47 protein-coding genes and 1 pseudogene (1 of these 48 cut by a window edge) are annotated in these 43,843 nt (G+C 63.4%); 31 read left to right on the top strand and 17 right to left on the bottom strand.

What is annotated here, in order from left to right:
- The coding region (locus NKI63_RS23210; RefSeq protein ID WP_352823431.1) for a sulfate/molybdate ABC transporter ATP-binding protein at positions 1-563 on the top strand (563 nt) is incomplete at its 5' end.
- A gap of 14 nt (positions 564-577) precedes the next feature.
- On the opposite strand, the gene NKI63_RS23205 is transcribed toward NKI63_RS23210, so the two are convergent.
- Together NKI63_RS23205 and NKI63_RS23200 are read right to left on the bottom strand one after the other, a co-directional pair.
- Positions 578-976 carry a type II toxin-antitoxin system VapC family toxin gene (locus tag NKI63_RS23205; protein WP_502896130.1) on the bottom strand — a complete coding sequence of 133 codons (399 nt, stop codon included), beginning with the start codon at positions 974-976 and terminating at the stop codon, positions 578-580.
- Positions 976-1,248, bottom strand: coding sequence for an antitoxin (locus NKI63_RS23200; protein ID WP_254819069.1), 273 nt, complete (start codon positions 1,246-1,248; stop codon positions 976-978). Before NKI63_RS23200 ends, NKI63_RS23205 begins: the two co-directional genes overlap by 1 nt.
- Positions 1,249-1,531: 283 nt before the next feature.
- Between NKI63_RS23200 and NKI63_RS23195 the strand changes: the two genes are divergently transcribed.
- Together NKI63_RS23195 and NKI63_RS23190 are read left to right on the top strand one after the other, a co-directional pair.
- Entirely contained in the window at positions 1,532-2,518 is a 987-nt protein-coding gene (locus NKI63_RS23195) for a sulfate ABC transporter substrate-binding protein (protein ID WP_352687523.1), read from the top strand.
- 244 nt (positions 2,519-2,762) lie between these two features.
- Positions 2,763-3,212 carry an RrF2 family transcriptional regulator gene (locus NKI63_RS23190; RefSeq protein ID WP_006202816.1) on the top strand — a complete coding sequence of 150 codons (450 nt, stop codon included), beginning with the start codon at positions 2,763-2,765 and terminating at the stop codon, positions 3,210-3,212.
- On the opposite strand, the gene NKI63_RS23185 is transcribed toward NKI63_RS23190, so the two are convergent.
- From NKI63_RS23185 to NKI63_RS23155, 7 genes are all read right to left on the bottom strand, one after another.
- Entirely contained in the window at positions 3,209-3,688 is a 480-nt protein-coding gene (locus tag NKI63_RS23185; RefSeq protein WP_352752285.1) for a gluconokinase, read from the bottom strand. The two genes, NKI63_RS23190 and NKI63_RS23185, sit on opposite strands and share 4 nt — an antisense overlap.
- 71 nt (positions 3,689-3,759) lie before the next feature.
- On the bottom strand, positions 3,760-4,746 hold the full coding sequence (locus NKI63_RS23180; RefSeq protein ID WP_254819072.1) for an ABC transporter permease: 987 nt from the start codon (positions 4,744-4,746) through the stop codon (positions 3,760-3,762).
- On the bottom strand, positions 4,743-5,723 hold the full coding sequence (locus NKI63_RS23175) for an ABC transporter permease (RefSeq protein WP_352475436.1): 981 nt from the start codon (positions 5,721-5,723) through the stop codon (positions 4,743-4,745). Before NKI63_RS23175 ends, NKI63_RS23180 begins: the two co-directional genes overlap by 4 nt.
- The gene (locus NKI63_RS23170) at positions 5,720-7,261 is read right to left on the bottom strand and encodes a sugar ABC transporter ATP-binding protein (RefSeq protein ID WP_352687519.1); all 1,542 of its coding nucleotides are present in this window, start codon (positions 7,259-7,261) and stop codon (positions 5,720-5,722) included. The genes NKI63_RS23175 and NKI63_RS23170 overlap by 4 nt, the downstream gene beginning before the upstream one ends.
- 80 nt (positions 7,262-7,341) lie before the next feature.
- Complete coding sequence (locus NKI63_RS23165; RefSeq protein WP_352687517.1) at positions 7,342-8,466, bottom strand: sugar ABC transporter substrate-binding protein; 1,125 nt, start codon at positions 8,464-8,466, stop codon at positions 7,342-7,344.
- A gap of 296 nt (positions 8,467-8,762) precedes the next feature.
- Positions 8,763-9,791 carry an HTH-type transcriptional regulator GntR gene (gene gntR, locus NKI63_RS23160; protein ID WP_352687515.1) on the bottom strand — a complete coding sequence of 343 codons (1,029 nt, stop codon included), beginning with the start codon at positions 9,789-9,791 and terminating at the stop codon, positions 8,763-8,765.
- A gap of 173 nt (positions 9,792-9,964) precedes the next feature.
- A complete protein-coding gene (locus NKI63_RS23155) occupies positions 9,965-11,197 on the bottom strand; it encodes an MFS transporter (RefSeq protein WP_352752287.1) in 1,233 nt (410 codons plus the stop codon).
- Between the two features lie 174 nt (positions 11,198-11,371).
- Between NKI63_RS23155 and NKI63_RS23150 the strand changes: the two genes are divergently transcribed.
- The 6 genes from NKI63_RS23150 to NKI63_RS23125 all read left to right on the top strand — a co-directional run bounded on the left by NKI63_RS23150 (position 11,372) and on the right by NKI63_RS23125 (position 15,127).
- Positions 11,372-11,659, top strand: coding sequence for a DUF3175 domain-containing protein (locus NKI63_RS23150; protein ID WP_352473504.1), 288 nt, complete (start codon positions 11,372-11,374; stop codon positions 11,657-11,659).
- 119 nt (positions 11,660-11,778) lie between these two features.
- A complete protein-coding gene (gene iolE / locus NKI63_RS23145; RefSeq protein WP_352687511.1) occupies positions 11,779-12,690 on the top strand; it encodes a myo-inosose-2 dehydratase in 912 nt (303 codons plus the stop codon).
- 30 nt (positions 12,691-12,720) lie between these two features.
- Positions 12,721-12,846, top strand: a complete 126-nt coding sequence (locus NKI63_RS23140; RefSeq protein WP_352687509.1) for a hypothetical protein — start codon at positions 12,721-12,723, stop codon at positions 12,844-12,846.
- A gap of 44 nt (positions 12,847-12,890) precedes the next feature.
- Positions 12,891-13,097 (top strand): LacI family DNA-binding transcriptional regulator, encoded by a 207-nt coding sequence (locus tag NKI63_RS23135; protein WP_352687507.1) that lies wholly within the window; start codon positions 12,891-12,893, stop codon positions 13,095-13,097.
- A gap of 4 nt (positions 13,098-13,101) precedes the next feature.
- Positions 13,102-14,568, top strand: coding sequence for a rhizopine catabolism transcriptional regulator MocR (gene mocR / locus NKI63_RS23130; protein WP_352687506.1), 1,467 nt, complete (start codon positions 13,102-13,104; stop codon positions 14,566-14,568).
- Positions 14,569-14,749: 181 nt separating this feature from the next.
- Positions 14,750-15,127: a GFA family protein gene (locus NKI63_RS23125; protein WP_352687504.1), complete on the top strand. Its 378-nt coding sequence runs from the start codon at positions 14,750-14,752 to the stop codon at positions 15,125-15,127.
- A 31-nt stretch (positions 15,128-15,158) separates the two neighbouring features.
- Here NKI63_RS23125 and NKI63_RS23120 read toward each other — a convergent pair whose 3' ends face one another.
- Together NKI63_RS23120 and NKI63_RS23115 are read right to left on the bottom strand one after the other, a co-directional pair.
- The gene (locus NKI63_RS23120; RefSeq protein WP_352823421.1) at positions 15,159-15,602 is read right to left on the bottom strand and encodes an SRPBCC family protein; all 444 of its coding nucleotides are present in this window, start codon (positions 15,600-15,602) and stop codon (positions 15,159-15,161) included.
- A gap of 169 nt (positions 15,603-15,771) precedes the next feature.
- Complete coding sequence (locus NKI63_RS23115; protein ID WP_352823418.1) at positions 15,772-17,016, bottom strand: DegT/DnrJ/EryC1/StrS family aminotransferase; 1,245 nt, start codon at positions 17,014-17,016, stop codon at positions 15,772-15,774.
- A 362-nt stretch (positions 17,017-17,378) separates the two neighbouring features.
- Between NKI63_RS23115 and NKI63_RS23110 the strand changes: the two genes are divergently transcribed.
- The 5 genes from NKI63_RS23110 to NKI63_RS23090 all read left to right on the top strand — a co-directional run bounded on the left by NKI63_RS23110 (position 17,379) and on the right by NKI63_RS23090 (position 22,676).
- Complete coding sequence (locus NKI63_RS23110; RefSeq protein WP_352823415.1) at positions 17,379-18,353, top strand: polysaccharide deacetylase family protein; 975 nt, start codon at positions 17,379-17,381, stop codon at positions 18,351-18,353.
- Positions 18,354-18,420: 67 nt separating this feature from the next.
- Complete coding sequence (locus NKI63_RS23105; protein WP_023675817.1) at positions 18,421-19,389, top strand: rhizopine catabolism ABC transporter substrate-binding protein; 969 nt, start codon at positions 18,421-18,423, stop codon at positions 19,387-19,389.
- 205 nt (positions 19,390-19,594) lie between these two features.
- Positions 19,595-20,710 (top strand): ABC transporter permease, encoded by a 1,116-nt coding sequence (locus NKI63_RS23100; protein ID WP_352491125.1) that lies wholly within the window; start codon positions 19,595-19,597, stop codon positions 20,708-20,710.
- A gap of 14 nt (positions 20,711-20,724) precedes the next feature.
- A complete protein-coding gene (locus tag NKI63_RS23095; RefSeq protein WP_254819104.1) occupies positions 20,725-21,537 on the top strand; it encodes an ATP-binding cassette domain-containing protein in 813 nt (270 codons plus the stop codon).
- Positions 21,538-21,569: 32 nt separating this feature from the next.
- The gene (locus tag NKI63_RS23090) at positions 21,570-22,676 is read left to right on the top strand and encodes a Gfo/Idh/MocA family protein (protein ID WP_352823412.1); all 1,107 of its coding nucleotides are present in this window, start codon (positions 21,570-21,572) and stop codon (positions 22,674-22,676) included.
- 26 nt (positions 22,677-22,702) lie between these two features.
- Here the strand turns inward: NKI63_RS23090 and NKI63_RS23085 are convergent, their stop codons facing one another.
- Positions 22,703-23,476: a FadR/GntR family transcriptional regulator gene (locus NKI63_RS23085; protein ID WP_254819087.1), complete on the bottom strand. Its 774-nt coding sequence runs from the start codon at positions 23,474-23,476 to the stop codon at positions 22,703-22,705.
- Positions 23,477-23,506: 30 nt separating this feature from the next.
- Positions 23,507-24,508, bottom strand: a complete 1,002-nt coding sequence (locus tag NKI63_RS23080; protein ID WP_352705148.1) for a LysR family transcriptional regulator — start codon at positions 24,506-24,508, stop codon at positions 23,507-23,509.
- A gap of 110 nt (positions 24,509-24,618) precedes the next feature.
- Here NKI63_RS23080 and NKI63_RS23075 point away from each other — a divergent pair, with 110 nt between their 5' ends.
- The 5 genes from NKI63_RS23075 (at position 24,619) to NKI63_RS23055 (ending at position 27,963) form a co-directional block, all read left to right on the top strand.
- Positions 24,619-25,233, top strand: coding sequence for a nitroreductase family protein (locus tag NKI63_RS23075; RefSeq protein ID WP_352705150.1), 615 nt, complete (start codon positions 24,619-24,621; stop codon positions 25,231-25,233).
- On the top strand, positions 25,230-26,087 hold the full coding sequence (locus tag NKI63_RS23070) for an EamA family transporter (protein WP_352823407.1): 858 nt from the start codon (positions 25,230-25,232) through the stop codon (positions 26,085-26,087). The genes NKI63_RS23075 and NKI63_RS23070 overlap by 4 nt, the downstream gene beginning before the upstream one ends.
- Before the next feature lie 709 nt (positions 26,088-26,796).
- The gene (locus NKI63_RS23065) at positions 26,797-26,994 is read left to right on the top strand and encodes an RNA-binding protein (protein ID WP_352823404.1); all 198 of its coding nucleotides are present in this window, start codon (positions 26,797-26,799) and stop codon (positions 26,992-26,994) included.
- Between the two features lie 119 nt (positions 26,995-27,113).
- Positions 27,114-27,422: a hypothetical protein gene (locus NKI63_RS23060; RefSeq protein ID WP_352823401.1), complete on the top strand. Its 309-nt coding sequence runs from the start codon at positions 27,114-27,116 to the stop codon at positions 27,420-27,422.
- A 52-nt stretch (positions 27,423-27,474) separates the two neighbouring features.
- The gene (locus NKI63_RS23055) at positions 27,475-27,963 is read left to right on the top strand and encodes a nucleoside deaminase (RefSeq protein ID WP_352505524.1); all 489 of its coding nucleotides are present in this window, start codon (positions 27,475-27,477) and stop codon (positions 27,961-27,963) included.
- Positions 27,964-28,057: 94 nt separating this feature from the next.
- Here NKI63_RS23055 and NKI63_RS23050 read toward each other — a convergent pair whose 3' ends face one another.
- A complete protein-coding gene (locus NKI63_RS23050; RefSeq protein ID WP_352505523.1) occupies positions 28,058-28,954 on the bottom strand; it encodes an NAD-dependent epimerase/dehydratase family protein in 897 nt (298 codons plus the stop codon).
- Positions 28,955-29,099: 145 nt separating this feature from the next.
- Between NKI63_RS23050 and NKI63_RS23045 the strand changes: the two genes are divergently transcribed.
- The gene (locus tag NKI63_RS23045) at positions 29,100-30,038 is read left to right on the top strand and encodes an NAD(P)-dependent oxidoreductase (RefSeq protein ID WP_352505522.1); all 939 of its coding nucleotides are present in this window, start codon (positions 29,100-29,102) and stop codon (positions 30,036-30,038) included.
- Positions 30,039-30,865: 827 nt separating this feature from the next.
- Here the strand turns inward: NKI63_RS23045 and NKI63_RS23040 are convergent.
- Both NKI63_RS23040 and NKI63_RS23035 read right to left on the bottom strand, forming a co-directional pair.
- Positions 30,866-31,646, bottom strand: a pseudogene (locus NKI63_RS23040) (FadR/GntR family transcriptional regulator).
- A gap of 147 nt (positions 31,647-31,793) precedes the next feature.
- Entirely contained in the window at positions 31,794-32,783 is a 990-nt protein-coding gene (locus NKI63_RS23035) for a sugar-binding protein (protein WP_023675805.1), read from the bottom strand.
- A 426-nt stretch (positions 32,784-33,209) separates the two neighbouring features.
- Here NKI63_RS23035 and NKI63_RS23030 point away from each other — a divergent pair, with 426 nt between their 5' ends.
- The 11 genes from NKI63_RS23030 (at position 33,210) to NKI63_RS22980 (ending at position 43,304) form a co-directional block, all read left to right on the top strand.
- Positions 33,210-33,950, top strand: coding sequence for an ATP-binding cassette domain-containing protein (locus NKI63_RS23030; RefSeq protein ID WP_023675804.1), 741 nt, complete (start codon positions 33,210-33,212; stop codon positions 33,948-33,950).
- 34 nt (positions 33,951-33,984) lie between these two features.
- Positions 33,985-34,983 (top strand): ABC transporter permease, encoded by a 999-nt coding sequence (locus NKI63_RS23025; protein WP_352453761.1) that lies wholly within the window; start codon positions 33,985-33,987, stop codon positions 34,981-34,983.
- A gap of 277 nt (positions 34,984-35,260) precedes the next feature.
- The gene (locus NKI63_RS23020) at positions 35,261-36,088 is read left to right on the top strand and encodes a helix-turn-helix domain-containing protein (protein WP_352823397.1); all 828 of its coding nucleotides are present in this window, start codon (positions 35,261-35,263) and stop codon (positions 36,086-36,088) included.
- Positions 36,089-36,191: 103 nt separating this feature from the next.
- Entirely contained in the window at positions 36,192-36,635 is a 444-nt protein-coding gene (locus tag NKI63_RS23015; protein ID WP_352505520.1) for an SRPBCC family protein, read from the top strand.
- A 31-nt stretch (positions 36,636-36,666) separates the two neighbouring features.
- Complete coding sequence (locus NKI63_RS23010) at positions 36,667-37,461, top strand: FAD binding domain-containing protein (protein WP_352505519.1); 795 nt, start codon at positions 36,667-36,669, stop codon at positions 37,459-37,461.
- Positions 37,462-37,511: 50 nt separating this feature from the next.
- Positions 37,512-37,994: a (2Fe-2S)-binding protein gene (locus NKI63_RS23005; RefSeq protein ID WP_352505518.1), complete on the top strand. Its 483-nt coding sequence runs from the start codon at positions 37,512-37,514 to the stop codon at positions 37,992-37,994.
- A 13-nt stretch (positions 37,995-38,007) separates the two neighbouring features.
- On the top strand, positions 38,008-39,375 hold the full coding sequence (locus NKI63_RS23000; RefSeq protein ID WP_352823393.1) for a xanthine dehydrogenase family protein molybdopterin-binding subunit: 1,368 nt from the start codon (positions 38,008-38,010) through the stop codon (positions 39,373-39,375).
- 1 nt (position 39,376) lies between these two features.
- Complete coding sequence (locus tag NKI63_RS22995) at positions 39,377-40,381, top strand: xanthine dehydrogenase family protein molybdopterin-binding subunit (protein WP_254820526.1); 1,005 nt, start codon at positions 39,377-39,379, stop codon at positions 40,379-40,381.
- A 69-nt stretch (positions 40,382-40,450) separates the two neighbouring features.
- Positions 40,451-41,287: an AAA family ATPase gene (locus tag NKI63_RS22990; protein ID WP_352823390.1), complete on the top strand. Its 837-nt coding sequence runs from the start codon at positions 40,451-40,453 to the stop codon at positions 41,285-41,287.
- Positions 41,284-42,417, top strand: a complete 1,134-nt coding sequence (locus NKI63_RS22985) for a vWA domain-containing protein (RefSeq protein WP_352505514.1) — start codon at positions 41,284-41,286, stop codon at positions 42,415-42,417. The genes NKI63_RS22990 and NKI63_RS22985 overlap by 4 nt, the downstream gene beginning before the upstream one ends.
- The gene (locus tag NKI63_RS22980; protein WP_352505513.1) at positions 42,417-43,304 is read left to right on the top strand and encodes an amidohydrolase family protein; all 888 of its coding nucleotides are present in this window, start codon (positions 42,417-42,419) and stop codon (positions 43,302-43,304) included. Before NKI63_RS22985 ends, NKI63_RS22980 begins: the two co-directional genes overlap by 1 nt.
- Before the next feature lie 85 nt (positions 43,305-43,389).
- Here NKI63_RS22980 and NKI63_RS22975 read toward each other — a convergent pair whose 3' ends face one another.
- Positions 43,390-43,843, bottom strand: the final stretch of a protein-coding gene (locus NKI63_RS22975; protein WP_352505664.1) for a DHA2 family efflux MFS transporter permease subunit. It continues 986 nt past the right edge of the window; only the last 454 of its 1,440 coding nucleotides appear in the window; its start codon lies beyond the right edge, outside the window — the gene reads right to left on this strand; the stop codon is at positions 43,390-43,392.

Raw genomic sequence — 43,843 nt, 5'->3', positions numbered from 1 at the left:
TCGACGAGCCGTTCGGCGCGCTCGATGCCCAGGTGCGCCGCGAACTGCGCCGCTGGCTGCGCGACATCCACGACGCCACCGGCCACACCACGGTCTTCGTCACCCATGACCAGGAAGAGGCGCTGGAGCTTGCCGACCGCGTCGTGGTGATGAGCCAGGGCCGCATCGAGCAGGTCGGCACCGCCGACGAGATCTACGACACGCCGAACTCGCCCTTCGTCTACGGCTTCATCGGCGAATCGAGCTCGATTCCGGTCAAGGTCGAGGACGGCCAGGTCTGGATCGCCGACCGGCCGATCGGGCTTTCCGCGCCGCACGCACCGCAAGGCGAAGCGACGCTGTTCTTCCGCCCGCACGACGTCGATCTGGTGGAAGAATGCAACGGATGCATCGCCGGCACGGTCGCCGCCAGCCGCCGCGTCGCCGGCACCCGAAGGGTAGAACTCGAAATCGGCGGCGAGCGCCAGCGGGTCGAGATCGAATTGCCCGTCGACCATCCTGCGGCGCAGAAAAGTCGCGTGGCTTTTCGGCCGCGGCGCTGGAAGCTTTTTCCGGCTGCTTGATCTTCTATCAGGCGTTACACCAGCCAGTTCTCGACCTTCAGGCCTTTGATCCGGTTGAACTCCCCGGTGTTGGCCGTCACCAGGGTAGTTCCCAGCGCACGGGCGTGAGCAGCAATAAAAAGGTCGTTTTGGCCGATGGTCTGGCCCCTGCCTTCCAGTTCTGCGCGAATCGCGCCGTACTCGGCATCCACCGGCACATCGAGCGGCAAGACGGGAATCTCAGCCAGCAATTCCTCGACCTTCTTGTGCAACTTGGCCGATCTGTTCTTGACGCAGCCATATCGCAGTTCCGACGCGACCACGACGCTGGTACACACGGCGGCATCTCCCACGCGCAGGACAGCGCTTGCGGCTTTCCCGGCCGGATTTCGGATCATGTCGCTGACAATGTTCGTGTCCAGCATGAACCGCATCAAAAAAATTCCTCGGATTTGACAGGCATATCCTCGACATCGGGAAAGTCTTCCTCGACACCGGGCGGTGGCTCTTTCGCCCATTGCGCGAGCAGTGCGGTGAGGCCAGGCTTGCGGACCGGCTCGATGATCAGGCGGTCGCCTTCACGGCTGATCAAGACCTTTTCGCCGGGAAGTTCGAACTCGACAGGAATGCGCACCGCCTGGCTGCGATTGTTACGAAACAGCTTTGCCTCTTTCGGCGGGGTTGTTGAATGGCGGTGTTGAGGCATGACAACAGCTCCTTGTATATACTATTTGTATATGCCAGACAGCGGGGCGATGCAATCGCATTGCGCCGCGTTGGCCGGCCGGGAACCATCGTACACGCCGACGGCATCGGCACCCTGCCAAGCTGTCCTGAGACTCTGCTTGAAAGAAAAAACTAGAAATCGCCCACAGCGGGACTACTTTTTCTCGCGATAACGTCGAGGGGCCGCTCTGCGTGCCTCGTCGCGCACGAGGCCTTGCCGCTATGGTCCGGCAATAAGCGTACCGCATTGGAGCCCTGTTTTCATGAAGCGATTTTTGCTTGGCGTCGCCACATTGGCCGGCCTGGTCCTCGCATCCTCCCAAGCCTGGTCGGCCGACAGATTGCTGAACGCCTCTTACGATGTCGGTCGCGAACTGTTTGCGCAGGTCAACAAGGCGTTCGTTGCCGGCCACCCCGGCGTCACCATCGATCAGTCGCATGCCGGAACCTCGGCGCAGGCGCGCGCCATCGCCGAAGGCCTCGGCGCCGACGTGGTCACGTTCAACCAGGTCATCGACATCGACTTCCTGGTCAAGAAGGGCCTCATCTCCGCCGACTGGCAGAAGGACTTTCCGGATAACGCCTCGCCCTTCTATTCGCTGCCCTCCTTCCTGGTGCGCGCCGGCAATCCGAAGCACATCAAGGATTGGAACGATCTCGTCCGCGACGACGTCCAGGTGATCTTCCCCAATCCGAAAACCTCCGGCAATGCGCGCTATACCTATCTCGCGGCCACCGCCTACGCCAAGGAAGCCTTCAAGGGCGACGATGCCAAGGTGAAGGAGTTTGTGACAAAGCTGTTCAACAACGTGCCGATCTTCGACACCGGCGGACGCGCCGCGACCACCACCTTCGTGCAGCGCGAAATCGGCGACGTGCTGATCACCTTCGAGTCGGAAACGCGCGGCGTCCGCAAGGAGTACGGCGAGGACAAGTTCGAGCAGGTGACGCCTTCGGTCAGCCTGTTGGCGGAATTTCCGGTGGCGATCGTCGACACGGTCGCCGACGAGCATGGCACGCGCGATCTTGCCAAGACTTATCTCGACTTCCTCTATACGCCGGAGGGCCAGGACATCGCCGCCCGCAACGGCTTGCGGGCCCGCGACCCGGCGGTCGCCGCCAAATACAAGGCTGAGTTTCCCGACGTCCGGCTGCTGACGGTGGAGGAGGTCTTCGGCGGCTGGGCCAAGGTCCAGGCCGAGCATTTTGCAGCGGGCGGCCTGCTCGACCAGACTTACGGCAGCCGCTGACGTCGCCAACGATTGAAAGCCGGCGCTTGCCGGCCTTTCCTTCATTTTGCCCACCGAAATTGCAGCTTCCGCACGTTCCGGACCGCCCGCCCGCCAAAGCGTTACGAAGAATCAACGCGTTTGCGCGCAATATGTCGTCGGGCGGCCTGTCTGAGCGAACTGCATCGCACGGCCAAACCGTCATTATTTGCACACAAACAGCCGCCAGATGCGGGTGGTTGGGGCTTTATGGGTTGGTTCGGGCATGCTTACCAAAAAAGGCAAATATGGCCTCAAGGCCCTCGTGCATCTGTCGGGCCTGCCGGTCGGCCAGCTCGCATTCGTCAATGACATCGCGGTCGCCAACAACATCCCGAAGAAATTCCTCGATGCCATCCTGGGCGAGTTGCGCAACGCCGGCTTCGTCCAGAGCCGCAAGGGCAAGGAAGGCGGCTATCGCCTCGCCCGGCCGGCTTCCGAGATCAAGATCGGCCATGTCGTGCGCGTCCTCGACGGGCCGCTGGCGCCGATCCCCTGCGCCAGCCGCACGCAATACCAGCGTTGCGAGGATTGCGACGAGGCGACCTGCCAGGTCCGGCACATGATGCTGGAGGTGCGTCAGGCGATCGCCGAGGTGCTCGACAACCGTAGCCTCGCCGCCATGCGCGATGCCGACAATGACGATTTCCCGGTCGAACTGACGTCGCAGATCTAGCGCGCGAGCAGGCTCAAGGCGGTCGCCACGGTATCGGCGACCGGACGCGTGCCATCCAAGGTCATTGCCGCCTCGTCCGCCGCTGGCGCCTCAAGCGTGGCGAACTGGCTGTCAACCAGGCTTGCCGGCATGAAATGACCCTTGCGACTGCCTACGCGCTGTTTGGCCGTTGCCGGGTCGATCTCCAGGTAAACGAAAACGATATCCGCGCAAAAGCCGCGCAGGCGATCACGATAACTGCGCTTCAGCGCCGAGCAGGCGGCGACGACACCTCGCCCGCTTGCGACCGATGCTGCCATGCGCTGGCCGATCGCGTCGAGCCAGCCCTCGCGCAGCACGTCGGTAAGCGGCTGCCCGCTCGCCATGCGCGCGACGTTTTCGGGCGGATGCAGCCTGTCGCCCTCGATAAAGAGGGCGCCCAATGCCGCTGCAAGCGCTTCACCGACGACCGACTTGCCGCAGCCGGCAACGCCCATCACCACGATGGCGGGTGTCGCTCGTCCAGTGCTCGCCGGCTTATATGCCACATCCTTCCCGGTCATGCAGGTCAGCGGCTTGCCGGCGCGCGGCCATAGAGCAGCAGCATGGCGACGATGACGACGCCATAGATGATCTGCCGTCCCGCCTCCGGCATCTGCATGACGGAAAGAATGGATTGCAAAAGCGTGATCAGGATCACGCCAGCGACGGTGCCGAGATAGGAACCGCGCCCACCGAGGATCGAGGTGCCGCCGAGCACCACCGCTGCTATCGACGGCAGAAGATAGGCGTCGCCCATCGACTGTGCCGCCTTGGAGGCATAGCCGGCCAAAAGCACGCCGCCGAAGGCGGAGAGCCCGCCCGAAACCGCAAAGGCGATCATCACCACGCGCCTTGTGTCGATGCCGGAAAGATAGGCGGCACGCTCGCGGTTGCCGATGCCATAGACGGTGCGGCCGAAGCCGGTGCGGGTCAGCACGAACACCATTGCGGCGCCGATCAGTGCCCAGATGAGAACGGCGTTAGGCACGCCAGGAACAGCAAAGCCGGTCGCCAGATAGCGCATCGCACCGGTCGCCGAATCCTGCGGCGAGAAACCGCCCGTGTAGACCACCATCAGCCCCTGCGCGACGGCGTTGGTGGCAAGCGTGATGATCATCGAGGGAATGCGCAAATAGGCGACGCCGATGCCGTTGACGACGCCGATCAGAACACCGCAGAAGATGCCGAACGGAATGGCAAGCGCCACACCGACCGGCCCATAAGCGGCCGCGGCGCAGGCCATCATCGCGCCGGCCGCCACCGACCAGGGTACCGACAGGTCGATCTGGCCGAGCAGGATGACCAGCATCATGCCGGTGGCGATGACGCCGAGAAACGACGCCACCTTGAGCTGCTGCAAAAGGTATTCAGGCGACAGGAAGCTGCGCGAATAGAGGCTGCCGAGGAACAGCAGCAGCACGATACAGGCGAACGCCGTCAGTACCGCAGGGTCGGCGCGGCGGAGGAATTTCGGCATGCGGCCGGCGAGACCGCTCACAGTCGTTTCGCTCACAGGAACCACTCCAGCCGGTTGCGGACCCGAAACAGGGCGAAGGCGCCGAGGCTGACCGCGATCAGCAGGATGACGCCCTGGAATAGAGGCTGCCAGAGCGGATCGAAATCGAAGACGAACAGCAGGTCGCCGATGGTGCGGAAGGCAAGAGCGCCGAAGATCGCGCCGATGGCGCTGCCCTTGCCGCCGAACAGCGACACGCCGCCAAGCACGACCGCAGCGATCGAAAACAGCGTATAGGCGTTGCCGCTGGCGTAGGCCGCATCGCCGGTATAGGTGAAGAACGTCAGGAACAGCCCGCCGATCGCGGCAAGCAGCCCGGCAAGCGTATAGGCGGCGAACTTTCCACGCCGGATCGGCACGCCGGACATGTAGGCCGCCATCTCCGAGGAGCCGGCTGCATAAGCGGCGCGGCCGAGCACCGACCGGCTGAACGGCACCCAGACAACGAGCACGACCGCCAGCAGCGTCACCAGGCTCGCCGGCACAATACCAAACAGGCGCCCGGTCAGCGCATCGGCGAGCCCTTCATTGACCGAGCCGCCCGGAAACGGCCGAAGCAGCAGGGCGATGCCGAAATAGACCGCACCGGTGGCAATGGTGGCGACGATCGGCTGCAGGCGTCCATAGATGACGATGGCGCCGTTGATTGCCCCGCACAGCAGCCCGGTGCCGAGCACGGCGATGACGCCGAAGGCGGTCTCGAGGCCGGTGCCGACGACCAGCCACGAGGCCAGGCAATTGGTCAGGGTGAAGATCATGCCGACGGAGAGGTCGATGCCGGCGGTGATCACCACCAGCGTCTGCGCCATCGCAACGAAGGCGAGCAGCACGCCCTTGTTCGACGCCGTCTGCACGACATTGGCGGTGAAGCCCGCCGGATGGTTCGAGGTGTAAATGATGAACATGACAACGAAGATGCCGAACGCCAGCAGCGTTCCGCGCTGTTCGGCGAGCCAATAGCGCCAATCCTTCACGCGTCCGCTCCTTGCCTTGGCATCTCTTCGTGAATGTTGAGCGCGCTGGCAATCAGCGCCCTCTCGGTGATTTCGGCGCCGACCAGTTCGCGCTTGACCGCGCCGTCATAGAGCACCAGCACTCGGTCGCAGCAGCCGATCAGCTCGTCATAGTCGGTCGAATAGAACAGGATCGCCGCACCCTGGTCGGCAAGCTTGCGCAACAACTGGTACAGCTCCTGCTTGGTGCCGACATCGATGCCGCGCGTCGGGTCGTTGAGCAGGATGATGCGCGGCTGCCGCATCAGCCATTTGGCGATGACGACCTTCTGCTGGTTGCCGCCGGATAGCGCGCCGACCGGAATATCGAGGCCGGCCGTCTTGATCGCCAGAAGACCGACCATGTCGTCGATCAGCCGCTGCTCGGCGGCGCGATCGATGATGCCGGCCCTGGACAACCGGTCGAGGGCGGCGAAGGAGAGATTTTCGCGCACCGTCATCGGCAGCATCAACCCTTCCGTCTTGCGATCCTCCGGGATCAGCGCCATGCCGATCCGGTCGTCACGCGCCGCGGCCGGACTGGCGATCGCCACCGGCGTGCAGTCGATCAGGATCTGGCCCGACAGGCCACGCAGCACACCGAAGAAGGCGAGCAGCAATTCGCGCTGGCCCTGGCCGTCGAGGCCGCCGAGCCCGACCACCTCGCCCGCCCCGACCGATAGCGAGACATCGTGCAGCCGATCCGTCCAGGACAGGTTGCGCGCCTCTAGAACCGGCGTGGCTGCGGCAGCCGCCCGCGCGGGTTTGGGCGGAAAGATGTGGCTGTATTCGCGCCCGATCATCAGTTCGACGACCTCGTTGTCGCTCTTGGTGCCGGCCGCGTAGCTGGCGACATTGCGGCCATTGCGGAACACCGTGCACTGGTCGGCCAGCTCGGCGATCTCGTTCATGCGGTGCGAGATGTAGAGCAGCGCCAGCCCTTCCGAACGCAGCCGCTTCAACACGGCGAAAACCCTGGCGACGTCGGCCGCGGTCAGCGCCGAGGTCGCCTCGTCGAGGATCAGGATGCGTGGCTTGCGCGCCAGTGCCTTGGCGATCTCGACCATCTGCCTTCGTGAAAGAGGAAGATCCTTGACCAGCGCCAGCGGATGGATATCGGAAGCGCCGGCGCGAGCCAGGGCTTCTTCGGCGATGCGGCGCTGCGCCTTGCGGTCGATCATGCCGAAACGCTTCGGCGGATCGGAAATGACGATGTTGTCGGCAACGCTGAGTTCGGGGACGAGCGACAGTTCCTGGAAGATGCAGACGATGCCGGCCTGGTTGGCAGCGGCCGGCGAAGCGAAGCTCACTTCGTTCCCGTCCAGCATCATGCGGCCCTCGTCGGGCGCGACGACCCCCGCCATGACCTTGATCAGCGTCGATTTGCCGGCGCCGTTCTCGCCGAGGATGGCGTGGATGCTGCCTGGAGTGACCGACAGTTCGGCCTTCTCCAGCGCGCGCACGCCGCCATAGCGCTTGGATATGCCTTCCATGCGGAAGAGCGGAACCGCACCGTCCATCGGCCCTCCCCAGGCGCTTGGCAATCAGGATGTCGAGCGCCGGCGCCGCGGGATCGCCCGCGGCGTCGGGCTGTCGGAGTTTACTGGTTTTCCTTGCTCTGGCCCATGATTTCCTGCGCCGTGAAATTGATGCCGCAGGTCGGGAAGGAATTGCCGACGAAGAAATTGTCGGACTGGTCGGGGAAGTAGTCCTGGCCTTCCTTGAAGTTCGGATCCTCGACGATCGCCAGCGGCAGCTTGATCGATTGCGGCACGACCTGCCCTTCAAGTGCTGCAATCGCCGTCTTGATGGCAACCGCCACCTGAGCCGGGCCGGTGCCGGCCGACGAGCATTTCAGGCCATCAGCGGCGAACTTGGCGCAGAATTTGCGGAAGCCGTTCTCCGTCTCGCCGCCGAACGGCACGAACGGATGCTTGGCATCGATCATCGCCTGCACGATGCCGGTATCGCCGCCCTGTCCGGTAATGCCGTCGAAGGGGCCGTTGGTGGCAATAGCATCGGCCGTAGCCTTTTGCGCAACGCCGTCATCCCACTTGCCGACGACCTCGGTGACATCCCATTTCTTGCCGGAGGCGTCGAGAACCTCGTGGATGCCGTTATGACGGTCGGTATCGACGGATGTGCCGGCTACGCCACGCACTTCCAGCACCTTGCCGCCGTTCGGCACGTGCTTGACCAGCCAGTTGCCCCACAATTCGCCAAGGCCTTTCTGGTCGACATTGACGTTGATGGCATCCTTGGTGTCGAGGATGTTGTCGAAGGCGACCAGCACCACGCCGGCTTCCTTGGCCCGCTTGATGACAGGACCGAATGCGGTCGGGTTCTGGGCGTTGACGACAATCGCGTCATAGCCGGAATCGATGAAATTGTTGATTGCCGAAATCTGGGCCGGCACGTCTTCGCCGGTCGAGACCACCTTGAATTCCTTGAGCTTGGCCGCGACCTCCGGCTGCGCTGCATAGGCCTTTGCCGTCTGCACCATCTGGATGCGCCATGTGTTGGCGATATAGCCGTTGGCCAGAGCGATGCGGTACGGGCCGTCTTTCTTGGGGAACTTGAAGAACTGCGTATCGGCCGACCAGGGCGCGAAGCAGTCAGGCTCGGCCGATGGCCCCTTGACGATTTCAGGATCGGCGATCGCCGACGAGCTCAGCATGACGAAAGCAGTGGCGGCAACGATACCGCCAACGAGTGACTTGATCATCGATATTCCTCCCAGTTGCAGTTTTGTTTGTTGTTACGCCGATGAATTTGCGCTTTTCCGGCCCGGCACCTCCCGCCGTACCCGTCGCGCGTTCAGGTGGCCGAATGCCGACCCGATCCCCTCCTTTGTTGCCCGGCTAGTCCCGCAAAAACTATCATATTATACATAATAAACAAGCATGAGCTGTCGCTTATGTATAATAAACAGCCCCCCATCTTCTGAGCGAAGTACCGCCCGGCGATAATTGGTAGCGCTACCATGACGTAGTGTAAAGCGCCATTGCGTTGAAGCGCGCTTCAGCGCGCCGTGCTTTCACGCCGCTTGAGTTCGAAGCCGAGGTCGACGACCCGCTGTTCCGGCCTGTTGCCTTCGATCGCCGCAAGCGCCATGGCGACCGCCCGCCGGCCGATCTCGTAGCGATACGTCCGAACGCTGGTGACCGACGGAAAAGCCACCTCCATCATGTCGAGATCGTTGAAGCCGACGATGCCGATCGTCTTCGGTACGGCGATCGAAGCGCGGTGGCATTCGAACAGCACCCCGAGTGCTATATCGTCATTGTTGCAGAACACGCCGTCGAGGCTCGGCACCTTGGCCAGCGCGTCGCGGAACAATTCGCGGCCGAGGGTGACGCTGGAGGGCACCGGCGTGGTGGTGGTAAGCCGCGCATCGAACAGGCCGGCCGCCTCCATCGCCGCGCGATAGCCGGCCAAGCGCCGCTGCGAGCGCGGATCCATGCGCGCGCCGATGAAGCCTATCCGGCGATAGCCTGCCTCGATCAGATGTTCCGCAGCCGCCCTGCCGCCCTCGAAATGTGAGAAACCAACCATCATGTCGACCGGATCGGGCCCGGTCTCCATCACCTGCACCACCGGACAGCCCGCCGTTTCCAGCAGTTTTCGCGAGGCCGGCGTCTGGTCGATGCCGGCCACGATCAGCGCCGCCGGGCGTTGCGGGCCAAACACCTGCAGCAGCCGCTCTTCCTCAAGGCCGGAATAGTGGGTGTTGCCGAGCTGAATCCGGAAAGGGCCGTCCGACAGGCTGTCGTAGATGCCGCGCACCACTTCGGCAAAGACGTTGTTGGTAAGCGACGGCACCAGAACGCCAAAGACCTCGGCGCGCGCCGAAGCCAGCGCCCGCGCATTCGGGTCGGGCACATAGCCGAGCTCGTTCACGGCCGACTCGATCTGGCGGCGCAGATCTTCCGAGACACGCCCCGGCTCACGCAGGGCGCGCGATACGGTAATGGCGCCGACGCCGGCCTTGCGGGCGACGTCGGCGATGGTCGGGCGGCCGCCGCCGCGGCGTGAGCGCGGCTTGATCACCGTACTCGTCCGGACGCCGGGCAACCGCCCACACGCGACCGTGAAACGATGTTCAGCGTTTTTGAAACTGCTGCCATGCCAAACTGGCCCGTTGCCACACCTTGTCTGGCGTCGCGCAGCCTTCGGCTGTTGTCAAGCGACGGCCGGAGAGACTGTATCCGTACCGCTGTGCTTCAGGCCGCCACAGCAGCGCTGCGCCGGGCCTTCCACAGCAGCAGCACCATGGCAAAAATATTCAGCAGGTTCCAGGCAATGCCGTTGAGGAACGCGGCGGCATAGGAGCCGGTCAGATCGTAGATCCAGCCCGACATCCAGCCGCCGATCGCCATGCCGAAGATGGTCGCCATCATGACGATGCCGACGCGCTGGCCAGCTTCCTTGGCTGGCATATATTCGCGCACGATGATCGCATAACAGGGCACGATGCCGCCTTGCGACAGGCCGAAAACCAGCGAGACGACATAAAGCGAGGCAAGCCCGTCGAACGGGATATAGAACAACAGCGACAGGCATTGCAGCACCGAGCCGATCAGCAGGGTTTTCACACCGCCGATGCGATCGGCAAGGAAACCCGAGCCAAGCCGGCTGACGACGCCCGCCGCCAGCATGATCGACAGCATATCGGCGCCATGCGCCACGCCGTAGCCGAGATCAATGCAATAGGCGACGATATGGACTTGCGGCATCGACATCGCCACGCAGCAGCCGAGCCCGGCCACGATGAGCAGCGCCTGCAAGGCCGCCGGCGACAGGGAGATCGGCTGAACCACGCGGCTGCCCGGCGATCCCGGAGCCGCCTGGGGCGGTGCGCCGCGCCGGAGCAGCAGGATCAAGGGCACCATGGTGACCAGGCAGACGACGCCGATCGCGGCATAGGTGAAGCGCCAGCCTTGCGCCTGCATGACATAGGGCATCGCCGTCGGCCAGATCGCTCCGGCGAGATAGTTGCCGGATGCCGCAGCCGTCACCGCGACGCCGCGGCGCCGGTTGAACCAGTGCGAGATGTCGGCGATCAACGGCCCGAAGATCGCCGACGAGCCAACGCCGATCAACAGGCCCTGGACGAGGGTGAACTGCAGGATCGAACTGGTCAGCGACGCCAGCAGGAAGCCGGCGCCAAGTGTAATCGCAGCAATCAGCGCCGGGATCCAATACCCCATGCGGTCGATGGCGCGGCCGAACAGCACATTACCGGCGGCAAAGCCGACCATGGTCGCGGTGTAGGGCATCGAGGCAGCGGCGCGATCGACGCCGAATTCTGCCTGCACGGCAGGCAGCACCACGACCACCGCCCACATGCCGACCCCGCCGATCGTTGCCAGCAGCATCGAGATGCCCAGCCGTATCCAGGCATAGGCACTGTCGATGCCTGAACTTCCTGCCTGGCTTGAGACGATTGGGGTCAAGAGCGTTTCCTGTCCGCAGTTCTTGAATCGGCGGTTCTGACCACTATCGGCGCATTCGCATCGCCGAGCAGCGCCACGACAGGCAAATCCGTGGCTCCAGGGATTCGGGCCGAAGTGGAACAGGGGTGCGCCATAAGGCGTTTTCCCGGCAACGACCTAGTGAAGGAGTTTGCCATGACCGCGCAACGGAAATGGTCCGCCGACGTCACCGGGCATAGCGACGCGCTGGACCTCGAGGAACACATCTTCGAATCCCACGATCCCAAGAAGATCGCCGCCTCGTTGAAGCGCTCGGCCGAGCACAGCGACCGGCGCAAGGCAGGGCCGTTTCAATCCGCCATGTCGATGCTGAATTTCTACATCAACCGCGCCGGCAAGAACCTGCCGGCGGCGCAGAAGAAAGTGCTGGAGGACGCAAAGGACGAACTGCGCGCCCTTTTTGGCCGCCCAAAGGAAGACTAGAATCGGTCACCATTAATTGGTTCTGCCAGATTCGGCTGAACTGGACCTAGTGACAGGGCCTCTTTGTCGCCAGTTTGCAGGCTCGGCTTGTATTCCCAAGCCCGCAAAAGCCTGGCGTCATGACGGTCAAGATCGGCATCAATCCCATCACCTGGAGCAATGACGACGTTCCGGCGCTTGGCGGGGATACGTCCTTGGACACCTGCCTGTCGGAAACCGCGCTGGCCGGCTACCGCGGCACCGAACTCGGCGGCAAATTTCCGCGCCAGGCCGAAGTGCTTGGGCCGCTCCTGTCTTCCTATGGCCTGGAACTCGTCTCCGGCTGGTATGATGGCCGCATTCTCGACCGCACGGTCGACGAGGAATTCGCGGCGATCACCCCACATCTTCAGCTGTTGCGCGACCTTGGCGCCAGGATCGTCGTCTACGCCGACACCTCGCGCGGTCGCCATGACGGCATTTTCGCACCGATCTCCGAGCGTCCGCGCCTCGCCGACGGCGACTGGCCGTCCTATGGCGAGAAACTGACCGCCCTCGGCGACCGCATGGCCGCATTCGGGGTCGGCATGGCCTTCCACCACCACATGGGCACCATCGTCGAGACGGACGATGAAGTCGACAGGCTGATGGCGGCGACGGGCCGAAGCGTCGGCCTGTTGTTCGATACCGGCCACTGCCTGTTTTCGGGCGGCGACCCGCAATCGCTGCTGCAACGGCATCTCGACCGTATCGTGCATTTCCATTGCAAGGACGTTCGCAGGGCGGTGCTGGAACGGGCACGCCGCGAGGACATGAGCTTCATGGCGGCGGTAATGGACGGCATTTTTACCGTGCCCGGCGACGGCTCGGTCGATTTCCTGTCATTGCTGAAACCCCTCGCCGCGCGCGGCTATGAAGGCTGGCTCGTTGTCGAAGCCGAGCAGGATCCGGCCAAGGCGCATCCGCTGACCTATGCCAGCAAAGGCCATTTCTCGCTGCTCGCCACCGCCCGCGAGGCCGGCTTCGAAGTGGCGACGCGGCAGGTAAACTGACCGGCCCGCATTGCGAGCCGGAGGAACATAATGGGCGCGCGCCTCGATGGGGTTAGCGACGCGAAAGCGCCCGGCGATCCGCGCCGCCTTGCTCCCTACGCGGTGCGGATCGCAGAAACCCGGCTCTGGATTTCAAGCCACGACTTTCAAGCTTGAGGCCGGCCGGAAGCCGTGCCTTGATGCAACCGAGGAGGAGCGACATGGCTTTCGAAGCTGCGCTTGGCATAGAACGGCTTTGCACCATCCGCGAGATTGCCGAGAAGGCGGAACTTGGCGCCGCCACCGTGCATCGCGCGCTGAAGAACAGCCGCGAGATCCGTCCCGAAACCAGGCGGCTGGTGCTCGACACCGTCTGCCGGCTCAACGAGGAAAAGATCGCCCGCGCCGCCCGGTTCGTCGGGGGATAGTGCCTTGCCCGACCACATGCGCCTCTCCCTCGACATCATGTCGGTCGACCGCGCCTCGGAAGAACCGATGCATCGGCAGATCTACGGCGCCTTGCGACGCTTCATCCTTGACGGCCAGATCCCGCAGAACACTCTGCTGCCGTCGACGCGCTCGCTGGCCGAAGATCTGAAGGTCGGGCGCAACACCGTCATCGCCGCCTATGACCAGCTCCTTGCCGAAGGTTTTATCGAGGCGCGTGCCGGATCGGGCACCTGGGTGGCGCCGATCCAGCAGAACCGCCCAATGGCTTCCCTGCGCGCCGGACTGGCGGTGCCGCAAAAGCTGTCGCGGCGTGGCCAGACCATCGTCAACGGCCCGCAACCGCCACGCAATGCCGGTGTCATCAATTTCCATCCCGGCGTGCCTGAAACGGCATCGTTTCCGTTCACCATCTGGTCAAGCCTTCTGGTGCGCAATGCACGCAGCCGCGACGATAGTCTGCTTGGTTATCTCTCCTTTGCCGGTCACCCCGGCCTGCGCCAGGCCATTGCCTCGACCATCGGCCTGTCGCGCGGCATCAGTTGCACCGCCGACCAGGTGATCATCGTCACCGGTGCGCAGGCAGCGCTCGATCTGGTCTCGCGCGTGCTGATGGACGAAGGCGACCATGTCTGGATGGAAGAGCCCGGCTATCTCGGCGCCAAAAGCGCCTTTCTCGCCAGCGGCGCCAAGCTGGCACCGTTGAAGGTCGACCGGCGCGGCTGGCATCTTGCTGATCCGGAGCTGCCGCCGCCGCGGCTAATCTATGTGACGCCATCCTGCCAATGGCCGTTCGGCACCATCATGCGCATCGAGGAGCGGCTGCAACTGCTCGACATCGCCGAACGCAACGGCGCCTGGATCGTCGAGGATGACTATGACGGCGAATACCGGTTCCGCGGCCGGCCGGTGCCGGCGCTGCGCGGGCTCGACCATGCCGACCGCGTCGTCTATATCGGCAGCTTCGGCAAGACGCTGATTCCGGCGCTGCGCATCGGCTATCTGATCGTGCCGCGCGAATTGTCGGTTCCGTTCGACCGGGCGGTGAGCATCACCGGCCAGTTCGCGCCGCTGATCCTGCAGGCAACGGTCAACGACTTCATCAGGCAGGGCTATTTCGCCACGCACCTCAAGCGCATGCGCCGGCTCTATGCGCGCCGGCAGGTGAACTTCGTCAAGCTGTGCCAGGAGCATCTGGCCGAATGGCTGACCGTCACGGAAAACGATTCCGGCATGCAGCTGCTGGCGAGCTTCGTCAAGCCCTATAAGGACAGCGACGTGGTCGCCGCCGCCGTCAAGGAGGGGCTCGATGTCCAGGGCATCTCGATCAACTATCATTCCACTGAACCCGAGCACGGGCTGCTGCTCGGCTATGCGGCGATGGACGAACGCCAGATCCTGCGCGCCGTGCTGGCGCTGCGCGCCGCGTTCCTAAGATTGGATAGAAGCTAGAGCCGGCTCTCCATCTCGTTCACCGCGGGGTTGAATCGGTCGTCCGCAGTGATTAGGAATATGGGACGCCGGTCCTTGTTTTTCGGCGTCCGCGCAAAGCGCGCTTCCCAAGGCCGAACCTCCCCGAAAACCAGAAGCATGCCCACCGCCGGTATAGGCGGGCAACGCATTCATCTGAACCATGAGGATTGCCATGAGAACCGCATCCTGTGCCTGCGGGCAACTGAGGATCTCCTGTAACGGAGAGCCACAGCTGGTCGCACAGTGCCACTGCCTCGACTGCCAGAAACGGACCGGCAGCACATACGGCGTCGCCGCCTTCTTTGCGCGCGACAAGGTAGAAGCCGGAGGCGACGCCAGGACCTACAGGCGGTCAGCTGGGAGCGGCCACCACGTCACTTTCCATTTCTGCCCGGGCTGCGGCTCGAGCGTCTTCTGGGAGCCCGAGCGAAAGCCTGAATGGATCGCCGTCGCGGTCGGCTGCTTCGCCGATCCCGCCTTTCCGGCCCCGGCACATGTTGGGTGGGAAGAACGGCGTCATCCCTGGGTTTCCGGTTAGCGACGCCGACCCGCCAGGGCAGCGCTTTATCTTACTGGTTGATCTCGGGTTCAACGAGCTTCGCCAGATTTCGCAGCGACTCCTGCCAGCCGAGATAGCAGGCCTCAACCGGGATGGCGTCTGGAATACCTGCCTGCGTGATATTCACTTCGGTGCCGACCGACACTTTCTTCAATGTCACGGTCACCTCGATCTCGCCGGCCAGGTTGGGGTCGTCGAACCGGTCGGTGTAGCGCAGTTGCTCATTGGGCACGAGCTCGACATATTCGCCGCCGAACGAGTGGCTGTCGCCGGTGGTGAAGTTGCGGAACGACATTTTGAACGTACCGCGGACTTTCGCCTCGAAGTGATGAACCGTGCAGGTGAAGCCGTTCGGCGGAAGCCATTTCGCAAGTGCATCCGCTTCGAGGAACGCGCGGTAGACTTTCTCCGGGCTGGTTGTCAGAACGCGGTGCAGCCGTACGGTGCCGGGCATATCGTTAATCCTCCGTGTTGGTGATCGATGCCCCCTAGGACGAGCGGAGCCCGGCCTATCCGACACGGGCCTGCGGATTTTTTGGCGGCTGGTTATGCCGGCCGGAATCCTCGGCCGGCCACCGGACAAGGAACTCGACCGCAGGGGAGCAAACCGCGCCGGAACTGGTCTAGTTCACACTGTCGAACTTCTGCAGGTCAACCGGTGCCGCCTTGCGCAATTCGATATCATCGAGCGAAGCATTCTCCAGCGCCACCCGCGCCGCCGCGTCGATGTTGTGGATCATGTCCTGAATGTCGGTATCGCTGTGCGCCGGGTTCATGGCGACCATCACGGTGCGGTTGAGGATGTCGAGCGAGCGCTTGCCGAGGTCGTCGGAATAATCCAGCCGCAGGCCTTGGTTCTCGGGCAGTGCGTAAGGATTGAGCGCCGGATGATGCGCGCCTTCATGCATCAGCACCTGGTCCCACTGAGTAAAATTGTGACGGCCGGTCTTGCCGGCGATGACGCTCGGAATGGTTTTCGAAAAAGTCTGCGCCGCCTGCTCGCTCGGCAGCAGGTACATCACCTGTGCGGCACAATCGTCGTCCGCGCTGTTCATCGGCGACGTCGTCAGCCCAAGATTGCTAAGGTGGCGGGTACCGGCCAGCACCGTCTTCTTCTCGGCTCGCATCGCCTCGATGATGCCGTCCAGCCGGTCGAGTTGGACGTTGAGCATCGCCCCCATCAGTTCGGAAGCACGCGCGCCGATGCCGGCGAAGGGTTTGATGCTGTCGCTTCTGCCCTGCCAGTAGAAATGGCAAGGGTCGATTGCGCAGCGCGCCCGTTCCGCCACTTTCGGGTCGCTGGTGGCGATGCCGCCGCCCTCGCCCGAGGTCATGTTCTTGAAGTAGTTGAAGGAATAGGCGCCGGCATGGCCGATCGAGCCGAGCTTGCGGCCCTCATAGCCGCCGCCGATGCCTTGGCAGACATCCTCCAGCACCAGCAGACCGCGCTTGGCAGCAATGTCCATGATCGCATTCATGTTGCAGGCCGCGCCCCACATATGCACCGGGATGACCGCCCTGGTGCGCGGCCCGATGGCGTCCCGCAGGGCGATGGGATCGATGGTCAGGCTCTCGTCGATGTCGACGATGACTGGAATGGCGCCGACCGAAAGCACCGCGGTCGCCGTCGCCATATAGGTGTGCGCCGGCACCAGCACTTCGTCCCCCGGGCCGATGCCTAGGCCGATCAGGCCGGCCGCGAGCCCATAGGTGCCGCTGGCGGCCAGCGCGAAATGCTCGACGCCAAGATGCTGCGCATAGCGGGCCTCGAAACGGTCGCATTCGCTGTCCCTGCCGTAACGAAACAGCGCGCCCGAGCGGATCACCCTGGCAATGGCTTCGATTTCCTCTTCGCCGGCGGTGTACATGACAGGCCTCCAGTCACTTGATAGTGTGGGTCACTTGATAATGTGGTCGCTTGATGGTGTGGACAGCTGTAGGCTTGTCGGCACGGTTTGAAAGAACCACTCCGCCGCTATTCGACCAAGCCATCTGCGCCCGGAAGACGGTTCCTATGACTGGTTTTGAACCGTGATTGGGGAAATCGGCAGCTAAGTGTCTCAGCCGGCAGACAAATCGTACCCATCCGAATTCGCCAAAGTGGCCCTGTCGGAAAGGCAGGTTTCGGCGTTCCATTCCGGCCAGTTGGGCAAACGGTTGGTTCCATGAAATACGGGACACACTTTGGAAGACCCTCGAAACCGGCGTGCCGGCGGAAAGGCGGCCGTTCGTGAACGCCGCCGGCTCCAGCAAACGGATCGTGCTCCACGAGGACGATGTCGGCATGTGCCACGGCGCCAACAGCGCCTTCCTCGAATTGAGCGGGCTGGGTGTCTGCAGTTCCGGCGCGGTGATGGTGCCGTGCCCGTGGTTCCTCGAAATGGCCGAAAGCGCCGCCGCCAACCCTGCCCTCGACCTTGGCGTCCACCTGACGCTGAACAGCGAGAAGCAGCACTACAAATGGCGGCCGTTGACCGCGCCGTCGCGGGCGGCCGGCTTGACCGACGAGTTCGGCTTCTTCTGGCCCGATGTGGCGACCACGCGCCGCAAGGCGGTGCCGCAGGCGGTCGAGGCCGAGCTTCGCGCCCAGATCGACACCGCCTATCGCGCCGGCATCGACGTCACCCACCTCGACGCGCATATGGGAGCGGCATTGTCGCCGGAATTCTGCAACATCTACATCAAGCTCGGGCTCGAATATCAGCTGCCGGTGCTGCTGACCAAGACGCTGTCCGCCTATTCCCCCAACGACAATCTGGTCGGCGTTACCGAGGAGGCGTTCCAGCGCGGCGTGGCGCTGGCCCGCGCCGGCGGCTTTGCCATTTTCGACGCCGCGATCCAGACAACCTGGGGCCGGCCGCGTTCCAGGTCGATCGAGCCCGCTTACAAAGCGCTCATCGAGGGTGTGCGCGAGGGCCTGACCTTCTTTTGCCTGCATTGCAACGCGCCCGGTGAACTCGAGCTGATCGAGCCGCGCTCCGCCTATATTCGCACCGAAGAGTACGAGCTGTTCCGCGACCAGGGCTTTCGCGACTGGCTCGCCGCACAGCCGATCGATGTCATCGGCATGAAGCCGTTGCGCGAGGAGCTTCGCGCAGCGCTCTCGGCCGGGCGATCATCAACAACAGCCCGCGGCAACACCGTGGGCGAACAGCGATCGGCGTCGGCAAAGGCCCGCAAAGCGGCCACCCGATCCGCAACGTGAGCCGATCGTGGGGGCCGGAAAACGGAGCCAGAGGGATTGGAACTGCAACGACAAATGGGAGAATAAGATGAAAACGCTTCTGAAAGTGGCATTGGGCGCCTTCGTTTCGGCGGGCCTGATGACGGGTATCGCGCATGCCGCGGGCCTCAAGGATCCGAAGGACGTCCGCATCACCTTCGTAGTGCATGGGTCGGCATCCGATCCCTATTGGTCGGTGGTCAAGCGCGGCGTCGATGACGCGGCCGCCCTTACCGGTGCCAAGGTCGAATATTACGCGCCGCAGGTCTTCGACGTGGTCGAGCAGGCCCGGCTTCTCGACGCCGCTATCGCCACCAAGCCGGACGGTATCGCCGTCTCCATCGCCGACGCCAATGCGCTCGGCAAATCGGTCAAATCCGGGCTTGCCGCTAATATTCCCATGGTGGTTCTGGATTCCGGCGAAAAGGAAGGCGCCGAGCTCGGCACGACGCTCTATGTCGGCACCGTTTCCGAATATGATTCCGGCAAGAAGGCCGGCGAGCGGCTGGCCAAGGAAGGCACGCTCAAGGTCGTCTGTATCAACCACGAGGTCGGCAATGTCAGCCTCGACCAGCGCTGCCAGGGCCTCAATGACGGGCTGAAGCCCTCCGGCGGCGGCACCGAGGTTCTGGCCGTGGCGCCCGATCCCGCAGACATCCAGCGCCGCACGGAAGCCTATCTGTCCGCGCATCCCGACACGCAGGCCGTCTTTGCGCTCGGCGCCACCGCCGCCAACCCGCTGATCCCGATGTTTCGCGACAAGGAACTGTTCGGCAAGCTCAAGCTCTACACATTCGACATCAGCCCGGAGGTCCTCGATTCGGTCGTGGCCGGCGAAATGGGCTTCGGCATGGACGCCCAGCAATATCTGATGGGCTATCTGCCGGTGATCTATCTGGTCGAGCAAGCGACGCACGGCTTTTGGCCGCAGAACAACGCCTATACCGGACCGCTGTTCATAGACTCGCCGGAAAAAGCCAAGGCGATCCTGGCGCTCGCCAAAGAAGGCATCCGCTAATGCATGTCGCGCAAAAGTGTGCAGCGGTTTTGCGGTAACGACATGCATCAAAATTTAGGCCAGCGCTCCGACGGAACGGGAGAATGCGCCAAGCGCTCTCCCGTTCCTTCGAAGATTGCGATTTGAGCGATTGGAGAGCCTAATGGCGGTCGTGGAAGACAAGGCTATATCTCCGGGCGAACTGAAGGCGACCGACCGCTTCGGCATGACGTCGAAGCGGGCCGCCGGCGCCGACGAACGGTTGGCCAGCACCGGCAAGCTGACCCAGTGGCTGCGCCGGCCGGAAGCCGGTGCCGCCGGTGGGCTGCTTGCGACGATCATCATCTTTGCGCTGCTGCCGGGCGCGGCGAACCTCTATTCGCTGCAGGGGTCAATGACCTTCCTGACGCTGTCGGCGGAGCTCGGCATCGTCGCCACCGCGGCAGCACTCCTCATCATCGCCGGCGAGTTCGATCTTTCGGTCGGCTCCATGGTCGGCTTCGCCGGTGTTGTCATCGGGCTGACGGTGAAGTACTGGGGACTGCCGCTATGGGGCGGCATCGCCTGCGCCTTCGCCGTTGCCATCCTCACCGGCTATCTCAATGGCCTGATCGTGGTGAAGACGCGGTTGCCCTCCTTCATCGTCACGCTCGCCACGCTCTATATCCTGCGCGGACTGTCGATCGGCATCACCCGCGCCGTCACGGGCCGCACCCAGATCCCTTACATACTCGAAGGCGCACCGGATCCGGCGACGGCCGGCATTTTCAACGGCCATCTGCTCACCGGCCTGTTCCACTGGATGGGCGCGCAAGGCTGGATCGCCACCCGCAGCGACGGCATCCCGTTCGTCGCCGGCATTCCGATGTCGATCGTCTGGTGGCTTGGCCTGACGGCGCTGGCCGGCTACGTGCTGACCCAGACGAAATACGGCAACTGGATCTTCGCCACTGGCGGCGACCTGATCGCAGCCCGCAACGTTGGCGTGCCGGTCGATCGCGTCAAGATCAGCCTGTTCATCTACACCGCCTGCGCGGCGACGCTGCTTGCCACCATCCAGGTGATGGAGGCGGGCTCCGCCGACACCACGCGCGGCCTGCTCAAGGAATTCGAGGCGATCATCGCCGCCGTCATCGGCGGCGTGCTGCTCACCGGCGGCTACGGCACCGTCTATGGCGTGCTGTTCGGCGCGCTGATCTTCGGGCTGGTGCAGATGGGCATCTTCTACACCGGCATCGACACTGACTGGTTCAAGGTCTTCCTCGGCATCGTCATCCTGATGGCCGTGCTGGTCAACAACTACATCAGGCTGAAGGCGCTCGGCCGCGGAGGTGGCAAATGACCGAGCCGGCCCAAATGACCGCGCCAGCAATGGAACTGCGCGGCGTCAGCGTCAATTTCGGTTCGGTGCGCGCCCTCCAGGACATCGACATCAAGGTCTATCCGGGCGAGGTCCACTGCCTGCTTGGCGATAACGGCGCCGGCAAGTCGACACTGATCAAGGTTCTGTCCGGCGTCTACCGGCCGACCAAGGGCGAAATCCTGGTCGACGGCAAGCCGGTCACCTTCCGCAGCCCGCGCGACGCGCAGGAGCTCGGCGTGGCAACGGTGTTCCAGGATCTCGGCATGATCTCGCTGATGTCGATCACCCGTAACTTCTTCCTCGGCCGCGAGCCGACCAAAAGCAGCCTGCCCTTCTCGCGCATCGACAAGGAGCGCGCCAACACCATCGCCAGGCAGGCGATGGCCGATATCGGCATCGACGTGCGCGATCCGACGCAAGCCGTCGGCACGCTGTCGGGCGGCGAGCGCCAGTCAGTGGCGATCGCCCGCGCCGTGCATTTTGGTGCGCGCGTGCTGATCCTCGACGAGCCGACCTCCGCACTCGGCGTCCACCAGGCGGCGATGGTGCTGAAATTCATCATCGAAGCGCGCATGCGGGGCCTGGCCGTCATTTTCATCAGCCACAACATCCACCATGCCTATCCGGTCGGCGACACCTTCACCCTGCTCAACCGCGGCCGCAATCGCGGTACCTACGCCAAGTCGGAGATCTCGCGCGACGAGGTCATCTCGATCATGTCGGGCGGCGAGGATCTGAAGGCGGTCGAGGCGGAGATTGCCGGCCTGCTCGCCCAGATCGGCAACCGGCCGCCTGCGGCGCCTTGAGCTGACAATCGGACATTGCGGGGAATGATCCAATGAGCAGGATACGCGTCGGGGTCGTCGGCGCCGGCATGATCTCGCAGCTCGAGCATATTCCCAATCTGCTGCGCCTCAGTGAATTGTTCGAGCTGGTCGGGGTCGCCGATCCCTCCAGGATCTCGCGGCAGTTCGTCACCGACACGCATGGCATTGCCAATTTCGAAACGATCGACCAGCTCTTCGACCAAAGCCTCGACGCGGTGGTGATCGGCTCGCCGGACCCGCTACATCACGAACAGGTGCTGGCGGCGCTGGCGGTTGGCCTGCATGTCTTTTGCGAAAAGCCGCTTTGCTATTCGCTGGCGGAAATCGCCGAGATCATCGCCGCGCGCGACGCCGCCAGGAAAATCGTTCAGGTCGGCTATATGAAGCGCTTCGATCCGAGCTACCGGCTGGCGCTCGCTTCGCTGCCTGGAACATCAAGCACGCTGCGCGCGGTCTCGGTGGAAGTGAACGATCCCGACGCCTGGCCGTTCATCACCCACCAGCCTTACAGGCGCGGCACCGATATCCCCAACGACCTGATCGCCGCTGTCGCCGCCAAGCAGAAGCGCCAGGTCGAATACGCCATCGGTATCCCTGTGACGAAGCTCGCTTTCCGTGGATTTATCGGCGCTTACAGCTCGGCCTTGATTCACGACGTCAACGCCGTCCACGGCCTGCTCGACGCGCTCGGCGTGCCGGACGGCGAGGTCGTCGGCGCGCAGATCTTTGCCAATGGCGACGGCGGCCAGGGCGCCGTCAAGTTGCTGGACGGGCAGGCGCTGTGGACCATGACCCATCTCACCGTGCCCAAGCTTGCCGACTACAAGGAGCGGATCACGCTGTTCTTCGACGATGCCAGCCTCGAGCTCGAATTCCCCTCGCCCTGGCTCAACCATCATCCGACCCGGCTAACGGTGACGACCTCGGACGGTCACATACTGTCGAAGCGTGATTTGCGGGCCGGCTACGCAGAAGCCTTCGTCGAGGAGATGCGTGGCTTCTGGGCGGCCATCGTCAATGGCGACCCCGTCGTCAACCCGCCCGAACACGCCGCCCGCGACCAGGAGCTGCTGCTCGGCCTGACATGGCAGCATCTGGCGACCGCACCCTTCGACTGAGCGCTCAACCTGTAGCCGAACGGCCGCTACCTGGACTTGATGACGCTGTCGGTATTGGCCAGCAGCTTGCGCACCGCATTGCGCGCCGCGTCTGGCCGCTGCAGGCGGATGCTCTTCTCGATTGCCTCGTGCAGCCTCTGGGCATGCTGCAAATCGTCGAGTTCCCGCGTCGTAAAAGCGAACAGATGATCGAACGCCGATTCGATCAGCACGCCGAGCGGCACCAGCAGATCGTTGCCCGAGGCGCGCAGGATGGCGAGGTGAAACCGCGTGTCGGCGCGCGTGCGCTCCTGCAGGTTGGTCGCCTCGCCCATCTCGCGGCAGGCCTGGCTGATCTCGGCCATCTGCTCGTCGGTGCGCCGCATGGCGGCAAAGGCGCTGGCCTCCGGCTCGATGATGTGGCGGAATTCCTGCACGGTCCTGAGGAACACCTCACGATCCGGCGAGGTCGCGTACCAGGCCAGCACATCGCGATCGAGCAGGTTCCAGCGTTCCTTCGGCTCGACCCAGCTGCCGATTTTGGGACGTGACGACAGCAGGCTCTTCGCCATCAGCATTTTGATGGCTTCGCGCACCGCCGAGCGGCTGACGTCGAAGGTCTCGGACCATTTGGCCTCGTTGGGCAGGATGGTTCCCGGCGGATAGTCGCCGCGCACGATCCTCAGCCCGATCTCGTTGGCCAGCGACGCGTGAACGCTCGACCCGGGTATGCGCGCCGCATCGGCTCGGCGAATACCGCTCGTGCGTTCGGCGAACGCCTCGGCCGCTGTCTTTCCCTTGTTCGGCTTCGCGTCCTGCATAGCTCCACAAAGTCCGGATTTGGAGGCGTGTCAAGGAGATGAAATCGACGGCAATATCTCAGTTTGGTTTTCCGCCTCAGTCCCCTCCCCGACACCGCGCTTTGCCGAGCGCTCACGCCGGAGCGGCACAAACAGCTTCTCTTTGTTCCGATTGAATTCCTCGATCAGGAAATCAAGGAAGACGCGGATTTTCGGGGCAAGATGCTGCCGTGCCGGATAGACCGCGTAGAGCGTGGTTTCGACCTTTTCCCAGTCGTCCAGGGCCGATTGCAGCCGGCCTGCTTTCAGGTCGCTCTCGATATAGGGATAAGGGATCAGGCTGACGCCGAAGCCGGCGCGCAGCGCATCGCGCACGGCAAGGCTTGACGAGACCGTGTATCGTCCGTCGATGGCGATCCGCTCGACGCGGCCGTCCTTGCGGAATTCCCATATGTCCGCGTGTCCCGAGAGGCTGAACCGGATGCAATTGGCCGCCTTCAAATCGGCAGGCGTCTTGGGCCGGCCATGCTCCTCGAAATAGGACGGAGCTGCGCAAAGCACGTGCGGCATGACCGCAAGCTTTCTCGCGACCAGGCTGGAATCCTCGAGATTGTCGCTGCCGCGAATGGCCAGGTCAAATCCCTCCCGCACGATATCGACGCGCCTGTCGTCAAGATGCAGATCGAGTTTCAAATCGGGATAGCGCGATAGAAACGCGGGGATGGCAGCCGAAAGCCGCGTCAACGTGACAGTCATCGGCGCGCTGACCCGCAACGTGCCGCTCGGCGCCGTCTTGATCGGGCCGAGGACCTGGTCGGCCCTGGCCAGCGCATCGAGCCCATGCGTGACATGCTCCAGATAGATGCTGCCTTCTTCGGTCAGGGCCATGCGCCGCGTCGTCCGGTTGATGAGCCGCACCCCCAGATACGCCTCCAATTCGGCGATGTTCTTGCTGACCGCGGGAGGAGAGAGACCGAGCCGCCGTCCGGCTTCGGCAAAGCTGTTCAGTTCCGCCACATGGCGGAAAACCTGCAACGCCCTCAGGCGATCCATCTCATCATTCTCTTCTAGTAAACAATGTCTTTCAATTATCGCGTATTATCGCTCATTGGTAAATTCTCTATCTGCTATCCGAACGGCTTGCTCAATTTCGGAATGACATGATGACCAACCCCACAATCTCCCTGATCGAGCGGCGCATGTCTGCCAATCGGTTCGATGCCTCGCATGCATTGACGGATGCCGAGGTCGAGGAACTGGCACGCCTCGCAACGCGCGCGCCAACCGCCTACAACCTTCAGAATTGGCGGTTCATCGCCGTGCGGACGCCGGAAGCAAAGGCGCGGTTGCGCAGCGTGGCCCATGGCCAGGCCAAGGTGCAGGAAGCAGCGGTCACCTTCGTCATCTGCGGCGTACTGCCCGACCACGCTGCCCTCAATGCAAGGCTGCTTCCTTTCGTGGAAGCCGGTTTCATGCCGGCGGATATGGCTTCGGGCTGGCGGGAGGGCGCCCGCGCCCAATATGCCGATCCTCTAGCGGCTCGCGACGAGGCGGTGCGCTCGGCAACGCTCGGCGCCGCAACGCTGATTTTCGCGGCCGAAGCGCTGGGGCTCGTCTCCGGTCCGATGGCCGGCTTCGATGCCGAAGGCGTGGCGCGCGAGTTTGGCCTTGGGCGCAACGAAGTGCCGGTGATGCTCATCGCGGTCGGCCGCGCCGCGCCCGGAAACTGGCCGCAAAAGCCCCGCCGCCCTCTTGCCGAAGTACTGGAAATCTTATGAAAACGCGCCGTTCCGATCTGTTGCTTACAGCCATTGCACCCGCAATATGGGGCAGCACCTACATCGTCACCACGCAGTTCCTGCCGAACTTTTCGCCGATGACGGTTGCGATGCTGCGGGCCTTGCCCGCCGGATTGCTGCTGCTCGCGATCGTTCGGCAACTGCCGACGGGCATCTGGTGGCTACGCAGTTTCCTGCTCGGAGCCCTCAACATCTCGATCTTCCTGAGCCTGTTGTTTGTCGCCGCCTACCGGCTTCCGGGCGGGGTCGCCGCGACCGTGCTGTCGGTCCAGCCGTTGATCGTGATTTTCCTTGCTGCTGCCCTGCTTGACAGCCCTGTCCGCCGGTTGGCGATCGTCGCCGCCCTTGTTGGGATCGCAGGTGTTGCATTGCTGGTGCTGACCCCGAATGCGGCGCTCGATGCGGTCGGCGTTGCCGCCGGCCTCGCCGGGGCGGCCTCTATGGCCTTCGGAAGCGTATTGGCCCGTAAATGGCAACCGCCAGTATCGCTGCTTACCTTCACGGCATGGCAACTGACCGCCGGCGGTCTGCTGCTCGTTCCGGTGGCTCTGCTTTTCGAGCCTTCCATCCCGCTGCCGACCGGCGCCAACCTGCTTGGACTGGCGTGGCTTGGGCTGATCGGTGCGGCGCTGACCTATGTCCTCTGGTTCCGGGGCATTGCGCGACTGGAATCCGCAGTGGTGTCATCGCTGCTTTTCCTCAGCCCGGTGACCGCCGTGCTGCTTGGATGGGTATTCCTGGATCAGATGCTGACCTTGCCTCAAATCGCCGGCGTCGTTTTCGTCATCGGCAGCATCTGGCTGGCTCAACGGCCCAACCGGAATGAGGCTTGAGCCTGAGCGGGAAGTGGGTCAGTTTGAAAATTCGATCAAGACGGATGGCCGAAGACGGTTAAAATAAGCGGGACCGCACCGAAGCTGCAGAAAAACACAACAGCACCATACGCAATCACCCGACGCGGTATCAGGAAGCGGGCTGACCAAAATCTAGCACGAAGCCTTGCGTCTCGCCTCCCCAGCCGTTTGCTCCATGGAAGGTTCTGCTCATCAATTGACCCATAGAAATCGGTGCACAGAATTATGCTTAGGAGTGCGACGAACATGGCTGCGAAGCTCAGGGCCAAGACAACGACACAGGCCGTTATTGGAATAAACAAGTGAGGATTGTTCGCCCACTCGTACTCCAAATGTCCTCACTCCCCTGCTATTTGTCCGCGGACCATAGGCTTCTCTGCCTCTTTGGCTTGGATCAGCGCGACGATATCACTGATCTCCCAAAGCTCGCGAAAGCGCCTATCCGGGTTTTGTCGGCCAAGGCGGAAACGCCTATATGCTTACCCGAAAGCATGGAGAGCGACAGTGCTCAGTTTCACGCAAGATGGATTGGAGGGCTGGACGTTCGTGGCTGACGAGATATCGGTTGGCCACTACCGAATCCGTGGCCGTCATTTTGACGGTCGTTCGGTCGAACGCCACGGGTCCGACTACGATGCCCTTAAAACTGAAGGTATAAATGATGCGCGGACGCTTGGGGCGAGGCTGAATGCCAACCCGACCTAAAGGCCAGAAGCGCCCCGCCGACGTGATCGGCAACGCCGTCCGCGTCATGCGCATTGCCACTGGCGAGCAAGCCGACGACGTGATTGACGACGGCAAAGACCCCGCTGCGAACGCACTGGGCGCAAAAATCGAAAAAGCGCGCCGAGAACATGACGCCGGGGCGGCGCGCCGAGATCGCTAGGGAGGCTGCTGAGAAGCGTTGGGCGGCTAATAGATAAGTTTCTCTAATTCCGTAAGTGTCTCGATATGGTCATCGGTCGAGAGCGGCGCTAGTGAAAAGAACGTGTTGGAATCCCAAGCATGACCAACGCGCCGTTCAAGACGGAATGGATCTGGCGCTGGCCCCTCAAGGCTGCCAACAAAGCTAATCCCAACCCCACGGAATTCATCATTAGGGCCGCCAGCACGTCGCTCGGTGAACGGCAGATCCTTACCATGCGCATGCAGATGCGCCCCCTTACGCGCCTGGCTAATGCGTTCTCAAAGAAAGTTCGAAAACCGCGCTTACATGGTTGCGCTGTACACCGGCTGGTGCACTTCATCCGTGTTCACAAGACTCTGAAAAATGTCCAAATTTCAAAACTGACTCACTACCGCCCAGGCTGCTGACTTGTGTCGGCGGATTGTTCGGCACTATGGTCAAGCGGCGGAGGATCTGCCGATGCCACAACGGCCCTATGATGAGCGTTTGCTCCGTCAGGCGTTCGAAGTCGCGCGCCGAGCCCGCGATGCTGGCGAACATCCCTTTGGTTCGCTCCTCGCCGACAAGGACGGCAATGTGTTGCGCGAGCAGCCCAACGGTTACAAAGCCGGCGGCGGCGACCGCACCGCTCACGCCGAAAGGCTGCTGGCCTCGTGGGCGGCGATGAATGTCAGTCTCGAAAAGCTGGCTTCCTGCACCCTCTACACCTCGGCCGAACCTTGCGCGATGTGCTCTGGGACAATCTATTGGGCGGGCATCGGACGGGTCGTCTTTGGGCAGAGCGAACATGACCTCAAGCGGGTAACGGGTGCACATGTCGAGAATCCCACGCTCGACCTGCCCTGCAGGATCGTCTTCGAAGCCGGGCAGCGTCCGACTGAAGTCGTCGGCCCGCTGCTTGCCGACGAAGCGGCGCAGCTCCAGGCCGAATTCTGGAAAGACAAGTAGCTCGATTGCCCGCGCGCGGCAAACGCGCGAGCCTAGCCTCGTGACGAAAAATCGGGGCTGGCCCAGTGCCGGCTCCGCGTCAGCTGCGCGCCAGTCAGCTCGCCTTGACGTATTTCCGCCAGCTGTGCTCAGGCCGGAAGCCGAGCATGTCGCGCGCCTTGCGGTTGGAGAGCAGCGTCTCGTATTCGCCAAGATCGCCCTTGACGGGCACGTCGGGATAAAACCGCTTCAAAAGTTCGGCCGTCGGCAGGTCGGACGAGGTGTCGTCATTGGCGGCGTTAAACACCTGATAGCCGAGCCCGTCCTTCTCGATGGCGCGCAGCGTGATCTGGCCGAGGTCGCGCGCGTCGATATAGCTCCAGGCGATGCGCTTGCGGAAACCCGGATCGGCGAACCATTTCGGAAACAGCGAATATTCATGCGGCTCGATGACGTTGCCGATGCGCAGGGCATAGATGTCGCTGCCATCGCGTTGTGCAAACGCCCGCGCGGTCTTCTCGTTGACGACCTTAGACAGCGCATAGCTGTCCATCGGATCGACGTCGTATTCCTCGTCGAGCGGAAAATGCGTCGGATCGCGCGGTTCGTTGGCGAAGACCAGGCCGTAGGTGGTTTCGCTGGAGGCGATCACCACCTTGCGGATGCCGAGCTTCACCGCAGCCTCGATGACGTTGTAGGTGCCGAGCGCGTTGATGCGGAACACCTCGTTGTCGGGCGTGATCATGATGCGCGGGATCGCCGCGAAATGCACCACGGCATCGACCGGCTGCGAACGCAGCGAAGGATCGAATTCATGCAGGCCCATATAGCTCGACAGCGCATTGAACACCTGCCCGCTGTCGGTGATGTCGGTGATCAGCGTGCGCACCTTGGGATTGTCGAGCGGCTTGGTGTCGATGTTGAGCACCTGGCAGCCCTGCTCGACCAGATACTGCACGACGTGGCGCCCGGCCTTGCCGCTGCCGCCGGTGAACATGATCCGCTTCGTCATTTTGCTCTCCTAAGATTCATGTGTATTGTCAGACAATACCGAACTCTGCAATCGCCTGCCACGGCATGCGGCAAAAACCCGCTTCAACAATTCGCCGGCAAGCTGCAGCGCCGTCATCCATCATTGCAAAATAGGACGAAACGACATGAACACTACCGCCGCGAGCGAAAAGATCGGCTTCATCGGGCTTGGCCTGATGGGACACGGGATCGCGAAGAACATCGTCGACAAGGGCTATCCGCTGACGTTTCTCGGCCGCAAGAACCGCGCGCCGGCGCAAGACCTGCTCGGCCGCGGCGCCAGGGAGGCGACGACCTCGCGCGACGTGGCAGCGGCATCCGACATCGTCTTCATTTGCGTCACCGGCTCGCGCGAGGTGGAAGCCATCATCCGCGGCCCAGGCGGCCTCAAGGAAGGCCTGAAGCAGGGATCGGTTATCGTCGACTGCTCGACCTCGGATCCTGTCTCGACGGTGGCGCTGGCCGCCGAGCTCAAGGGGCTCGGCGTCGATTATGTCGATGCCCCGCTCAGCCGCACGCCGAAGGAGGCTTGGGAAGGCACGCTAGACACCATGGTCGGCGCGCCCGATGCAGTCTTTGCCCGGCTGAGGCCGGTGCTCGAAACCTGGGCCGGGCGCATCGTCCATATCGGCGACACCGGCGACGGCCACCGCATGAAGCTGCTCAACAACTTCATTTCGCTCGGCTACGCCGCGATCTATTCCGAAGCGCTGGCGCTGGCGCAGAAGGTCGGCATCTCGCCGCCGCGCTTCGACAGCGTCATCCGCAACGGCCGCATGGACTGCGGCTTCTACCAGACCTTCATGCGCTGGACGCTGGAAGGCGACCGCGACGCCCACAAATTCACCATCGCCAACGCCTTCAAGGATCTCACCTATCTCGAATCGATGGCGGGTGCCGCCGGTATCGCCAACCCGCTCGGCAACGCCACCAAGAACGCCTTCGCAGGCGCCTTCGCGGCCGGCCCCGCCGACCAGTACGTGCCGATGCTGGCCACGCATATCGGCAAGGTCAACGGCGTCGACCTGATGCCGACCAGGGACGGCAAGAAGCAGACGATCTGAGAACGTTGGGATTAACGCCTGGGAGTGGTCGCAACTGTAGACGTTCGCTGCCGACCAGCTACAGCCGCCAATCTCCAACGCTGGCGATTAGCCACATGACACCACACCTTCGTCATCCAAGGGCGGAGCAGGAGCGAAGCGACGTCGCGCAGACCCTGGGATCCATGCCGTGACATCAGCCGAAGAATGCAGCGGCTCAGAACGGCGCTTGTATCCGCCATTGCGCTCGTTGCCCTTCCACCATGATCGCGAGCCAGAAGCTGCTGAAGCGCTGGTTCCGCCAATGGACGACCGAATTGATCGAGACGACCAGTCCCAGAGTGCTTCGAGCTTTTTCGCAGGACGGGGGTGGCAGCGTTTGGTTCTGGTCCGCTGGAGCACTGCCGCAAGGTAACGGCATGGATCCCAGGGTCTGCGCCGCGTCGCTTCGCTCCTTGCTCCGCCCAGGGATGACGAAGGGAGGGGATGACGAAGGGAGGGTTTCGGCTAATCTCCTAAATTTGCGATTTGCGACTGACGGGAACGATCGACCTTCGTTGCTGGTTGACCCGACTTACACGCAGTTGGCCGAGAAACGATCGAATCAGCGCCGAAACCGGCCGATAACGTCGTCGGTATTGGCGAGAAGTCTGTGCACCAAAGCACGCGCACTTCCGATCGGAAGAAGCCAAAAACAAAAACCCGCCTCGGTGGGCGGGTCGTCGGCGCCAATTCGCACCATACCCAAATTAGTAGCATAGCTGCCGGCACAAATCAAGAACAAAGTACATTGCGACGATAAAAACCGAATTCCTGTCCCACCCGAGTTCGCCAGCCCTGTGCAACCATCACCGCCGCGACCGGCCGATAACGTCGTCGGTGTTGGCGAGAAGTCTGTGCACCGCGGCACGGGCTGCAGCCGGTCGCTGCAGGCGGATGTTCTTCTCGATCGCCTCGTGTAGTGCCTGCGCCCGCCGCTGATCGCTGGTCTCGCGGGTGACGAACTGGAACAAATGGTCGAGCGCCGATTCGATCAGCACGCCGAGCGGCACCAGCAGATCGTTGCCCGAGGCGCGCAGGATGGCGAGGTGAAACCGCGTGTCGGCGCGCGTGCGCTCCTGCAGGTTGGTCGCCTCGCCCATCTCGCGGCAAGCCTGGCTGATCTCGGCCATCTGCTCGTCGGTGCGTCGCATCGCGGCAAAGGCGCTGGCCTCCGGCTCGATGATGTGGCGGAATTCCTGCACGGTCCTGAGGAACACTTCGCGGTCCGGCGAGGTCGCATACCAGGCCAGCACGTCGCGATCGAGCAGGTTCCAGCGCTCCTTCGGCTCGACCCAGCTGCCGATCTTCGGGCGTGACGCCAATAGGCTCTTCGCCATCAGCATTTTTATGGCTTCGCGCACCGCCGAGCGGCTGACGTCGAAGGTCTCGGACCATTTGGCTTCGTTGGGCAGGATGGTTCCCCGGCGGATAGTCGCCGCGCACGATCCTCAGCCCGATTTCGTTGGCCAGCGACGCATGCACACTCGAGCCGGGAAAGTGTGCGGCATCGGCACGCCGAACGACGGCCGGCCGCCCAGGCTCTGCCTTGAATTTGGCGGGTCGCTTTTTTGATGTCGCGTCCGGCATTGGTATTCCCCGGCAACTGCTTGTCGAAAGCCTGAACTCAGGGCACGGCAAAGCAGCGGCCTACGCTCCAAAGCAGCGTCGCCTCGTGCGTTTGTATGGACGATGTGTAACGGGGCGCCCGTCGAAGGGCGCCCCGAAATTGCCGACCTACTTCTGGATGCAGGTGTCGACCGTGTCCTTGGTGCATTCGTCGAGGCCGGTGAACACCGGATCGGCGACCGGCTTGCCGTCGACCAGGTCGATCATCACCGAGGGCGCCTTGTAGCCCATCTCGAACGGCCGCTGGCCAACCAGCGCGGTCACCAGCCCGTCACGAGCAATCGCCACCTCGTCGCCGATCGTGTCGGCGGCGCCGATGACGAAGGCGTTGCTGGCGATCTTGTCGGCCATCGGCTTGAACAGGTCGCGGTAGGGCTGCGGAGCGCCGAACAGCGGCCAGCCGCCCATGATGCCGAAGGCGTCGAGATCGGGATTGGCGGCGAGGATGTCGGTCATCGCCTGCACGCCCTTGGCGCCGTCGTCATTGGTGAACACCGGGCAACCCGCAACTTCCGTCCAGCCGCCTTCGCCCGCCAGCGCCGCGAGGCCGTCCTTGCCCGAAAGCGCGTCACGCATGCCCTGCGCGCGGCGCAGGATGTTGTCGGCGGCCGGATTGCCTTCGATGGTGCAGATCTTGCCGCCATTCGGCTTGGCCTTCTTGATGTATTCGCCGATCTTGTGACCCATCAGGTAGTTGTCGGTGCCGAGGTAGGTCTTGCGCAGCGCCGCGTCTTCCTTGCTGAGGTCGGCGTCGAGGGTCATGATCGGGATCGACGGATTGGCGCTTTTGATCGTCTGCGCGATCAATGGCGCGTTCGACGGCGAAATCGCCATCGCCACCGTGTCGGGCTTGCTCAGCATGTCCTGGACGATCTGGGCTTCACCGGCCTCATCCGAGGTCGATGCCGGTCCGGTGTAGAAGCACTCATATTCCGAGCTGGCGTTTTCCTTGTTCCATTTCTCGCAACCCTGGTGGATGGCCTCGAAGAATGGATTGTCGAGACCCTTCACGACGATGACGAGCTGTTTCTTGGCCATAGCCGGCCCGGCACCCAGCGCCATGACGGCGGCGGCAGCGAGCAATAGTGATTTCCTCATGTCAGTCCTCCCTTTGAAACAAACGGACACGGCGTGCCCGCCACACACAGACCGACCCGGAGCAAGATGACAGAGGACGTCGCACTCGTGTCGCCAAGCCAGGTCGATAAGCATTTTCATATTCAGTCTCAGACCGGCACCGACAGATATCGCTGGTTACCAAATCCCTGACCGACAAACCCTCACCGATTCCTTCCGGCAACCCGGTGGCTCGGCGCAAGCTCCTCCGACACTTAGCTAATATCGCCTTGTCATCGACGTCAATGCTATTTGTCCTACAAAACTGATTTTTCGAAAGAAGCCGTGGTTGACGCCAAGGAGGCTTATGCGTAAATGGGCAAAATCGCTGCTTCCGGGAGGAACTGGGGAGAGCGAATGGCCGCGGCAGAACCGCAGGCCGCAAAGCACGGGGAGGCAAGAAGGCTGGTGGCGGTTCTCGAACTCACCAACATCTCGAAGCATTTTGGCGCCATCCAGGCGGTCAACGACGTTTCGTTGTCGATCGAGGCCGGACAGGTTGTCGGCCTGATGGGCGACAACGGCGCCGGCAAGTCGACGCTGGTCAAGATGATCGCCGGCAATTTCCCGCCGAGCCATGGCACGATGCAGATGGACGGCAAGGAGCTGATCCTGCACAAGCCGGTCGAGGCGCGCCAGCACGGCATCGAAATCGTCCATCAGGACTTGGCACTGTGCAACAATCTGACGGCCGCCGCCAACGTCTATCTCGGCCGTGAATTGCGCCGCGGCCTCGGGCCGCTTCGCATCCTCGACTATGCCGCGATGTACAAGCGTGCCGGCCAGATCTTCGCCGAGCTGAAATCCGAAACCCGCCCGCGCGACCTGGTCAAACAAATGTCGGGCGGCCAGCGGCAAGCGGTGGCGATCGCCCGCACCATGCTTTCGCAGGCCAAGATCGTGCTGATGGACGAGCCGACGGCGGCGATCTCGGTCCGCCAGGTCGCCGAGGTATTGAACCTGATCCGCCATTTGCGCGACCAGGGCATCGCCGTCGTGCTGATCAGCCACCGCATGCCCGACGTCTTTGACGTCGCCGACCGCGTCATCGTCATGCGGCGCGGCCGCAAGGTCGCCGACAAGACGATCGCATCGAGTTCGCCGGAAGAAGTCACCGGGCTCATCACCGGCGCCATCGAACAGGTATGATTGACCCCTCAACCATGAGTAAAAAAGGTCGATAATGGCAGTCACCCTTGATCAGACGATCGCGCACAAGCAGCACACCTTGCTGAGCAAGGTGTTTGCCAGCCAGACCTTCTGGGTGGTGATCGCGGTCATCCTCGCCTGCCTGTTCCTGTCGGTGGCAACGGATTCCTTTGCCACGACCAAGAACCTCTACAACATCACCCGCAACGTCACCTTCGTCGCCATCGTGGCGCTTGGCATGACCTTCGTCATCATCACCGGCGGTATCGACCTGTCGGTCGGCTCGGTGCTTTGCCTGTGCTCGATGGTGCTGGCCGTGACCATGCATGCCGGCTACGGCATCGAGATCGGCATTGGCGCTGCGATCGCCACAGCGCTGATCATCGGCGCCTTCAACGGGGTTCTGATCGCCTATCTCGGCTTTCCGCCCTTCGTGGTGACGCTTGGCATGCTGTCGATTGCACGCAGCCTTGCCATGGTCGCCTCCAACAACACCGTCGTCTTCCAGTTCGGACCGGACCACGACAAGCTGCTGGCGCTGGGCGGCGGCGCCTGGGTGTTCGGCATTGCCAATCCGGTGCTTTACATGATCGTGCTGGCGTTGATCACCGGCTTTGTGCTGCGCTGGACGAAATTCGGCCGGCACATCTTCGCCATCGGCGGCAACGAGCATGCGGCAACGCTGACCGGCGTTCCGGTGCGCCAGATCAAGGTCGTCGTCTACATGATCTCGGCAATGGCGGCTGGCCTTGCCGGCATCATTCAGACCGGCTGGCTGGGCGCGGTCACCACCAATCTCGGCAACGGCATGGAGCTTCAGGTGATCGCCGCCACCGTCATCGGTGGCGCCAACCTGGCCGGCGGCATGGGCACAGCCTTCGGCGCGGTCGTCGGCGCGGCGCTGATCGAGGTCATCCGCAACAGCCTCGGCCTGCTCGGCATCAATGCCTTCTGGCAAGGCGTGTTCATCGGCGGCGCCATCCTGCTCGCCGTGCTGTTTGACCGCATCCGCAATTTCAGGCGCAACGACTGAATATTCGGCCGGATCTCGACGCTGAAGCAGATCGTTCGCTAGTCGAATTGCCGGCCCCGAGGCCTCGCTGGCGCTGGTCGCCGGCCGACCGCATCGGTCTTGCCATAGCGGCCTGGAAACGCTCGCCTTCCTCCTATCGCCGAGTCTGAAAATCCGCCGGAGCGGCGCATGGCCGGCGCCCGGACGTGCACATGCGTCTTGACGCAAGCCCAAACTGAGCCGCACAATCGCCCGCAGCAGGCGAAGGGAGGCCAGTCGCCTGCGGGAGGATATACCCATGACGGAAGCGATCAGGCTCTACTGGGGCCGGTTCGGACATGTTTCTGTCCTGAACGTCGCCAGCGACTTCGTCACCCATGCCCATGTCGAGGCGCATATCATCATCTGGCTGGAAGGCACGGCCGGCGAGATGACCATCGGCCGCGAGACGGTGCGGCTTGGACCGGGCACCGCCGCCGGCATCAATTCCTTTCAGCCGCACAGCCACGCTTTGTCCCGCGACGGCCGGCCCGGCCTGTTCCTCGCCTTCTACATCGATCCGGACTGGGCGCGCCGGCGCCGCGACCTGCCCTCCGCTGCGCCGCTGTTCTCGACGCCGACGATCGTGCTGGAGCCATGGCTGCACAAGGCGGCCGCCAACCTTCTCGACCATCTCAGCGACAATGAAAGCATCGACGACATCGCCAATTACGAGATCGAGCGTTTTATCGACAGCGTGCTCGACGCCGCCGACGCTTCGGCCCCGCCGGTGACGCGCGCCCGTGTCCATACCATGCAGGACTTCCGCGTCCGCAAGGCGATCCAGCTGATGAAAGCCAATGTCTGCGAGCGCATCTGCTTCGACGACGTGGCGCGCAGCGTCGGCCTGTCGCGGCCGCATTTCTTCGCCCTGTTCAAGGAACAGACCAATCTGACGCCCAACGTCTATTGGAACACGCTGCGCATGGAGGAAGCCGTGCGGCAGCTGCAGTGGTCGCACGAGCCGCTGATCTCGGTCGCCTGCAATCTCGGCTTCACCACGCAGGGCAATTTCTCGCGCTTCTTCCGCGACCATGTCGGCGTCCCGCCGACACTCTATCGCGAGGCGGCACGGGCCATTTCCTGAACCATTTTCAGACTTATTGATAGGCGTTCAAGACGCATTGATAAGCGCGGTCGGGCTCGCCGCTCTACCCTTGCGACATAGATATCTGCGAGGGAACGATCATATGGCGAAAGTCACCATCTCCAGCGTCATCGACGCGCCTGTCGAAAAGGTTTGGGCGCGCATACGCGACTTCAACGGTCTGCCAAGCTGGCACCCGCGCATGGTCGAAAGCCATATCGAGGACGGCAAGGATGCCGGCACGATCGGCTGCGTGCGCAATTTCCAGCTCGCCAGCGGCGCCCGTCTCCGCGAAAAGCTGCTCGATTTCTCCGACGAGAATTTCCTCGTCAGCTACGCCATCCTGGAGACGCCGCAGCCGCTCAGCAACCACAAGGCGACACTGCAGTTGCGACGGGTGACCGACGGCGACCGCACCTATGCCGAATGGACCGCCAGCTTCGACGCGCCCCCAGAGGAAGCCGACAAGCTGGCCGAAGGCATGGGCGCAAACGTCTTCCAGGGCGGCTTCAACGCTCTGAAGGCCCATTTTGCCGGCCAAGGTTGAACTGGACTGTGCTGACAAACAGGAGCGTTCCATGACGCTTGCACTGCAGACTTTCCCGACGGTGAAGGACGCCGGCGCGGCGCTGAAAGCCGCTGGCGCCCGCTATCTCGGTGGCGGCACGCTGATCGTGCGCGCCGCCAATGAAGGCGATGTGTCGATCTCCGGTTTCGTCAGGTCGACCGAACCGGCGCTGTCGGTCATCCGCATTTCCGGCGGCGAGGTCCGCATTGGCGCTTCGGTGACCATGGCGGCGATCGCCCGCCATCCGGATCTCGCCCCCCTGGCCCACGCCGCGCGCGTCGTCGGCGGACCGGCGATCCGCAACATGGCGAGCGTCGGCGGCAATCTCTTCGCGCCGACACCTTACGGTGATTTCACCGTTGCGCTGCTGGCTCTGGACGCAACCGCCAGCACCGGTGACGGCGAGCTGCCGATTGAGACATTCCTCGCAAGGCGCGAGAGCAATGACGCCATCGTCACCGCGGTCGGCTTCACGCTTCCGAAGGAAGGCGGCTTTCGCTTCCTGAAAGTGTCGAGGGTCAAGCCAAAGGGCGTCTCGGTGCTGAGCATCGCCACCGTGCTGGAACAGGCGCCGGACGGAACCGTGTCGTCAGCGCGGATCGCGTTCGGCTGCATGGCCGATCGGCCGATCCGTGCCAGGGCGGCGGAGAAAGCCCTGATTGGCCGGAATCTCACCGCCGAAGGCATCGCACCGGCACTGGCTGTCGCGCGCGACGGCATCTCGCCGCCCACCGATCCGATCGCCAGTGCCTGGTATCGCAACGAAGTCCTGCCGGTCCATCTCGGCCGGCTGCTGCTCGCCTGAAAGACCGGGGCGCGTATGTCCGCCTGGCTGCGGCGCAAGGAGTAAAAAAGATGGCAAAGGTCCCGGTTCAGTTCACGCTCAATGGTGCCGAAAAGGCCGAATTCATCGACAGCGGCACGACGCTGCTTCATGCGCTGCGCGACAAGATCGGCGACACCTCGCCGAAGGGCGGCTGCCATCAGGGCACCTGCGGTGCGTGCTCCGTCATCATCGATGGCGAACTCCGGCTCTCCTGCCTGACGCTGGCCGAGGCCTGCAATGGTGCGACTATCACCACAACGTCAGGGCTTCCGGAAGGCGGCGTGCTGCATCCGCTGCAACGCGCTTTCCTCGATGCTTTCGCCACGCAATGCGGTTTCTGCACACCGGGCATGATCATGGCAGCCAAGGTGCTGCTCGATCACATACCGAACCCCAGCCGCGAGGACGTGGTCGAGGCGCTGTCGGGCAATATCTGCCGCTGTACCGGCTACGAGCCGATCATCCAGGCGGTGCTGACCGCCGCGCGGTCCAATTCGCAGAACGCGGCTTGAGGGGGTTAAGAAAATGGAACTCCGCAAGAGCTATTTCGCCGACCAGCGCAAGGACGATCTGCACGAGATCGGCCAGCCGCGGCCGCGTTCGGATTCACCCGGCCATGTCACCGGCAAGACCACCTATTTCGCCGACCGCAATTTTCCCGGCATGCTGCATTTGAAGATGGTGCGCAGCCCGCACCACCACGCCCGCATCCGCAGCATCGACATATCCGAAGCGGAAAAGCACCCAGGCGTCGTCAATGTGCTGACCGCCAAGGATGTGCCCCACAATGTCTACACCATCCTGATCCTGATCCAGATCGGGCCGGAGGACGAAACGGTGCTGGCCGACGGCAAGGTGCGCTGGAAGGGCGAGGCGGTGGTGGCGGTGCTGGCCGAGACCGAGCGTGCCGCCCAGGAAGCCGTCGCCAAGGTCAAGGTCGATTACGAGGTGCTGCCGGCCGTCTTCGACATGGACGAAGCGCTGAAGCCCGGCGCGCCGATCGTCAACGAATATCACGGCCGCAATTATTACCTCTACGACAGCGGCGAATGCCGCAAGGTGCGCTTCGGCGATGTCGAGGCGGGCTTTGCCGGAGCCGACCACGTGCTCGAACAGACCTACCAATCTTCACCGATCGAGCATGCGCCGACCGAGACGACAGGCTGCATCGTCGCACCCGAGGGTAACGACCGCTTCACCTGCTACACCAACACGCAGGCGATGTTCTTCACCCTCGACAACACCTCGATCATCCTGCAGATGCCCGGCAACAAGCTGCATTTCGTCGGCGGCACCGTCGGCGGCGGCTTCGGCGGCAAGGTCGACGTCATCGTCGAGCCGATCGCCATCCTTGGCGCCAAAATAACAGGACGACCGGTCTGTTTTATCTACAGCCGCGAGGAAGAGATGCAGATTTCCTCGCCGCGCGCCGCCGAGAAGGTCGTCATCAAGGACGGCGTCATGAACGACGGCCGCATCGTCGCGCGCAAAGTGACCGGCTACACCGATGCCGGCGCCTATTCGCGCCATTCGCCCTACGGCGCGCAGAAGGGCGCAGGCCACTATCCCGGCCCGTATACGATCCCGAACGTCTGGATCGACACTTATTGCGTCTACACCAACCGCACCCCGTCCTCGGCGATGCGCGGTTTCGGCGTCACCATCGGCGATTTCGCGCTGGAGGTGCAGATGGACAAGCTCGCACGGCTGATCGGCATGGACCCGCTCGAATTCCGCTTCATCAACGCCTACCGCGACGGCGACATGAAGGCGCATCGCCAGCCGACCGAGGGAGCGGCGCTGATCGAGTGCATGCAGGAAGCCTCACGCGCCGCCAACTGGCCGGTGGCGGAGAAGTTCATGGCGATGTCGTCTTACGCGAAGGGAGCTTGAGATGGCGATCAGGCGCGGACGCGGCGTTGCCGCGATCAACTATCCGACCGGCATGAATCTCGGCGGCGACCCGACCCAGGCGCTGGTTCATTCGACGCCGACCGGCAATTTCATGGTGACGCTGTCGAGTGTCGACCTTGGCCAAGGCATGAAGCAGATCATGGCGCAGATCTGCGCCGAGACGATCGGCGTGCCGACCGACCGTGTCGTCGTAGACACCGCCGACACCGACACTGGTCCGCACTGCATGGGCACCTTCGCCTCGCGTGGCACGCACCGCGCCGGCAACGCGGTCATCCAGGCGGCCAGGGAAGCCCGCCAGGTGATGTTGGAAGTAGCGGCCGAGGAGCTGGAGGTGAATGCGTCGGACCTCGAGACTGATGGCCAGGGCAACATCCTGGTCAAGGGCGCGCCGCAGAAATCGATCTCGATCTTCGATGTCGCGCTGTCGGCGCATTTCAAGCGCGGCCGCTCGATTTCCGGCCGCGGCATGTTTTTGATCCCCCGCTCCTATCCCGAAAAGGAAACCGGCGCGATGAAGCCGTCGACCTGCTACGCCCACGCCTGCACGGTTGCCGAGGTCGAGGTCGATGACGAGACCGGCGAAGTCACCGTGCTGACGGTGAAGAACGTCTTTGAGATCGGCCGCGCGCTGAACCCGAAAATGGTCGAGCAGCAGCTCGTCGGCGGTTCGTGGATGGGCATCAGCCATGCTCTCTACGAAACGACCGAGCCCTATTATCCCAACCGCGACCATGGCGGCACCGACTTCAACCAATATCTGATGCCGGGTCCTGGCGATCTCGCGCAAACCGAGATCATCGTGCTGGAGAGGCCCTCGGCCGACGGGCCGTACGGCGCCAAGGGGCCGGGCGAAATGTGCGCCAACCCGCAAATCCCGGCGGTGGCCAACGCCGTCTTCGACGCCGTCGGTGTTCGCATCGACACGCTGCCGATCACGCCGGAGCGCATCCTGCGGGCGCTGAAGGCGCAAGCATCGAACTGAGTGCTGGAAATGCCCAAGAGAAGCGCCCGGACTTCAAGCGCAGAGACAGTCGCGACCTCGCCGGAGGCGATGGCGTCCCGCCTCGCCGCCTCGCGCTATCTCGCCGATGAAAGCCTGGCCACCGCAATCTTCCTGGCGATCAGGCTGGGTAAGCCGCTGCTGCTCGAAGGCGCGCCCGGCGTCGGCAAGACCGAAGCGGCGAAGGCGATAGCCGAACTGCTCGGGCGCGATCTGGTGCGGCTGCAATGCTATGAAGGCATCGACGCCGCACATGCGCTATACGAGTGGAACTACCAGCGCCAGCTGCTCGCCATCCGCCATGCCGGCGAGCACGAGGTCGACATCTACGACGACCGTTTCCTGATCGCGCGGCCGCTGCTGCAGGTGCTGAAGGCGCCGGAAAAGCGCGTGCTGCTGGTCGACGAAATCGACCGTTCCGACCATGAATTCGAAGCGCTGCTGCTGGAGTTCCTGTCCGATTTCCAGATCAGCATTCCCGAGCGCGGCACCATTCGCACGACGGCGCAGCCGATCGTCATCCTGACCTCGAACCGCACCCGTGAGCTTGCCGAAGCGCTGCGGCGGCGCTGTGTCTATCACTTGATCACCTATCCCGACGCCATTCGCGAGGCCGAGATCATCATGCTGCGCGCCGGCGACGTCGCCGAGGCCACGGCGCGCGCCGTGGCTTCCGCCGTGCGCGACATCCGCGCGCGTCCGCTGGCCAAGCCGCCAGGCATCGCCGAGGCGGTCGAATGGGCCAATGCCGCCACCATCCTCGAAAAGGGCGGCAGCCCCTGGCCGGAAGCCTTCCGCCGCGCCATCGGCGTGCTGATCAAGGATGAGGAGGACCTTTCCTGCATCGCGCCCGAGCTCGGCAAGATTGTCGAGGAGGCGCTAGCGTGAGCGCGGCGGGCCTGCCTCAAGGGGCAGCACCCTTCCTCGGCTTCGGCCGGCTGCTGCGCCGCTACGGCTTCCCGGTGGCGCCCGAGCAGGTCTCCGGTTTCATGCAGGCGGTTACGCTGCTCGGCCCACGCTCGATGGCCGACGTCCGCGAAGCGGCCCTCGCCACGCTGGCGCCGCCGCCCGACCGCCGCGACGAATTCGAGGCGCATTTCCGGAGCCATTTCTACGGGGATGCCGCGGCGCTGGTCGAAGGCGACGCCGACGAGGAAGCCCGCATCAAGGACGACGGCAAAACCAGCAAACAAGAAATCGAAGTGGTCCGCCAGGAGGAAGGCGGCGAACTGTCTTCGGCCAGCGAACAGTTGAGCGTCCGCGAGTTCCAGCGCGATCGCGACGGGCTTGCCGCCTTCCGCCGCAAGCTCGCCACCGCTTTGCCCGCCCGCCGGTCCTTCCGCACCGTGCGCACGCATGCGCGCGGCAAGCTCGACCTGCGCCGCTCGCTGCGCGAAATCGTCAGTGCCGACGGCGATATCCCCTCGCCGCTGCTGCGCCGGCGGCAGACAGTGCCGCGCAAGCTTCTCATCCTGATCGACGTGTCGGGCTCGATGAAGCACTACACATCGGACTATCTCAAGCTGGCACACGCGGCGGTGCAAGGCGCCGACCGGGCGGAGGTCTTCACTTTCGGCACACGGCTGACCCGCATCACCTCGGCGCTGCGTATTCGCGACCGCGACCAGGCGCTGGCCCGCGCCGCTGCCCAGGTCGACGACTGGGACGGCGGCACCCGCATGGGTCCAACGCTGCTAGCCTTCCTCTCGGTGCCGCGCTTCTCCGCCTTTGCACGCGGAGCGGCAATCGTCATCCTGTCGGATGCGCTCGAGCGCGGCGATCATGCCGAGCTGGAAATGGCGATGCGCCGGCTGCTTGCCCGCGCCTTCCGACTCTCCCTGGCGACGCCGTTGGCCGGCGATCCGCGTTTCCAGCCGGCAACGGCAGCACTTCGCGCCATCCTGCCGATGCTCGACGACCTGGTCGACGGCTCGTCCATCGCGGGCCTCACCGATTTCATCCTGTCGCTCGCCCGCCCCGCCCCCGTGGCCGCGGCAATCTGGAAGAGGGTTTCGTGATGCAGAAGGCGATCGACGCGCATTTCCACATCTGGCGCCAAAAGGACCAGCCGTGGCTGGTCGGGCCGATGGTCCCGCGCATCTTTGGCCCCTACGAGCCGATCCGCCGCGACTATCCGATCGAGGAATTCCTTGCCGACCAGAAAGGCTCGGGCGTCGAGAAGGCGGTCTATGTCCAGACCAACTGGGCCAAGGAGGATTTCGAGAACGAGGTCGCGTTCCTGCAGAAGACCGCGGAAGAAACCGGCTGGCCGCACGCCATCGTCGGCTATGCCGACATGACCGTGGACGACGTGCGTTCCCAGATCGACCGGCTGATCAAATACCCGCTGCTGCGCGGCGTGCGCATGCAGCTGCACTGGCACGAAACGCCGGCCTTCCGCTTCGCCGCCTCGGCCGATCAGGTCATCGACCCGAAGGTGCGGGCTAATGTCGCGCGGCTCAAGGATTACGGCCTGTCCTTCGACCTGCAGCTTTTCCCCGCCCAGATGAAGGATGGGCTGACGCTCGTCGGCGAGAACCCCGAGACCAATTTCATTCTCACCCACGCCGGCATGCTGACCGGCATGGAGCCCGAAACCACCGAGGCCTGGAAGGCAGGGCTGCGCACGCTGTCAGCGGCGCCCAACCTCTATGCAAAGCTGTCCGGCCTCGGCACCTTCGTCCACCGTAACGATCCGGCGCTCATCGGCTATATCGTCGACAATGCCATCGACATCCTCGGCAGCGATCATCTGACGTTCGGCTCGAACTTCCCGATCGAGAAACTGTGGACCAGCCACGCCGAGCTGATCAGGGCGCACCGGCAGGCCGTGGCAAAACACGGCGCGACCGCCGAGGCGGATGTCTTTTGGAACACGGCGGAGAAGATATATCGGCCGGTGTAGCGCCGCCCTTTTCTTCTCCCCTTGTTGTGGGAGAAGGAAAAGCTCCCCGCCTCCGCCGACACAGGACGGACAACTGCGGCCGATTTCAGCTCCGCAAAACATGGCCCGAGACCTCGGCGCCGGCAGCGTTCGGCAACGCCAGGAAGCGACACGAGGCGACGAGCCCGATTGCGCCGATCGCCAGGAAGGCAAGTCGGAAGTCGATCAGATCGAGCGCCGCAGCGCCCCTGGCGATCTGCGACAGGTTGAGCAGTGCCGCCGCCACCGCCACGCCGAACAGCATCGCCACCTGTTGCAGCATGCTGGACAATGTCGCCGCCGAGCTGCGCTGCGGTGAGGCCACATCGGCGAAGGCCAGTGTGTTGAGCGCGGTAAACTGCATCGAACGCGACAGTCCGGCGATCAGCATCAGGACCACCACCAACGCTTGCGGCGTCTGCGGCGAAAGCGCCGCGCAGGCCATGATCGACAAGGAGGCGATCACCCCGTTGACGATCAGCACCGAACGGAAGCCGAAGCGCCTCAGCGTCGGCGTCGTC

Origin of the sequence: Mesorhizobium sp. M0410 (assembly GCF_040321435.1) — a bacterium.
Taxonomy (GTDB): domain Bacteria; phylum Pseudomonadota; class Alphaproteobacteria; order Rhizobiales; family Rhizobiaceae; genus Mesorhizobium.
The sequence above is the reverse complement of the archived record's forward strand: the minus strand, read 5'-3'. Positions and strand labels throughout refer to the sequence as shown.

What these genes read in the sequence shown, in the direction of transcription:
- NKI63_RS23095 (WP_254819104.1), top strand. Translation starts at nt 20,725, where the DNA reads ATGACCGCGCCAGCAATGGAACTGCGCGGCGTCAGCGTCAATTTCGGT.
- NKI63_RS23090 (WP_352823412.1), top strand. Translation starts at nt 21,570, where the DNA reads ATGAGCAGGATACGCGTCGGGGTCGTCGGCGCCGGCATGATCTCGCAG.
- NKI63_RS23010 (WP_352505519.1), top strand. Translation starts at nt 36,667, where the DNA reads ATGACGCTTGCACTGCAGACTTTCCCGACGGTGAAGGACGCCGGCGCG.
- NKI63_RS23195 (WP_352687523.1), top strand. Translation starts at nt 1,532, where the DNA reads ATGAAGCGATTTTTGCTTGGCGTCGCCACATTGGCCGGCCTGGTCCTC.
- NKI63_RS23190 (WP_006202816.1), top strand. Translation starts at nt 2,763, where the DNA reads ATGCTTACCAAAAAAGGCAAATATGGCCTCAAGGCCCTCGTGCATCTG.
- NKI63_RS23135 (WP_352687507.1), top strand. Translation starts at nt 12,891, where the DNA reads ATGGCTTTCGAAGCTGCGCTTGGCATAGAACGGCTTTGCACCATCCGC.
- NKI63_RS23000 (WP_352823393.1), top strand. Translation starts at nt 38,008, where the DNA reads ATGGAACTCCGCAAGAGCTATTTCGCCGACCAGCGCAAGGACGATCTG.
- NKI63_RS23125 (WP_352687504.1), top strand. Translation starts at nt 14,750, where the DNA reads ATGAGGATTGCCATGAGAACCGCATCCTGTGCCTGCGGGCAACTGAGG.
- NKI63_RS23075 (WP_352705150.1), top strand. Translation starts at nt 24,619, where the DNA reads ATGACCAACCCCACAATCTCCCTGATCGAGCGGCGCATGTCTGCCAAT.
- NKI63_RS23185 (WP_352752285.1), bottom strand. Translation starts at nt 3,688, where the DNA reads ATGGGCGTTGCCGGCTGCGGCAAGTCGGTCGTCGGTGAAGCGCTTGCA.
- NKI63_RS23005 (WP_352505518.1), top strand. Translation starts at nt 37,512, where the DNA reads ATGGCAAAGGTCCCGGTTCAGTTCACGCTCAATGGTGCCGAAAAGGCC.
- NKI63_RS23025 (WP_352453761.1), top strand. Translation starts at nt 33,985, where the DNA reads ATGGCAGTCACCCTTGATCAGACGATCGCGCACAAGCAGCACACCTTG.
- NKI63_RS23105 (WP_023675817.1), top strand. Translation starts at nt 18,421, where the DNA reads ATGAAAACGCTTCTGAAAGTGGCATTGGGCGCCTTCGTTTCGGCGGGC.
- NKI63_RS23140 (WP_352687509.1), top strand. Translation starts at nt 12,721, where the DNA reads ATGGGCGCGCGCCTCGATGGGGTTAGCGACGCGAAAGCGCCCGGCGAT.
- iolE (WP_352687511.1), top strand. Translation starts at nt 11,779, where the DNA reads ATGACGGTCAAGATCGGCATCAATCCCATCACCTGGAGCAATGACGAC.
- NKI63_RS23205 (WP_502896130.1), bottom strand. Translation starts at nt 976, where the DNA reads ATGCGGTTCATGCTGGACACGAACATTGTCAGCGACATGATCCGAAAT.
- NKI63_RS22995 (WP_254820526.1), top strand. Translation starts at nt 39,377, where the DNA reads ATGGCGATCAGGCGCGGACGCGGCGTTGCCGCGATCAACTATCCGACC.
- NKI63_RS23200 (WP_254819069.1), bottom strand. Translation starts at nt 1,248, where the DNA reads ATGCCTCAACACCGCCATTCAACAACCCCGCCGAAAGAGGCAAAGCTG.
- NKI63_RS22990 (WP_352823390.1), top strand. Translation starts at nt 40,451, where the DNA reads ATGGCGTCCCGCCTCGCCGCCTCGCGCTATCTCGCCGATGAAAGCCTG.
- NKI63_RS23020 (WP_352823397.1), top strand. Translation starts at nt 35,261, where the DNA reads ATGACGGAAGCGATCAGGCTCTACTGGGGCCGGTTCGGACATGTTTCT.
- NKI63_RS23060 (WP_352823401.1), top strand. Translation starts at nt 27,114, where the DNA reads ATGACCAACGCGCCGTTCAAGACGGAATGGATCTGGCGCTGGCCCCTC.
- NKI63_RS23170 (WP_352687519.1), bottom strand. Translation starts at nt 7,261, where the DNA reads ATGGACGGTGCGGTTCCGCTCTTCCGCATGGAAGGCATATCCAAGCGC.
- NKI63_RS23120 (WP_352823421.1), bottom strand. Translation starts at nt 15,602, where the DNA reads ATGCCCGGCACCGTACGGCTGCACCGCGTTCTGACAACCAGCCCGGAG.
- NKI63_RS23080 (WP_352705148.1), bottom strand. Translation starts at nt 24,508, where the DNA reads ATGGATCGCCTGAGGGCGTTGCAGGTTTTCCGCCATGTGGCGGAACTG.
- NKI63_RS23070 (WP_352823407.1), top strand. Translation starts at nt 25,230, where the DNA reads ATGAAAACGCGCCGTTCCGATCTGTTGCTTACAGCCATTGCACCCGCA.
- NKI63_RS23035 (WP_023675805.1), bottom strand. Translation starts at nt 32,783, where the DNA reads ATGAGGAAATCACTATTGCTCGCTGCCGCCGCCGTCATGGCGCTGGGT.
- NKI63_RS23065 (WP_352823404.1), top strand. Translation starts at nt 26,797, where the DNA reads ATGCCAACCCGACCTAAAGGCCAGAAGCGCCCCGCCGACGTGATCGGC.
- NKI63_RS23050 (WP_352505523.1), bottom strand. Translation starts at nt 28,954, where the DNA reads ATGACGAAGCGGATCATGTTCACCGGCGGCAGCGGCAAGGCCGGGCGC.
- NKI63_RS22980 (WP_352505513.1), top strand. Translation starts at nt 42,417, where the DNA reads ATGCAGAAGGCGATCGACGCGCATTTCCACATCTGGCGCCAAAAGGAC.
- NKI63_RS23150 (WP_352473504.1), top strand. Translation starts at nt 11,372, where the DNA reads ATGACCGCGCAACGGAAATGGTCCGCCGACGTCACCGGGCATAGCGAC.
- NKI63_RS23165 (WP_352687517.1), bottom strand. Translation starts at nt 8,466, where the DNA reads ATGATCAAGTCACTCGTTGGCGGTATCGTTGCCGCCACTGCTTTCGTC.
- NKI63_RS23015 (WP_352505520.1), top strand. Translation starts at nt 36,192, where the DNA reads ATGGCGAAAGTCACCATCTCCAGCGTCATCGACGCGCCTGTCGAAAAG.
- NKI63_RS23115 (WP_352823418.1), bottom strand. Translation starts at nt 17,016, where the DNA reads ATGTACACCGCCGGCGAAGAGGAAATCGAAGCCATTGCCAGGGTGATC.
- NKI63_RS23100 (WP_352491125.1), top strand. Translation starts at nt 19,595, where the DNA reads ATGACGTCGAAGCGGGCCGCCGGCGCCGACGAACGGTTGGCCAGCACC.
- NKI63_RS23055 (WP_352505524.1), top strand. Translation starts at nt 27,475, where the DNA reads ATGCCACAACGGCCCTATGATGAGCGTTTGCTCCGTCAGGCGTTCGAA.
- NKI63_RS23085 (WP_254819087.1), bottom strand. Translation starts at nt 23,476, where the DNA reads ATGCAGGACGCGAAGCCGAACAAGGGAAAGACAGCGGCCGAGGCGTTC.
- NKI63_RS23045 (WP_352505522.1), top strand. Translation starts at nt 29,100, where the DNA reads ATGAACACTACCGCCGCGAGCGAAAAGATCGGCTTCATCGGGCTTGGC.